Here is a 56,467-nt window from a genome sequence, read left to right on the forward strand (position 1 = left end):
GAACGAGCGCTGCGTGCTCGTCAAATGCCGCAAACCCGATCAGGACGATCGATTCGATCTGCCGAGCATCGGCTCGGCAACGGTGGATGAAGCAGCGGAAGCGGGTCTCGCCGGCATCGCGGTCACGGCCGGTGGATCGCTGGTCCTCGGATTGGACGATGTGAGACAAGCCGCACACGATAAGGGGATTTTCGTTGTCGGGCGGCGGACCATTCCGAACGGCGGAGAAATATGACGAAAATCGCGTTCGTCGTCGGTGAGAATTCCAGCGACCGCCTGGGCGCCGAGCTGATCAAGGGCCTGCGCCGACATCTCGGGGCTGAACTCGAAGCGATCGGCCTTGGCGGTGACGAAATGGCGAACGAGGGCGTCGAATCGCTTTTCGATATCGACGAGCTTTCGATCATCGGCGTCGGCGCGGTGGTTGCTCGGCTGCCGCAACTCGTCCGGCGGCTTTCGCAGACCACGCGCTTCATCGTCGCGCAGCGCCCGGATGCGCTGGTCATCATCGACAGCTACTCATTTTCGCACCGCGTTGCGCGCCGGGTGCGCAAGGAACTGCCCGATCTGCCGATCATCAATTACGTGCCGCCAGCCGTTTGGGCCTATCACGGCGAGCGGGCGTCCGCGATGCGGGGCTATGTCGATCGCCTGATCTCCGTTTTCCCGTTCGAGCCGGCGATCTACGAGACCCTGAACGGCCCGAAGGCTGATTATGTCGGCCATCCCCTGATGCGGAATACCGGGCTGGAACGGCTGTTGTGCAGCCCTTTACGTTTCGAACCAAGCCGACCGCCGACGCTTCTGCTCCTACCGGGATCACGTCGCGGCGAAGTTCAAAGGTTGATCGGCGATTTCGGCCAAACGCTTGCGATCCTCTCGGAGAGGGTGCCGAACCTGCGTGCCGTTCTGCCGGCCGTGCCACGGCTGGAAAGCACCATCCGCGAGCATGTGCAGGCGTTTGCCGTGAAACCCGAGATCGTGGTGGGGGAAGAGGCGAAATGGGAAGCGTTCGCGACGGCCGATGCGGCTGTCGCGGCGTCCGGTACGGTCGCGCTGGAACTGGCGCTGAGCGGCATCCCGATGGCGCTTTGCTACCGGCTCGACGCGATCAGCTATCGTTTTCGCCACTGGCTGACTGGATGGACGGCGGCCTTGCCGAACTACATCGCCGGGCACCCGCTGGTGCCGGAGCACTTCCACGAAACCGTGCGGCCTGAGCATCTGGCGCGGCGGTTGGAGCGCCTTCTCACCGATACGGGTGAGAGAAGGGCCCAGCTCGAAGGTTTCGCCACCATTCGCGAGCAGATGTCGGTGGAAGGCAATCCCGGCGACATGGCCGCCGGGATCGTGGTCGAGGAACTCGCCCAGCGGCGAGGCTGACGGCTCAGCCGCGCTGGTCGATCGGCTGATAGTCGCGCTGCGGAGCGCCGGTATAAAGCTGGCGCGGGCGGCCGATGCGCTGATGCGGGTCTTCGATCATCTCCTTCCACTGCGCGATCCAGCCGACGGTGCGCGCCACGGCGAAGAGCACGGTGAACATGGTGGTGGGGAAACCGAGGGCCTTCAGCGTGATGCCGGAATAGAAATCGACGTTCGGATAGAGCTTCTTCTCGATGAAATATTCGTCGTGAAGCGCGATATGCTCCAGTTCCATCGCGACCTCGAGCAGCGGATCGTCCTTGATGCCGAGTTCGTCCAGCACTTCATGGCATGTCTGCTGCATGATCTTGGCGCGCGGATCGTAGTTCTTGTAGACGCGGTGACCGAAGCCCATCAGGCGGAACGGGTCGTTCTTGTCCTTGGCGCGCTTGATGAATTCCGGAATGCGGTCCTTCGTGCCGATCTCCGACAGCATGTTGAGCGCGGCTTCGTTCGCGCCGCCATGGGCCGGGCCCCAAAGGCAGGCGATGCCGGCCGCGATGCAGGCGAAGGGGTTGGCGCCGGACGAGCCGGCAAGGCGCACCGTCGAGGTGGACGCGTTCTGCTCGTGGTCGGCGTGGAGGATGAAGATCCGATCCATCGCCTTCGCGAGCACCGGATTGATCTTGTAGGGCTCGCAGGGCACCGCGAAGCACATGTTCAGGAAGTTTTCCGCATAGGAGAGGTGGTTCTGCGGATAAACGAAGGGCTGGCCGATATGATATTTGTACGCCATCGCCGCGAGCGTCGGCGTCTTGGCAATCATCCGGATCGACGCGACCATGCGCTGGTGCGGGTCCGCGATATCGGTGGAGTCGTGATAGAAGGCCGACAGGGCTCCGACGGAGCCGACCATGACGGCCATCGGATGCGCGTCGCGGCGGAAGCCGGAATAGAAGCGCGACATCTGCTCGTGCACCATCGTGTGGTGCGTCACGCGGTGGTTGAAATCTTCCTTCTCGCGGGTGGTCGGCAACTCGCCGTAAAGGAGGAGGTAGCAGGTCTCGAGAAAATCGCCCCGCTCGGCGAGCTGCTCGATCGGGTAGCCGCGATGCAGGAGGACGCCCTCGTCGCCGTCGATATAGGTGATCTTCGACTCGCACGAGGCGGTCGAAGAAAAGCCGGGATCGTAGGTGAAGACGCCGGTGTTCTTGTAGAGCGAGGTGATGTCGACGACGTCCGGGCCGAGCGTCCCCGATCGTGCCTGCAACTCCGCATTCTTGCCATCCACTGCGATTGTAGCCGCTGTACCGGTCATGCGAGGTCCCTTTCCGTTTGACGGTCGGCGCATCGCTTGTTGCGGTGCGAAAACCGTCGCTGCGCTTTGCCTATCCCGTCCCCATAGCAGCGACAAGCTTCAACATCGTAAGTTTGATGATTGCCGCACGCCCGATTTTACGCCGACGCCTGATCGGACAGGCGGGCGAGGGACTCCTCCCGGCCCAAAACCTCTAGAACGTCGAAGACGCCCGGGGAGGTCGAACGCCCGGTCAGGGCGGCCCGGAGGGGTTGCGCGAGTTTTCCGAGCTTAAGTCCATCGGCTTCCGCGGTGGCGCGAACGATCTCTTCCAGCGCCTTGCCATTCCATTCGGGCGCGGCCGAAAGCGCGGGCAGAACCTTGGCGACGATCTCGCGTCCGCCGGATGCCAGAATGCCTTCCGCCTTTTCGTCCATGGCAAGCGGCCGCGCGGCGAAATAGAAGCCGGCCATATCGGTGAGTTCCACGAGGGACTTCGCCCGCTCCTTCAAGCCGGGCATCGCCTGAAGCAGAATCTGCCGCACTCTTTCATCGGACGCTGCTTTCAGGTTGGCCCCGTTCGGCAGATGGTCGCGCTCATCCATCAGCATCTCGACGAGCTTCTCGTCGGCGGTCGAACGGATGTGAACGCCGGTCAGCGCGTTCAGCTTGGCGAAATCGAAGCGCGCCGCGCCCTTGTTGACGTCGACGATATCGAACCACTCGATCATCTGATCGATCGACATCACTTCGTCGTCGCCATGGCTCCATCCGAGACGCGCCAGATAATTCAGAAGCGCTTCCGGCGGATATCCCATCGCGCGGTAGGCTTCGACGCCGAGCGCGCCGTGCCGCTTGGAAAGCTTGGCGCCGTCTTCGCCGTGGATGAGGGGGATGTGCGCCATCACGGGCACATCCCAGCCCATGGCCTGATAGATCAGCGTTTGGCGACCGGCATTCGTGAGATGGTCGTCGCCCCGGATGATGTGGGTGACACCCATGTCGTGGTCGTCCACCACGACCGCGTGCATGTAGGTCGGCGTGCCGTCGGAGCGCAGCAGCACGAAATCGTCGAGATCGCGGTTCGGAAACCGCACGTCCCCCTGCACCTGGTCGCGAACGAGGGTTTCGCCCTCCTGCGGCGCCTTGATACGGATCACCGGTTTGACGCCTTCGGGCGCTTCGGACGGATCGCGATCGCGCCAGCGGCCATCATAACGCGGCGGGCGTTTTTCGGTCTTCGCCTTTTCGCGCATCTCTTCGAGTTCGGCCTGCGTCGCAAAGCAGAGATAGGCCTTGTCCGCCGCCAGCATTTCTTCCGCCACTTCCCGATGGCGGGCGGCGCGCTCGAACTGCGAGACCGGCGGTTCGTCCGCCTTCAGGCCGAGCCAGTCGAGGCCATCGATGATCGCATCCACCGCAGCGTCTGTGGAGCGCTCGCGATCGGTATCCTCGATTCGCAGAAGCATCCGGCCGCCGGTATGGCGAGCGTAGAGCCAGTTGAAGAGTGCGGTCCGCGCCCCACCGATATGGAGGAATCCGGTGGGCGAGGGGGCGAAGCGTGTCACCACCTTTGCGGTCATGTGAAATGTCCCGTGCGAAACCAGCGCCGCCCCGATTTTTCCGGTCGGCTCGATGTCGCGGCTGTGTAGCATAGGACGGAAGCGACACAAGCGCGCGGTAACGAGAGCGAATGACCGCCACCGGAAACACGGCGAACCTGACGGAGCGACCGGTGTCTCGGCGCCGGGCGATCCTGCGACTGTTGCGCCGCATTCTCGGGAACCCGCGGCACGGCGCGTGGTGGCGGGGCGAGATCGAACGGGAGCGCGAAGCGCGGAGCGGATTCCATCTCCTTCCATTGGGGATGATGCTCGGCATCGCCCTTGTCTTGGAAACGGGGTGGCGGCCGGGTCTCCTGCCGCTCGGGTTCGGCGCGGCGGCTTTCCTCGCGATCGGATGGCTCTTGCACGGACGCCTCGTCGCGCTCGCCTTTCTGCTGCCCGGCTGTTTATTCCTCGGGGCTGCAGCCTCGGTTCATGAGTTGGCGCGCACGCAAACGGTGATCTTCTCGGGCGAGGCGACCGTGAGGATCGAGGGGCGCGTGGCGTGGCGGGGGCAGGACGCGCGCCAGCGTTGGCATTATCTCGTCGATATCGCAGCGACAGCGCGACCGACCTTGTCGCGGCCGCCGCAACGGGCGAAGATTCTCGTATCGTCCAAGCATTCGCCCTTGGCCGTCGGCGGCCTTTATCGAGGGCTGGTGCGCCTCAGACCGCCTTCCGGCCCAGCCTTTCCCGGAAGCTACGATTTCGCGCGGGGAGCGTTCTTCGATGGTCTCGGCGCTTACGGTTTCGCGCTGGGAAAGCCGGAGGATGTTTCTCTCGGCACATCCGCTCCCATCCTTTCCTGGCGCGAACGGCTGACCGTCCTTCGCATCTCGATTTCCGAGCATATCGCGGCGACGGTCGGCGGGCCGGAAGGCGCGGTAGCGAGCGCGCTTATCGCCGGCGAGCGAACCGCGATCCCGGACGACGTGGACGAATGGCTGCGCTCGACCGGACTTTCGCATGTCCTATCGATTTCCGGGCTTCACATGGCGCTGGTCGGAGGCTTCGCGATGGCCATGGTGCGCTTCGGCCTCGCCGTTTTTCCGCTGCTGGCCCTCAATATCGCGACAAAGAAACTTGCGGCCTGTGCCGCACTTCTCGTGTCCGCCTTCTACTGGGCGCTGTCGGGCATGGATGTCGCGACCACCCGCTCGTTCCTGATGATCTCGATCATGCTGGCTGCGGTCTTATGCGACCGTATGGCGATGACGCTTCGCAACGTGTCGATCGCAGCGATCCTGATTCTTCTCGTCACCCCGCACGCCCTTCTAACGCCGGGCTTCCAGATGTCCTTCGCTGCGACAGCCGCCATCGTCGCCGCCTACGGCTTCTACGCCCGGCGTAGGTCTTCTACCGAAGGTGAAACGGAGAAGAAGCGGCCGATCGTGCGAACCGTTCTCCTGCCGCTCGGTGGCATCGCGGCGTCTTCCCTCGTCGCGGGCTTGGCGACGGCTCCCTATGCGGCGTTTCACTTCCAGCGGATCGCACCCTTCGGCCTCGTCGCCAATATGCTGATCCTGCCGATCTTCTCGCTGTGGATCATGCCGCTCGCGCTGTTAGCGATGATCTCGATGCCGTTCGGAATAGACGGGCCGTTCCTGTTCCTTCTCGGGAAAGGCCTGACGCTCGTCTTCTTTCTGGCACGCGAGTTGAGCGCCTTCATGCCGGACGACCCGACAGGACTGATCACACCGCACGGGCTGATTCTCTCGACGGCAGCAATCGTCGCCGGATGTTTCCTGGCAAGCAGGATGCGCTTGATTGTCATTCCGCTGGCGCTTGCCGGCCTCGTGCTGGCGCCATCCCGAAGCGAACGCCCGGAACTGCTGATCTTCGAGAATGGACGGGAAGCCGCGCTCTTCGATGCCGACGGAACTATTCGGCCGCTCCAGCGCCGTTCCAACCAGTTCGTCTTCGATCAATGGCAGCGTTCTCTCCCATCCGCTTCGGCTTCTCAACCTCGTTCGGAGGAAAGCTTTAGCTGCGAGGCCATTCCGGAAACTTCGACCGACGGAACGCAGCAGAGGAAGACCAAAAAACCGCAACTGCGGTTCTGCGTCGCTCGAACGCGAAGCGACGTGAAGGTCGTCTGGACGGATGACTACAGGCAGACCGCGCGAGCCTGCGACGAGGGCGATATCGCGATCGTCGCGCGCGCCATCGCGCTCACCGCTTGCCATTCCGGGGCGATGCTGGTGACGCTCCGAACGCTTCGTCGCACTGGATCTCTTGCCATCAAGCGCAATGGCGCGACCGGGCTTGTGGAGGCCGACGACTCGATCATCAACCCCGGCGAAGAATGGAACCTGCAACGGTTGGCGCCCTGGCCGGAAGCATGGCGCCGGTCGGATTAGCCTTCGGATGAACGGGCCGAAGCCCGCTGATCGAACGTCGACCCTTGAATCATCGACGTCAGTACTTGCGAAGAAGCGCCACAAGCTTGCCCTGAACCTTGACGCGATCGGACCCGAAGATGCGCGTCTCATAGGCTGGATTCGCGGCTTCCAGCGCGATGGCATCGCCCCGCCGGCGGAACCGCTTCAACGTCGCTTCCTCGTCATCCACCAGTGCCACGACGATCTCGCCCTGCGAGGCCGTCTCAGAACGGCGGATGATCACGGTATCGCCGTCGAGGATGCCGGCATCCACCATCGAGTCGCCCTTCACCTCCAGCGCATAGTGCTCGCCGCCGGTGAGCATGTCGGGCGGCATGTGGATATGGTGGGTGTTGTTCTGAATGGCAGAGATCGGAACGCCGGCGGCGATGCGGCCCATGACCGGAATGCCGATCGTGCGATCGGCCGAGGGGGCCGGCCGCCTTTTCTCGATGGGTTCGACATTCGCGGCGGGCCGCAGGCTTTTCGCACCCTCGATGACGCTCGGCGTGAAACCACGGGCTTTCGGCGCCTTCTGGGCCATGGACTCCGGCAAGCGCAGAACTTCCAGTGCCCGCGCCCGGTTCGGAAGGCGGCGGATGAAGCCACGTTCTTCCAGGGCGGTGATCAGGCGATGGATGCCCGATTTCGATTTCAGATCGAGAGCGTCCTTCATTTCGTCGAAGGACGGCGGCACACCGGCGTCCTGAAGGCGCTCGTGAATGAAGAGCAGGAGATCATGCTGCTTTCGCGTCAGCATCGCGGCGAATCCATCAAAACAAAACCTGAACAAGTCCTATATGTTCTAGTTGTGTTCCGCAAGCGTTCAAGCTTTGGTGCCGTTAGTCGAGCGAAATGAAGCGGCAGGGTTCTCCGGCTTTCGCGGCGGGGGCGAAAGGCTCCCGGACCAGAAGCGCGTCGGCTTTGGCGAAAACGCTGAGGAGAGAGGAATCCTGACGCCCCGCCGTGGAAAGGATCGGCATGACAGCGGAGGCCTCGCCGACGGTGGCCCGAAGGAAATCGGCGCGTTGGTCATTGGCCGGCAAGTCCTCGCCGAGAATGCCGTTGCGATACGCGATCGCCGGATCGAGACCGAGAAGCGCTTTCACAAGCGGCTGAAGGAAGAGCGTCGCGGTCACGAGGCTCGATGCGGGATTGCCCGGTAGACCTAACAACCGCATGGGTCCAAGGCGGCCCGCCATCAGCGGCTTGCCCGGACGCATCGCGATCTTCCAGAAATCGATGAGAACACCTCGTGACGCAAAGACATCGCCGACGAGGTCATGATCGCCAACCGAAGCGCCACCGCTCGTGACCAGTATGTCTACGGCTTCATCGCGCGCGCGGTCCACCATGGTCCCGATCGCGCCGAGATCGTCCCGAACGAGCCCGTAATCCAAGACTTCGCCACCGGCGCCTTCCACCATTGCGGCGATGCCGAAGCTGTTCGACGAAACGATCTGCGCCGGCCCGACGGCCTCGCCGGGCAGAACCAGTTCGTCACCGGTGGCAAGAATCGCGACGCGCGGGCGGCGCACCACCGTCAGTTCGGGATGCCCGGCGCTGGCCCCGACCGCGATCTTGCCGGCGTTGAGGAGGGTGCGCGCGGTGAGAAGGACTTCGCCTTTTTTGAAATCCGCTCCGGCCCGGCGGATATGACGACCCGCTGGTGAAGAGGCGAGTGGCAGAATCGTTTTCGCGTCGACGCGTTCGGCATTCTCCTGGATCAGGACCGCATCGGCGCCGGCCGGCATCGGCGCGCCGGTGAAGATGCGCGCGCATGTGCCGCTTTCGATGGTGCCCGCGAAGCCATTCCCGGCGGCAGATTCGCCGATCAGCGCGAGAGGGGTAAAGGGCTCTGCCAAGTCCTCGGCGCGCACGGCGTAACCGTCCATGGCCGATGCATCGAAGCCTGGCTGCGTGCGAAGCGCCACGATGTCGGCGGCGAGTACGCGACCGGAACACCGCCGAAGGGGCAGGGACTCGGTATCGCCGATCGGCACGACATCGCCGACGATGCGCGCAAAGGCGTCTTCGAGAGAAAGCAGGCTCACCGCTGCGATTCGTCCACGGACCAGTCCCCCGAACGTCCACCGGATTTCGCGAGGAGGCGAATGCCCTCGATGGTCATACCGCGATCCACGGCCTTCGCCATGTCGTAGATGGTGAGGCAGGCGACGGAAACGGCGGTCAGGGCTTCCATCTCGACGCCCGTCTTGGCGGTGACGATGGCGATCGCGACGATTCGCAGGCCGGGCAGGGCGGTATCGGGCTCGATCTCCACGCCGATCTTGTCCATCGTCAGGGGATGGCAAAGCGGAATCAGGTCGGATGTTCGCTTGGCCGCCATGATCCCGGCGACACGGGCGATGGAGATCACGTCGCCCTTCTTCATGTTGCCGCTTTGGATAAGCGTCAGCGTTTCAGGCGCCATCGTCACGAAGCCTTCCGCCGTGGCGACGCGGCGCGTCACGTCCTTCTCGCCGACATCCACCATCGACGCTGCGCCGCGCTCGTCGAGATGCGTCAGGCGCGTGCCGCTCACGCCGCCGCCTCGGCGCTCGGCCGGGATAAAAGCGTGCGCGTCGCCGCTTCGACATCGCTCTGGCGCATCAGGCTTTCTCCGACGAGGAACGTCTGGAAACCGCTGCGCGCCAAGGTTTCGCAATCCTCCGGCGTGAAGATCCCGCTTTCGCCGACGAGGATACGGTCGGGCGGGACCAGACCGGCAAGGCGCGACGACACGTCGAGGCTCGTTTCGAAAGTGCGCAGGTTGCGATTGTTGACGCCGAGCAAGGGCGATCGCAGCCGAAGCGCACGCTCGGTTTCGGCCTCGTCATGCACTTCGAGGAGAACATCCATGCCATGGTCGAATGCGGCGGCTTCGAGATCGGCGGCCAAGGCGTCGTCAACCGCCGCCAGGATGATCAGGATCGCGTCGGCACCCCAGGCGCGCGCCTCCGTCACCTGATAGGTGTCGAACAGGAAGTCTTTGCGCAGAGCGGGTAGGGAAGTGGCATCGCGCCCGGCCGACAGGAATGAGGGATCGCCCTGGAACGAGGGCTTGTCCGTCAGGATACTGAGGCAGGCTGCCCCGCCGCGTTCATAGGCGAGTGCCAGTGACGGCGGATCGAAATCTGCGCGGATCAGTCCTTTCGAGGGGCTCGCCTTCTTGATCTCGGCGATCAACGCGAAGCTGTTCTCGCGATGCTTGCGCCGGATCGCCTCCGTGAAGCCGCGCGGGGCGGGAAGGGTGCGGGCAGCCGCCTCCACGTCAGCCAGGGGGCGCAAGCGCTTCGCTTCCGCGATCTCCTCGCGCTTGTAGGCTTCGATCCGGCGAAGAATATCCGTCATGCGACGCTTCCCGTGCTTCGATTCGAGGAGGCGATCAGCTTTTCCAGCACGGCGAGGGCCGAACCGTCATCGATTGCCTGAGCCGCACGTGCGATGCCGGTTGGAATATCCGCAGCCTCGCCCGCCATTACGAGCGCGCCCGCGACGTTCAGGAGAACGATGTCGCGATAAGCGTTCCGCTCGCCGCCCAGCACGGCGCGCAAGGACGCCGCATTCGCTTCGCCGTCGCCCCCGATGATCTCGGACAAAGGCGCCCGGCGCAGGCCGAACTCCTCCGGCGTCAGATCGAAGCGCTCTATTTGTCCGTCCCGAAGAGCGACGACCGACGTCGTGCCGCAGGTCGTCATCTCGTCCAAGCCGTCTCCATGCACGACCCAGGCCGAATCGGCACCGAGCGCGCGCAGCGCCTCGGCGACCGGCATCAGCCATTCGGCGGCGAAGACGCCGACCAGCATTCGGCGAACACGGGCGGGATTGGCGAGCGGACCGAGGAGGTTGAAGATCGTTCGCGTCCCTAGCTCCACGCGGCTCGGGCCGACGAAGCGCATCGCCGGATGATGCAGCGGCGCGAACATGAAGCCGATGCCGGCTTCCGCGATGGTGCGCGAAATCTCGATCGGCGGCAGGTCCGTCTTCACGCCGAGCGCGGTCAGGACGTCCGCCGCACCGGAGCGCGAAGACAGCGCGCGATTGCCGTGCTTGGCGACCACGAGACCGCAGCCGGCCGCGACGAAGGCCGAGCAGGTGGACACGTTCACCGTGCCGGCATGGTCGCCGCCCGTTCCCACGATGTCAACGGCACCGGCGGGCGCCGTGACGGGCAGCATGTTGGCGCGCATCACCGAAACGGCGCCGGTCATCTCGTCCACGGTTTCGCCGCGAACGCGAAGCGCCATCAGGAAGCCGCCGATCTGCGTCGGCGTCGCCTCCCCGGACATCAGGATGCGGAAGGCTTCCTCCGCTTCCGAGCGGTCGAGCGACGCCCCCGTCGCCACCTTCGACAGAAGAGGCTTCAGCGTCTGGCTCATCGGATGGAGGCCTGGGCCCGTTCGATCGCCTGCGGGTAGGAGACGACTTGATAGGCCTCGCGAAGCCCGTCGACATAGGTCTGCAGAAGATCGTCCTGCATGAGCTGGTCGAGCTGACGAGCCTGACCGGCACCGAGCGAAGCCACGGGATCGATCGGCGGAGCGATGGAGGTGACCTGCAGGAGAATGCGGGACGTGCCGTCCGGGCCCGTCGCCAGCGACGAGCCGCCTTCCTTGGCATTGAAGAGAGCATCCACGCCCTCGCCGAGTTGCGCGCCGCCCGTTTGACGGCTGACGGCTGCGGCGACCGACTTGGTCAGGCCTTCCGCGGCCGCGATCTGGTCCATCGTTTCGCCGCCGTCGAGCCGAGCCTTCAACGCCGTCGCCCGTTCGCCGAGAAGGCGTTGCGCCTCGTCCGACTTCCAGTCGGCGATGACGCGCGGGCGAACCTCGTCCAGGCTGCGCTCGCGCGGCGCGTCGATCTTCGTCACGTCATAGAAAAGCGAGCCCGCCGGGCGGATATTGATCGGCGGGTTGTCGCCGCCGGGCTGAGCCGTGAAGACCGCTTCAAGAAAGCCTTCCGTGGTCGGCAGGTCGGCAAGCGGCTGGTCGTCCGCGCCATTGCCGGACCGGGAAACAGCCGGAATCTGCGTCACCTTCAACCCCGCGCGCTCTGCCGCTTCCGCGAAAGGGGCACCGCCGGCGCGGGCGTCGTCGAAGGCGTTCTGCGCTTGCTGCAATTGTTCGCCGCCCGTTTGTTCGGCGAGTTCCCGGCGAATCTGGTCACGCACCTCGTCCAACGGCTTGACGGCCTCGGGCTCGACCGAAACGACGCGCAGCACGACCGGGCCGAACGTGCCCTGAACCACTTCCGAAACCTGCCCCGCCGCGAGGGCAAAAGCGGCGTCCGCCACCGCGCGGTCGGCGATCTGCGCTTTGGCGCGAAGGCCGAGATCGACGTCGGCGATCGAGCGCCCCGTGCCCGCGACAACGTCTTCGAAGCTGTTGCCACCGGCAAGCTCGGCCTTGGCGGCGTCGGCCGCCGCCTTGTCCTTGAAGAGGACCTGCTGCACCTGCCGGCGCTCGGGGTTGGTGAAGCGCTGGCGGTTCGCCTCATAATCCTGGCGGATATGATCGTCCGTGATCGCGCCGGCATTGGCCAGCGTTTCGGGAGTTGCGAGGGCGTAGGAAACGCTTCGCAGTTCGGGCGCGGCATAGCGCTGCTTGTAGCGATCGTAGTAGGCGGTAACGGCGTCCGCGGCGGGCTCGGCGACCGGCTCGACCTTCGAAACCGGCAACGTCACGTAGTCCGCCGTGCGACGCTCGCCGACATAGATGCCGAACGCCGTCTTCATCGCGTTCGGCAGATTGGCGCCTCGCGCCACCGCATCGACGATCTGGCTGCGAACCGCCGCCTGCTGACGGTTCTGGATGAACTGATTCTCCGTCATGCCGATGCTGGACAGGAGTTGGCGGAAGTTGGCGCGCGAGAAATTGCCTGCGCCGTCGTGGAAGGACGGATCGTCGGCGATGAGCTGTGCGAGCCGGCCTTCCGACAGGCCGAGGTCGAGCCTGCGGGCCTGCTCGCCAAGTCCGGCTTCGGTCACGAGCTGCGACATGACCTGCGATTCGATGCCGCTTCGGCGGGCTTCCTCGCGCGTCGGCCTGCGCTGCAGGCGGTTCGCCAGATTCGCTTCGGCCTGCTGCCAGGCGAGAAGATAGTCGTCGGCGCCGAGCTGGGTTCGGCCGGCCGCGACCACCTTGTCGGAGGTCGAACCTTGGAAGAAGCCGGCAAAGCCGGTGACGACGAAAGCCACGACCACGAGGCCGAGGATCAGCTTGGCGACGAAGCCGGACGTCTTGCTGCGCAGCGTCTTCAGCATGGAAAAGGATGTCTCTCTCGGGCTTGACCGGTTCTATTAGGAAAAGGACAGGCTTCGACGCAAGAAGAGCACGTTCGAATTATCTCGTATCGGAGACAGGCGGGCTCGAATCGCGAAAGAATTTGGCTTCGCCCGCATGGTCCTATAAGAAGCCGCGAAATTCGAACCGGTTTGGGGCGGCCACGCTGCCCGGCGAAAAGCAGTTATGGGCTCCATCCTCGATACAATTCTCATCATCGTCCACCTGATGATCGTGCTGGCGCTGATCGTGGTCGTTCTTCTTCAACGATCCGAAGGCGGCGCGCTCGGCATCGGCGGTGGGGGCGGCGGTCTCATGACGGCGCGCGGCGCCGCCAACGCCTTGACGCGCACGACGGCGATTCTTGCGGCGGGCTTCTTCATCACGTCATTGGCGCTCGGCCTGTCCGCACGCTACGGCAACCAGCCGACCGATATTCTGGACCGCATTCCGGCGAACCAGTCGGCTCCGTCCGGCACCGGCAACAACAACGGCACGCTGCTGGATCAGCTCGGCGGAATGCCCGCGACGGGCAGCGCTCCCACGGGCACGACGCAAACGCCTGCGGGCAAGCCCGTGACCGCCGATCCGGCCATCGCGCCATCCAACGCGACGACCACCGGGCCGTTGAACGCGCCCGCTGGCGATGCGGCTCCGGCTGCGCCCGTCACGCCCGCGCCCGCCGGTCAAACGCCGGCACCTTGAGCTCTCGGCGGTCTCGTTCGGCCGCCTAGATTCGACGGAAGGGCGCCGCACCGGCGCCCTTTTGCATTCCGCCACCAAATTCGGGGCTGGCGGAATCGGAAGCATAGCGATATCGGGAAAGTCCATGGCGCGTTACATCTTCATCACCGGCGGCGTGGTCTCCTCTCTTGGCAAAGGCATAGCAGCAGCCGCGCTTGGCGCGCTGTTGCAGGCACGCGGTTATCGCGTGCGGCTGCGTAAGCTCGATCCCTATCTGAACGTCGATCCGGGCACGATGAGCCCGACCCAGCACGGCGAAGTCTTCGTGACCGAGGACGGTGCGGAGACCGATCTCGATCTCGGCCATTACGAGCGTTTCACAGGCCGCTCCGCCAACCGGATGGACAACATCACCACCGGCCGCATCTATATGGAACTGATCGCCAAGGAGCGGCGCGGCGACTTCCTGGGCGCGACCGTGCAGGTCATCCCCCACGTCACCGATGCCATCAAGGCCTTCGTTCTCGACGGCAACGAGGACTACGATTTCGTGATCTGCGAGATCGGCGGAACGGCCGGCGACATCGAGGCGATGCCCTTCATGGAGGCGATCCGCCAGCTCGGCAACGATCTGCCCCGTCATGGCGCGATCTACATTCACCTGACGCTCATGCCCTTCATCGCATCGGCGGGCGAGTTGAAGACCAAGCCGACGCAGCATTCGGTGAAGGAGCTTCGCTCCATCGGCATCCAGCCCGATATCCTGCTTGTGCGCGCGGACCGGCCGATTCCGGTGGAAGAGCGGCGCAAGATGAGTCTGTTCTGCAACGTCCGCGAAACGGCCGTGATCCAGGCGCTCGACGTGGCGACGATCTACGACGTGCCCGTCGCCTATCACGCCGAAGGCCTCGACACGGAAGTTCTCGCCGCCTTCGGCATCGACCCCGCGCCCAAGCCCAAGCTCGAACGTTGGCAGCAGATCGTGCAGGGCATCCGCAACCCGGAAGGCGAAGTGACGATCGCCGTGGTCGGAAAATATACCGGTCTGAAGGACGCCTATAAGTCGCTGATCGAGGCGCTGCAGCATGGCGGGTTGGCCAACCGGGTCAGCGTCAAGCTCGACTGGATCTCCTCGGAGGTCTTCGAGCAGGAAGACCCGACGCCTTATCTGGAGCGCGTCAACGGTATCCTCGTGCCGGGCGGCTTCGGAGAGCGCGGGTCGGAAGGCAAGATCCTGGCCGCCAAGTTCGCGCGTGAGCATCAGGTGCCGTATTTCGGCATCTGCTTCGGCATGCAGATGGCTGTGATCGAGGCGGCTCGCTCGCTGGCGGGCATCGAAAAGGCGTCGTCGACGGAATTCGGTCCGGCGGAAGAGCCGCTGGTCGGCATGATGACGGAATGGATGCGCGGCAACGAACTGGAGCGGCGCAAGGGCGAGGGCGATCTCGGCGGTACGATGCGCCTCGGTTCCTACCGCGCTTCGCTGCAGCCCGGCTCCCGCATCGCCACGATCTACGGCGATACCGAGATCACCGAGCGTCATCGCCACCGCTACGAAGTGAACCGCGCCTACAAGGAAAGGCTGGAGGAAGCCGGGCTTTCCTTCGCCGGCATGTCGCCGGACGGGCTTTTGCCGGAAACGATCGAACTGCCGGACCATCCCTGGTTCATCGGCGTGCAGTACCATCCGGAACTGAAGTCGCGCCCGTTCGAGCCGCATCCGCTGTTCAAGTCGTTCATCGCGGCTTCCGTCGAGCGCTCGCGACTGGTTTGACGTGGAGCGCGCGCGCGACCTCGATCACGTCGTTCTCGCCGTCGAGGACCTCGCTCGCTCGCGCCGCGTCTTCGAAGGCCTGGGGTTTCGCGTTGCGGCCGACGCGGCCCATCCATTCGGGACGGGCAACGCCTGCATCTTCTTCGCGGACGGTTCCTATATCGAACCCCTTGCCGTGCTCGACCGCGATCTGGCCGAAACGCGGGCGGGTGAAGGCAATGCGTTCGTTCGCCGCGATCTCTCCTACCGCCTCCGGCACTCGCTCCCGGCCTTCACCGCAGCGGCATTGAAAAGCGACAACGCTGCCGCAGACCGGGAGGCCTTCCGCACCGCCGGTTTCGATGGCGGCGAGACGCTGGAATTCGGCCGCCCGTTTCAGACGCCCGGCGGAAAAAGCGTCGATCTGTCGTTTCGGCTGGCCTTCGCCGCAGATCCTCAGGCTCCGGCGACCTTCCTGTTCTCCTGCGAGCGTCTTTCCGATTTCTCGCCCGATCGGGAAGCGCTGACCCGGCACCCGAACGGGGCGTACGGCATCTCGCGCCTGATCTATGTCGCGGCCGAACCGGAGCGGCATCGCGCATTCTTCGAGGCGATTTTGGCTGGACAGGACATCATAGCCAACGGACTCGGCTCCTCCATGAGTATCGGTGGCCGGGTGGTCGAAGTCGTGACGCCGGAGGGACTCGGCGCGCGCTACGGCGTTTCGGCCTATGACGGAGCCGGGCTGCACCTCGTCGGCGTCGTTCTCCAAGGTATTCGGACGGAAGAGGTTCCAGCCTTCGCGCGATCCGCCGGCTTGCCGTGCGAGGATGTGATGGGCCGGCACGTCGTCTCGTTAAGCGAAAGCGGGGGCTGTTTTCTCGCCTTCGAACCTGCCGGGAGGTAAGGGCACAAATCGCGGCCGGGTCTGGTCAAACCGTCACACGCCTGTTCTAAGAGCGCCCGAATTGGCGCTTGCCGAGAGGAGACGAATATGGCCGCGATCATCGATATCATCGGACGCGAAATCCTGGATAGCCGAGGCAATCCGACTGTCGAGGTCGACGTCGTGCTGGAAGATGGCGCGCGCGGCCGCGCGGCGGTTCCGTCCGGGGCCTCCACCGGCGCCTATGAAGCCGTGGAGCTTCGCGACGGCGACGCGCGCTATGCCGGCAAGGGCGTTCTGAAGGCCGTCGAAGCCGTCAATGCGGAGATCATGGAAGCCTTGATCGGTCTCGATGCCGAGAACCAGATTTCCATCGACCGCACCCTGCGCGATCTCGACGGCACCGAGAACAAGAGCCGGCTCGGCGCGAACGCGATTCTCGGCGTTTCGCTCGCCGTCGCAAAGGCATCCGCCGAGTCCTGCGGCCTTCCGCTCTACCGATATGTCGGCGGTGCGAGCGCCCATGTTCTGCCGGTGCCGATGATGAACATCATCAATGGCGGCGCCCATGCCGACAATCCAATCGACTTCCAGGAATTCATGGTCATGCCCGTCGGCGCCGAGACCTTCTCGGAAGGGCTGCGCGCCGGTGCGGAGATTTTCCACGCTCTCAAGAAAAGCCTGAAGAGCGCCGGCCACAACACGAATGTCGGCGACGAGGGCGGTTTCGCCCCCAATATCGGCTCGGCACGCGATGCTCTCGATTTCGTTCTCAAAGCCATCGAAGCGGCCGGTTACCGTCCGGGCGAAGACGTCTTCCTGGCGCTCGACTGCGCCTCGACCGAGTTCCAAAAGAACGGCGTCTACGATCTCGAAGGCGAGAATCGCAAACTCTCGTCCGAAGAGATGGCGGGCTACCTCGCCGAACTCAGCGCGAGCTACCCCATCATCTCGATCGAGGACGGCATGGGCGAGGATGACTGGAACGGCTGGCGTATCCTCACCGAGAAGGTCGGTGACAAGGTTCAGCTCGTCGGCGACGACCTGTTCGTGACGAATTCGAAGCGTCTGCGCCAAGGTATCGAGAAGGGTGTCGCCAACTCGATCCTCGTGAAGGTAAACCAGATCGGCTCGCTGACCGAAACGCTCGATGCCGTGAACGTGGCCCATCGCGCCGGCTACACGGCGGTGATGTCCCACCGCTCCGGCGAAACCGAGGATTCCACCATCGCCGACCTCGCCGTCGCCACCAACTGCGGTCAGATCAAAACCGGTTCGCTGTCGCGGTCCGATCGCTTGGCAAAGTACAACCAACTTCTGCGCATCGAGCAGGAACTCGGCGACCAGGCCGTTTATGCCGGCAGCTCGATCCTGCGCCGTCGCTGAACAAACGGGAAGGGAGCGCCAACGCGCGCTCCCTTTTTCGATTCTGAGACCTTACCCGAACGAGGTCGATCGGTTCGATCATCAGCCTTAACCAGCCGTTAAAACGGCGGTGCGATGATCGCTCCATGTCGAAGCCGACCCTCACAAAACAGTATCGCAAATCGAAGCTCGCACGCCTCGTCGTGCCCTTGGTGACATGCGGCTTCCTGGCGTATTTCGCCATGCATGCGCAGAGCGGGCGGTATGGTCTGGAGGCCAAGCAGGATCTGATGTCCAGCTTGGCGGCCTCGCAAAAACGATATGACGATCTCCGTAAGAAGCGGGAGCATTTGGAGCATCAGGTCGAACTGCTGCGCGACGGCACGTTGGATCGTGATCTCATCGATGAACGGTCTCGACAGGCGCTGAACTATGCAACGCCTAACGAGATCGTCGTCATGAAATAGATGAACCAATATTCAGTTCAAAATAATGCGACGCAGCATTTGAACTCAATTTTGGTTTAAGATTGATGGCCGTCTTGCGGCGGTTCCGTGTCTCGGTATATTCGCGCTTCAGTCGCATCCGCCATGTGGATGCCCGCGATACGGAGACGCATCATGGCCCCGGTGAAACCGAAGAAGCCGACCGACGCGGAGCAGACCCAGGACTCTGCCGAACTCGTCAACTCCCTGGCCCAGCTCAGCGCCCCGGAGCCGCAGGAATTCTCGAGGGACGAGGAACTGCGCGCTTATCGTGATATGCTCCTGATCCGTCGTTTCGAAGAAAAGGCCGGCCAGCTTTACGGCATGGGCTTCATCGGCGGCTTCTGCCACCTTTATATCGGCCAGGAGGCCGTCGTCGTCGGCATGCAGATGGCGATGAAGGAAGGTGATCAGGTCATCACCGGCTACCGCGACCACGGCCACATGCTGGCGACGGGTATGGAAGCGCGCGGCGTGATGGCGGAGCTGACCGGGCGCCGCGGGGGCTACTCCAAGGGCAAGGGTGGCTCCATGCATATGTTTTCCAAGGAGAAGCATTTCTACGGTGGCCACGGCATCGTCGGCGCACAGGTTCCGCTCGGCACGGGTCTCGCCTTCGCCAACCGTTACAACGGCAATGACAGCGCCTCGATCACCTATTTCGGTGACGGTGCGGCAAACCAGGGGCAGGTCTACGAGAGCTTCAACATGGCCTCGCTCTGGAAGCTGCCGGCCGTCTACGTGATCGAGAACAACCGCTATGCCATGGGCACGTCGGTCAGTCGCGCTTCGGCGGAAACCAACTTCGCCCATCGCGGCCTGTCGTTCAAGATTCCGGGCATTCAGGTCGATGGCATGGACGTACGCGCCGTGAAGTCCGCCGGCGAGCTGGCGCTGGACCATTGCCGCAGCGGCAAGGGTCCGATGATCCTCGAAATGCTCACCTATCGCTATCGCGGCCACTCGATGTCGGACCCGGCGAAGTACCGGACGCGCGACGAGGTGCAGCGCATGCGCTCCGAAAATGATCCGATCGAGAAGGTGCGCCAGCGTCTGGTGGATGCTTATGGGATGTCCGAGGACGACCTGAAGGCGATCGACAAGGACGTTCGCGAAACCGTCGCCGATTCCGCCGATTTCGCACAGAACGACCGCGAGCTCGATGCTTCCGAGCTTTGGACGGACATCTACGCCGACGCCGTGCCGCAGGCGGCTGAGTAAGGACTGGAGGGCACGATGCCGACCGAGATTCTGATGCCTGCCCTTTCCCCGACGATGGAAGAGGGCACCCTTTCGAAATGGGTGAAGAACGAGGGCGACAGCGTATCGCCCGGCGATGTCATCGCCGAGATCGAGACCGACAAGGCCACGATGGAAGTCGAGGCCGTGGACGAAGGTGTGATCGGCAAGATCATCGTCCAGGCCGGCACGGAAGGGGTGAAAGTGAACGCCCCGATCGCCATTCTGCTGGCGGAAGGCGAAGACAAGTCGGCCTTGAACGGCGCAGGAGAGAGTGCGGCCAAACCAGCCGCCGAGAAGCCTGCGGAAGCCAAGACAGAGGATTTCGCCGGCGAGAAGGCGACATCCGAAAAGACCGCCGGGCCGAAATCCGTTCCGGCCGAAGGCATGAAGCATCCCGAACCCGACGACGTTGACGGCGATCTGGCGGAAGAGGTCCCGGCCGGGGTCGAGATGGTCTCCACCACCGTCCGCGAAGCTTTGCGCGATGCGATGGCCGAAGAGATGCGTCGCGACAACAATGTGTTCCTGATGGGCGAAGAGGTTGCCGAGTATCAGGGCGCCTACAAGATCAGCCAGGGGCTCCTCGAGGAGTTCGGCGCGCGGCGCGTTGTGGATACGCCGATCACCGAGCATGGCTTCGCAGGTCTCGGCGTCGGCGCGGCCTTCGCCGGCTTGAAGCCCATCGTCGAATTCATGACCTTCAACTTCGCCATGCAGGCGATCGATCAGATCATCAATTCGGCCGCTAAGACACTCTACATGGCGGGCGGCCAGATGGGATGTCCGATCGTGTTTCGCGGTCCGAACGGCGCTGCCGCGCGGGTTGCCGCGCAGCACAGCCAGGACTACGCGGCGTGGTACGGCCATATTCCGGGCCTGAAGGTGGTGATGCCCTACACGGCGGCGGACGCGAAGGGGCTTCTGAAGTCGGCGATCCGCGATCCGAACCCGGTCATCTTCCTTGAAAACGAAATCCTCTACGGTCATTCCTTCGAGGTCCCGAAAACCGACGACTGGACCGTTCCGATCGGTAAGGCCCGTATCCATCGCAAGGGAAAGGACGTGACGATCGTTTCCTTCGGTATCGGCATGACCTACGCGGTCAAGGCGGCCGAGGAACTCGCCAAAGACGGCATCGACGCGGAGATCGTGGATCTGCGCACGATCCGCCCGCTCGATATCGATACGGTCGTCCGCTCGGTGAAGAAGACGAATCGCTGCGTCACCGTCGAGGAAGGCTGGCCGCAAGGCTCGGTCGGCTCGCATATCGCTTCCGAGCTGATGGAGCGTGCCTTCGATCACCTCGACGCTCCGGTGTTGAAGGTTACCGGGAAGGACGTTCCGATGCCCTACGCCGCCAATCTCGAGAAGCTCGCCTTGCCATCCGTCAAGGAAGTGATCGAGGCGGTGAAGGCGGTCTGCTACCGGGGCTGACACGATGGCGGGCAGGGTGGTTCCGAATGCAGGTCGGGGGAGGCGTTGATGTCGGCGCTCCCGCGATCTCGTCGTGCCACCTATGCCGACCTCGAAGCGGTGCCGCCCCATCTCGTGGCGGAGATCGTCGAGGGCTCGCTGATCACCCATCCGCGTCCCGCGCCGAAGCATGCCGTCGCCAGTTCGGCGCTCGGGATCACGATAGGCAGTCCGTTCGACCGAGGGCGCGACGGCCCTGGCGGATGGATTATTTTGGACGAGCCGGAACTCCATCTCGGCGACGACGTCGTGGTGCCCGATCTGGCTGGATGGCGGCGCGAGCGCATGCCCGTCTTGCCGGACACCGCTTATTTCGAGACGGCGCCGGATTGGATCTGCGAAGTCGTCTCGCCGTCGACCGAAGCCTATGATCGCGGTGTGAAGCGCGCGGTCTATGCCAAAGCCGGCGTCGTTCATTTCTGGATTCTCGACCCTCGCGCCGAGATTCTCGAAACCTTCTCCCTTCGCGACGGAGGCTGGTTCCTGACAGGAACCTTCAGCGGGACCGACCATGTGTCGGTCGCGCCGTTCGACGCGATCTCCTTTCCGCTCGCCGAACTTTGGCCTTTCAGCCAGCCGACGGGCCCAGTCGAAGCGAGCGCTTCGGCCGACACAACAACTGACACCTGATTCGCGGAGACGCTTCATGCCGATCAACGTGACGATGCCGGCGCTTTCTCCGACCATGGAAGAGGGCAACCTCGCCAAATGGCTGGTGAAGGAAGGCGACAAGGTTTCGGCCGGCGATGTCATCGCCGAGATCGAAACCGACAAGGCGACGATGGAAGTCGAAGCCGTGGACGAAGGAACCGTTGCCAAGATCGTGGTTCCTGCCGGAACCGAAGGCGTGAAGGTCAACGCGGTTATCGCCGTCTTGGCCGGTGAAGGCGAAGATGCCAGTTCGACGGGCGGCGAAGCGCAGGCCTCCGGCTCGGACACCAAGCCGGTCGGTGATGTCGCCGCCGACAACGCGGTGGTCGGCAGCGTGAAAGACGCCAAGGACCCCGAACGGCAGGGCTATGCCAAGTCGGACGATACCGCCGTCGTCGGATCGCCGGCCGGTCGCCCCGCGTCTCAGCCATCGTCGTCTTCGTCATCCGGCGGCGGTCGCGTCTTCGCATCCCCGCTGGCGCGCAGGCTTGCGAAGGAACAGGGAATCGACCTGTCCGGCGTCTCCGGGTCCGGGCCGCACGGCCGGATCGTGAAGGCGGATCTGGAAGGCGCTGCGAAGGGCGTGGCGGCTCCTAAGGCCGAAACGGCGACCGAAGCCGGCAAGCCCGCGGCCAAGCCGACGGCCGATGCGGCCGTGCCGGTTCAGCCCAAAGCGCAGAGCGACGATCAGGTCCTCAAGCTCTTCGCCGAAGGCTCCTATGAGAAGGTGCCGCATGACGGGATGCGCAAGACGATCGCTCGCCGTCTGGTGGAAGCCAAGACCACCGTTCCGCATTTCTATCTGACGCTGGACTGCGAACTCGATGCGCTGCTCGCGCTTCGTTCCCAGCTCAATTCCGCCGCCCCGAACGTCAAGTCCTCGGCGGGCGAGAAGCCGGCCTACAAGCTGTCGGTCAACGACATGGTGATCAAGGCCATGGCGCTGGCCCTCAAAAGGGTGCCGGACGCCAACGTCTCCTGGACGGAAGGCGCCATGCTGAAGCACAAGGCGGTGGATGTCGGCGTTGCAGTTTCCATCGAGGGCGGTTTGATCACGCCGATCATTCGTCGCGCGGACGAAAAGACCTTGTCCACGATCTCGAACGAGATGAAGGACCTGGCCAGCCGGGCGCGCTCGCGCAAGCTGAAGCCCGAGGAATACCAGGGCGGCACGACGGCGGTGTCTAACCTTGGAATGTTCGGTGTTCGCGACTTCGCGGCGATCATCAATCCGCCCCACGCGACGATCCTCGCGGTGGGCGCCGGTGAGCAGCGCGCAGTGGTGAAGAACGGCGCGGTGGTGGTCGCCACGGTGATGTCCGTCACGTTGTCGACGGATCACCGAGCCGTGGACGGGGCGCTCGGCGCGGAACTTCTCCAGGCATTCAAGGACTTCATCGAGAACCCGATGGGGATGCTCGTCTAAGGAATTCGGCCATGAAAACGGTTCTCTGCTACGGCGACTCCCTGACCTGGGGCTACGATGCCGAAACGGGCGGTCGCCATGCCTATGAGAACCGTTGGCCCTCCGTTCTCGCCGATGGGCTTGGAAGTGAAGCGAGAGTGATCGTCGAAGGCCTCAACGGTCGAACGACGATCTACGATGATCCGAGCGCCTATCCGGACCGGAACGGCGCTCGCGTCCTGCCGACGATCTTGGCGACGCACCAGCCGGTGGATCTCGTGGTCTTCCTGCTCGGCACAAACGACCTCAAGCGCCATACCGGCGGGGGGCGCGCATTCGAAGCCGGGATGGGCATGGAACGGCTGGTCGAAATCGTCCAGACCTTCCCCTTCATGCGTATTTTTCCGCAATCCAGGGCCTTGATCGTGTCGCCGCCTTGTTTCCGGCCGACCGACGATACCGTGGGGTCCGTCCTTCTTGGCCACGCCATCGAAGAGTCGCAGCGGTTTTCGAACTGTTATTCGCTTGTGGCCGATGAATATGGCTGCGACTTCTTCGATGCCGGTGAAGTCTGCGAGACGACCGAAATCGACGGCTTCCATCTTGATGCGGTCAATACGAGACGCTTGGGTGAAGCCCTTGTTGAACCGGTCAAGGCCATCCTCGCCCGCAACTGAATCATTCTTCCAGCCAGCTTCTTCGGAAAGGCACGTTTCGCCATGGCGGACACCTACGACATCCTGATCATCGGCGGCGGACCGGGCGGCTACGTCGCGGCGATCCGCGCCGCGCAACTCGGCTTCAAGACGGCCGTCGTGGAACGCGAGCATCTGGGCGGCATCTGCCTCAACTGGGGCTGCATTCCGACGAAGGCTCTTCTGCGTTCGGCCGAGATCTATCATTATGCCGAGCATGGCCAGAACTACGGCTTGAAGATCGCCAAGCCGGAATTCGACATCGCGGATGTCGTGAAGCGCTCGCGCGGGGTCTCGGCGCAACTGAACGGCGGCGTCGGCATGCTTCTGAAGAAGAACAAGGTCGACGTCATCTGGGGCGAGGCGCGTATCGAAAAGGCGCCGAAGGGCGGGCCTGTCGAGGTGTCGGTCGGCAAGATGAAGAAGCCGCCGGTGGAACCACAGAACCCGGTTCCGAAGACCGTGCTGGGCGAAGGTCGATACACGGCCAAGCATGTGATCGTGGCAACCGGCGCGCGTCCGCGCGTCCTCCCCGGCATCGAACCGGACGGCGATCGTATCTGGACCTATTTCGAGGCGATGAAGCCGAAATCCATGCCGAAATCCCTCGTCGTGATGGGTTCCGGCGCTATCGGCATCGAGTTCGCGTCTTTCTACCGGACGATGGGCGCCGAGGTGACGGTCGTGGAGCTTTTGCCGCAGATCCTGCCGGTGGAGGATGCGGAAGTCGCCGGCGTCGCGCGCAAGCAGCTCGAGAAGCTCGGCATCCGCTTCATGACGGAAGCCAAGGTCGCCAAGGTGACCAAGAACAGCGACGGCGTTTCGGTGGATGTCGAGGCGAAGGGCAAGACGGAAACGCTGAAGGCGGAGCGGCTGATCTCGGCTGTCGGCGTTCAGGGCAATTCGGAAGGCCTGAACCTCGAAGGCGTCGGCGTCGCGGTCGAGCGCGGCATCGTGAAGACGGACGGGCTCGGCCGCACCAACATTCCGGGCATCTATGCCATCGGCGACGTGGCCGGCCCCCCCATGCTGGCGCACAAGGCCGAGCATGAAGGCGTCATCTGCGTGGAAGGTATCAAGGGCCTCCACGTCCATCCGATGAAGAAGGAGCAAATCCCCGGCTGCACCTATTGCCAGCCGCAGGTCGCGTCCGTCGGCTTGACGGAGGCGAAGGCGAAGGAAGGGGGGCGGGAGATCAAGGTCGGCCGGTTCCGGTTCGTCGGAAACGGCAAGGCCATCGCGCTCGGAGAGCCGGAGGGTCTGGTGAAGACGATCTTTGATGCCAAGACCGGCGAGCTGTTGGGCGCCCACATGGTGGGAGCGGAGGTCACGGAACTCATCCAAGGCTTCGTGGTCGCGATGGGCTTGGAAACCACCGAAGAGGACCTGATGCACACTGTCTTCCCGCATCCGACCCTGTCCGAAACCATGCACGAAAGCGTTCTCGATGCATATGGCCGCGTCATCCATATGTAAGGACTGAGGCGGCACGGGCCAAAAGCTCGTGCCGTTCGAACTTTTGCCGCATTTTCCAGCGGCGTCATCTTGCCGCGCACCACCCGCGCCCAATCTCTTCTGCAACACACCTGCTGCATGGAGTTGCGCGATGGATACTAACGGCGTTGGTTGGCTCGGTGCCATCATCATCGGCGGATTGGCCGGCTGGCTGGCCGAACAGTTCATGAAAAGCGATATGGGCATCCTCATGAACATCATCCTCGGCATCGTCGGTGCCGTGGTTCTGAACGCGATCCTCGCGGCGTTCAACGTCGGCTTCACGGGCGTCATCGCCTACCTGATCATCGGCTTCATCGGCGCCTGCCTGTTGATCGCCGTCGCCCGGATGTTCCGCGGCCGCCGCGTTTAACACCAGTCTTCTCGAGTTCGACTTGCGCCGTTCCCACCAAGATGGGGACGGCGTTTGTTTTCGTTGCACGAAGGAACTGTCCGGCTTAAATCTACCGGCATGGTCACCATCCTCGATAGTCGCGCTCCTTCGGCCAGCGATGCTCGCGTCCGGCATCCGGAAAAAGCGCATCGTCCCGACAATGTGAGTCTGCCGAAGCCGGACTGGATCAGGGTCAAGGCGCCCGTCTCGAAAGGCTATGACGAGACCCGCGAGATCGTCCGCTCCAACCGGTTGGTGACCGTCTGCGAGGAAGCGGGATGCCCAAACATCGGCGGATGTTGGGAAAAGAAGCACGCCACCTTCATGATCATGGGCGGCATCTGCACGCGCGCCTGCGCCTTCTGCAACGTCGCCACCGGCAAGCCGCATGCGCTGGACAAGGACGAGCCATTGAGCGTCGCGCGGGCGGTGGCCGCCATGGGGCTCAGCCACGTCGTTGTAACTTCTGTCGACCGTGACGATCTCGCTGATGGGGGCGCGGAACATTTCGCGGAAACGATCCGCGCGATTCGCGCAGCCGCGCCGGGAACGACGATCGAGATCCTGACGCCCGACTTCCTGAAGAAGCCCGGCGCGCTGGAAGTGGTGGTGGCCGCCAAGCCCGACGTCTTCAACCACAATATGGAAACCGTTCCGTCCAACTACCTGACGGTCCGGCCGGGCGCGCGTTACTTCCATTCCGTGCGTTTGTTGCAGCGGGTCAAGGAGCTCGATCCCACGATGTTCACGAAGTCCGGCATCATGGTTGGGCTTGGTGAGAAGCGGAACGAGGTTCTGCAACTCATGGACGATCTTCGAAGCGCGGATGTCGATTTCATGACGATCGGCCAGTATCTCCAGCCGACCAAGAAGCATCACGCCGTGATGAGCTACGTGACCCCTGACGAATTCAAGTCCTATGAGACCGTGGCTTACACCAAGGGCTTCCTTCTCGTGGCCTCCAGCCCGCTGACCCGGTCATCGCACCATGCGGGTGAGGACTTCGCCAAGCTGCGGGCCGCACGGATCGCGCGACAAGCGGCCGCTTGAACAGCCTTCTTGCGGTTGACCTCGCGCGGCCTTAGCTTCGCGTGAGATTCTCATGCGGTTTTCGTCATGCCCAAGTTCGAGACGGTGCGCACCGTCAAGCACAGTCCCGATCAAATGTTCGACCTTGTCGCGGATGTCGAGAAATATCCGGAATTCCTGCCGCTTTGCGAGCGGTTGGAAGTGCGTTCGCGGCAGGAAAGGGACGACAAGTCGCTGCTGATCGCCGACATGACCGTCGCCTATAAGATGATCCGCGAGACCTTCGCCTCGCAGGTTCTGCTGCGCCCGACGGATAACGAGATCGACGTGAAGTATCTCGAAGGCCCGTTCCGCTATCTCGATAATCGCTGGACCTTCGAGCCGAACGGCGCGAACGGCGCGAACGTCCGATTCTTCATCGACTACGAGTTCAAAAGCCGGATGCTCGGAATGCTGATGGGCTCGATGTTCGATTTCGCCTTTCGGCGTTTCGCGCAGGCTTTCGAGGAGCGGGCCGACAGGATCTACGGCGTCCCGGCACCGGTGGCTTGAGCCGCGCTGTCGATCAACGACAAGGCGAAATGGACCGAGCGAAGCCTGATCTCCTCACGCGATAGCGGGCCGAAGCTCTGCACTGCGTGGCGAGTTCCGGTTCGGCTCGCGATCCCGAAATGAACGAGGCCGACGGGCTTTTCTGTGCTGCCGCCGCCCGGGCCGGCAACGCCGGTCACTGCCACCGCGAGGTCGGCCTTGGAACACGCCAACGCCCCCTCGGCCATCGCGACGGCAACTTCCGCTGAGACCGCGCCGTGGCGCAGGATGAGATCGGCGGGAACGCCGATCATCTCCGTTTTCGCTGCGTTGGAATAGGTGACGAAGCCGCGGTCGAGAATGGCGGACGAGCCGGGGATATCGGTCAGCGCGGCGGCGATCATTCCGCCGGTACAGGACTCGGCGGTCGCGATCACGAGCTTTCGTTCGATCAGAAGGGCGACGAGACGGGATGCGAGAACCGATGTTTCCTTTGTCATGAAACCGCTTCGCCATAGCTGACGCTCGCCGTCGCGATGGCGGCGATGCCTTCCCGTCGACCGATGAAGCCGATCGTCTCGTTGGTGGTCGCCTTCACCGATACTCTCGTCGCGTCCAGCCCGGTCATGTCGGCGAGGGCGGCCATCATCGCGTCGCGATGCGGCATGATTTTCGGTGCTTCGGCAATGAGGGTCACATCCACATTGCAGATGCGCCCGCCGTTCCGGCGAACGATCTCCACCGCATGCCGCACGAAGATGTGCGAGGCGGCACCGCGCCAGCGCTCGTCGGACGGCGGAAAGTGCACGCCGATGTCGCCGGCGCCGCAGGTCGCGAGCAAAGCGTCGGTCAGGGCGTGAAGCCCGACATCGGCATCGGAATGACCGGCCAGCGACTGGTCGTGGGGGATGCGGACTCCGCACAGGGTGACATGGTCGCCGGCCACCAGTTGATGGACGTCGTAGCCATTGCCCGTCCGAACATCGATCATGCGCAACTTCGCCTCCGCCTGCCGGAAATCCGCCGGGTATGTGAGTTTGACGTTCTCCGTCGACCCCTCCACGATCCTGACCCGACAACCGGCCCATTCGGCGACGGCGGTATCGTCGGTGAAATCGTGTCGATTCTCGGCCGCCGCCCGCCGATGGGCATCGAGGATCAGCGCGAAGGGAAAGCCCTGCGGGGTTTGAGCTGCAAAGAGAGAGCGTCGATCGACCGTCGCTTCCACCAGCATGTCATTCCCGGTGCGCTTCAACGTATCGGCCACCGCCAAGGCCGGCAGCGCCGCCGTCCCGTCGCTGACCGCATCCACGACCCGCGCGATGAGCGCGGCATCGACGAAGGGGCGCGCGGCGTCGTGAACCAGCACGATGTCGGGCTTTTCTTCGGCGATCACCTCCAGGCCTGCGCGAACCGACTGCTGGCGGGTAGCGCCGCCCAGCGCAAAACGGACGGATGGAAGATGCGCCAGCTCGCTTTTGGCTCGATCGAGATCATCGGGATGCACCACCACGATGATCGCATCGAAGATGTCGCTCATGGAAAGTCGCGTGGCAGCGTGCTGAAGAACCGTTCGCCCGGCCAGGAGCCGGAATTGTTTCGGTTCTTCGAAAGGGGGCCCCGCACGCATTCCTCGACCCGCCGCGACGATGATCGCGACGATGGAAAGCGCTTCGCGGTGAGGGAAATCAGGCATGGTACTCATCTTTCGCCGGTGGACCATAGCCGATGTTGCAGCGCAAGCTAAACTGCTTGTCTTTTGGGCATCACTCGGTAGATTGGCTCCGATGGCGCGAGAATCAACATATCTCGATATTGATGACCTTTTGGGCGTAGAAGCTGAAAATCAGCCATTTCGCCAAGGGTTGGATTTGCCGATCGATATCGGAGGCATAAGGCTCCGCAACCGCGCTTTTCTTGCTCCGCTGTCCGGCATTTCCGACGTTCCCTTTCGCCGGATCGTGCGCGGCTTTGGTGCAGGCGTCGTCGTCTCGGAGATGGTGGCGAGCGCTGAACTCGTTCGCGGCCATCCCGAAAGCGCCCTTCGCGCAAAGGCGGACGGCGACGGGCCGCATGTCGTCCAGCTTGCTGGCCGGGACCCGGTCTGGATGCGGGCGGCGGCCGAAAGGCTGGCTGCGGACGGCGTCGATATCATCGACATCAACATGGGCTGCCCGGCCAAGAAGGTCGTCGGGGGCTTGTCCGGATCGGCGCTGATGCGCGAGCCTGAGCTTGCATTGCGCATCGTCGAAGCCACCGTCGAAGGGGCTGGCTCCGTGCCGGTCACCTTGAAGATGCGTCTCGGCTGGGACGAAGCCACCATCAACGCTCCCGAGATCGCGGCGAAGGCCGAAGCCGCAGGTGTTCGAATGATCACCGTGCACGGCCGCACCCGCATGCAGTTCTATTCCGGTCGGGCGGATTGGCGGGCGATCCGCGCCGTGAAGAATGCCGTGGGCGTGCCGGTGGTGGCGAACGGCGATCTGGTTGCGTCGGATCGGGTGAACACGATGCTGAGCGCCAGCCAAGCCGATGCCGTGATGATCGGGCGCGGGGCGCAGGGCAGGCCCTGGTTCCCCGCCTTGGTCGCAGGCGCGATACAGGCGCATGACCTTCGAACCGTTCGCCTCGCTTCGCTGATCGCCGCCCATTACGAGGCGATCTTGGATCACTACGGCGTTCAGGTCGGCTCGCGCGCGGCGCGCAAGCATCTCGGCTGGTATCTCGATGGGATGGTCGACGTCACAAGCCATTCCTTGGTGCCGGATCGTGCGCGAATGCTCGCATCTGACTCGCCCAAAGCGGTTCTCGCCATGATCGCCGATATCTTCGGCGATCTGTCGGCCGCGGATGTGGAATTCGCGCCGCGTCGCGAGACGGCGGAGGCGGCCTGACTTGGAACTCGTCAAGCAACCGCCGGAACTTGCCGTTCAAACGCTCAACGCGCTGCCCCATCCCGTAGTTGTGCTGGATGGGGAAGGGCGCATGGTGTTCGCGAACGCCGATGCCGAGCAGTTCTTTTCAGCGGGCGCTTCCTATCTCGCCAAGCGCCGGTTGTCGGACTTCATTCCAGGCGACAGCCCGCTTTTCTCCTTGATCGAACAGGTGAGGGGCGATCGCGCCCGGATCAGCGAATACCGGGTCGACGTGTCGTCACCGCGCCTCGGTCAGGATCGCTTGGTCGACCTCTACGTGTCGGGCCTCGCCGACGACCCGGAGCATGTGGTCGTCATGATCCAGCTTCGGTCGATCGCCGACAAGATGGATCGACAGCTGACGCACCGTTCCGCCGCCCGCTCGGTGACGGGATTGGCGGCGATGCTGGCGCACGAGATCCGCAACCCGTTGTCCGGCATCAAGGGTGCGGCGCAGCTTCTGGAAACCTCCGCCTCGGACGAGGATCGTGCCTTGACGCGGCTGATCGGCGAGGAAAGCGACCGCATCGTCAAGCTGGTCGATCGGATGGAGGTCTTTTCCGACCAGCGCCCGATCGAGCGTTCCGCCGTGAACATTCACTCGGTTCTGGAGCATGTGAAGACGCTCGCGCGCAGCGGTTTCGCGCGCGATCTGAAGTTCATCGAAACCTACGATCCTTCATTGCCCTACGTGCTCGGCAACCGGGATCAGCTCGTTCAGGTCTTCCTGAACCTCGTGAAGAATGCAGCCGAAGCGTTGAACGGCCAGAACAACGGCGAAATCCGGCTGGCGACCGCGTTCCGGCCGGGAGTTCGCTTGTCTGTCCCGGGCACCAAATCGCGCATGACGCTGCCATTGGAATTCGTGGTCGAGGATAACGGACCCGGCGTGCCGGAAGATATCCGAGAGAACATCTTCGACCCCTTCATCACCACGAAGCCGAGCGGCTCGGGGCTCGGACTGGCGCTTGTCGCCAAGATCGTCGGAGATCATGGCGGCGTCATCGAATGCGAGTCGCAGCCGGGCCATACGGTTTTCCGGGTGCTGATGTCGGCTTGGCACGACGACGTGGGCGGGCGGCCCGTCGAAGCGCGCCGACAGTCCTGAAGGAACGAACGAGCATGGCTTCCGCCGCACAGATCCTGGTTGCCGACGACGACGCCGCGATCCGTACCGTTATTTCCCAAGCCATGATGCGGGCGGGCTTCGAGGTTCGTGTGACCTCGAACATCGCGACGCTCTGGCGCTGGATTTCGGCGGGCGAGGGCGATCTCGTGATCACCGACGTTCTCATGCCGGACGGCAACGCCTTCGATGTCCTGCCGCGCATCAAGAATCTGCGGCCCGAGCTGCCGGTCGTGGTAATGAGCGCGCAGAACACGTTCATGACGGCCATCAAGGCGTCCGAGCGCGGGGCCTACGATTATGTGCCCAAACCCTTCGACCTGACCGAGCTGGTTTCCATCGTCCGCCGCGCCTTGGCCGAGCCGAAGACGGCGGTGCCGAACGGTGAGGATGCCGGCGAGAACATGCCGCTGATCGGCCGCTCGCCGGCCATGCAGGACATCTATCGCGCTTTGGCGCGCATGATGCAGACGGACCTGACGGTCACGATCTCCGGGGAATCGGGCACCGGCAAGGAACTCGTCGCGCGCGCGCTTCACGACTACGGACGCCGCCGCAAGGGGCCTTTCGTCGCCATCAACATGGCGGCCATTCCGCGCGACCTGATCGAATCGGAACTTTTCGGGCATGAGAAGGGCGCCTTCACCGGCGCGCAGGCCCGTTCCAGCGGCCGGTTCGAACAGGCGGAAGGCGGAACGCTGTTTCTGGACGAGATCGGCGACATGCCGATGGAAGCCCAGACCCGCCTGCTCCGTGTTCTGCAGCAGGGCGAATACACGGTGGTCGGCGGGCGCACCCCGATCGCGACCGACGTTCGAATCGTCGCGGCGACGAACAAGGACCTGCGCCAGCTCATCGGACGGGGGCTGTTCCGCGAGGACCTGTTCTACCGCCTGAACGTTGTGCCGTTGCGCCTGCCGCCGCTGCGCGAACGCATCGAGGATCTGCCGGACCTCGCGCGACACTTCTTCCAGCAGGTCCAGAAGGAAGGGCTTCCACACAAAATCCTGACGCCCGCCGCTCTCGACGTTCTGCGCCGCTATCACTGGCCGGGCAACGTGCGCGAGTTGGAAAACCTCATCCGGCGCCTCGCCGCCCTCTACCCTCAGGACGAGATATCGGCGGAGATCATCGAGCATGAACTCGCGGCCGACCATGCCCGCACGCTCGACGCGCCGGTGGACGGCTCGAAGCCCGTCGATCTCAGCGCCTCGGTCGAACGCTATCTGACCGAATATTTCGCGTCGTTCGGCGAAGACCTACCGCCCGTCGGGCTGCACGGCCGTATTCTGCGCGACGTGGAATATCCGTTGATCGCCGCCGCCCTTGCGGCGACGAGGGGCAATCAGGTAAAGGCTGCGGACCTTCTCGGGGTGAACCGAAACACCCTTCGCAAGAAGATTCGCGACCTCGACATCTCGGTGGTCCGTTCCCTTCGATAAATAAAATCAGACGCGTTCGTTGCATTTTGGACACAAATCGTTGCAAAGTAGCAACGAAGAGATGTGATCCAAGCGGCTTCGCCTGATGTCTGCCCAATCTGCATTGCCTGTCGAGCCGGCGCCGTTCTTTCGGGAGCGTCGCCGATTCATGCTCGTGCCGGGCATTATCGCCGTGGCCGGCGCGATGATCAGCGGGGCGATCTCCTTCGTCGTTCTGATGGGGTTGACCCCAATCGAGCCGGACAGCCGGGTCGTGACGATCGCCTCGGTCGTGAACGGGGCCTTCGTGCTTCTGCTCTGCGGGCTGATCGCCCGCGAGGTTGCGCGCATGCTGCGGGCGCGGCGGCAAGGCAAGGCGGCATCCCGTCTTCACGTGCGCATCGTGATCCTCTTTGCCATCGTCGCGGCGATCCCGGCTATTCTCGTCGCCATCGTCGCCAGCATCACGCTCGATCTCGGGCTCGACCGCTGGTTCGAAATACGCACTCGCACCATCGTCGATTCCGCCGTGAGCGTCGCCCACGCTTATGTGAACGAGAACGCGCGCAATCTGCAGGGCTCGACCCTGTCCATGCGCTATGACCTCGACTCGCAACGCCGGCTCTACGATCTCGACCGAACCGGCTTCCATGACCTTTTTACGGAACAGGCGAGGGGGCGTTCGCTTCTTGGCGCGCAGATCCTCTCCCCCGACGGCACTCCCGTCCTTTCCGCCGACATCGCGGTGGATAAGCCGCTGCCGCCCCCGCCGGAGGAGACCCTGGAACGCGCCAAGTCCGGGACGCTCGTCTTCATTCCGCCGGGCGCAACGAATCTCGTCGGTGCGGTGCTGAAGCTTCAATCCCTCGGCGACGTTTATCTCTACACGATTCGCCCGCTCGATCCTCAGGTCGTCGCAGCGCTGCGTTTGATGGAAGAGCGCTCGCGCGAGTATCGCAATCTACAGGGCAATCGGATCGGCACGCAGATCGCCTTCGCGCTGCTTTATCTCGGCATCGCGTTGATCGTGCTTCTGTCTGCCATCTGGACCGGCATCGGCGTCGCCGACCGGATCGTGCGCCCGATCCGCCTCCTGATTTCAGCGGCGGACGAGGTGAGCGAGGGTAATCTCGCCGTGTCCGTCCCGGTGCGAAATTCGGACGGCGATGTCGGCTCCTTGTCGAACACCTTCAACAACATGACGCTGCAACTGCGCAGTCAGCGCGACGAACTCGTTGCGACCAACAGCGTTCTCGACGAGCGGCGTCGCTTCACGGAAGCCGTGCTTTCCGGCGTGACCGCCGGCGTGATGGGCGTCGACAACGACGGCACGATCGCGATGCTGAACCCGTCGGCGGAGCGCATCCTGTCGATCAAAGGGGAGGACGCCGTCGGCCGGAATCTGTCCGACCTGTTCCCGGCCATCGCGCGGACCCACCGCGCGGCTGGGTCATCCAGGAAGGCGGAGCATCAGGAAGAACTGAAGCTGCGTATCCGGGATCGCGACCGGGTGCTGACGGTGCGCGTCACGTCCGAAGAAAACGTCGTCGGCCGCCATTCCAGCGTCGTCACCATCGACGACATCACGGATCTCGTGGAAGCGCAGCGCTCTTCCGCCTGGGCTGATGTCGCGCGCCGTATCGCCCACGAGATCAAGAATCCGCTGACGCCCATCCAGCTTTCCGCCGAGCGCATCCGCCGGCGCTACGGCAAATATGTCGAGAGTGATCGCGAAATCTTCGATCGCTGCATCGACACGATCAATCGCCAGGTCTCCGACATCGGCCGGATGGTGGACGAGTTCTCGACCTTCGCGCGTATGCCGAAGCCGCGGATGGAAGCCAAGGATCTGCGCGAGGCCTTGAAGGAAGCCGTCTTCATGCGCGAGATGGGCGATCACGGCATCCGTTTCACCACGCAATACGACGACGAGCCGATGCTCGGCTCTTTCGACATCCGCCTTCTCAGCCAGGCCTTCGGCAATCTCGTGAAGAACGCGACCGAGGCTTTCGAGGGCGCGCAAATTGCAGAACCGAAGATCCACATATCGGCCAAGCGCGACGGCGCGATGTTCCGCATCGAAATCATCGACAACGGCAAAGGTTTTCCTCGGGAGGATCGCGACCGTCTGTTGGAGCCCTATATGACGACGCGCGAGAAGGGGACGGGGCTGGGACTCGCGATCGTGCGCAAGATCATCGAGGAGCATGGCGGGTCGATCGAACTGGATGACGCTCCGGATGCGCCGCAGGGCGCCATGGTGCGCATCCGGCTTCCGGCGGCGGATCTGGCGGCCGGCGAGGGTGCCGAGGTTCGGCAGGACAAAAAAGAAGGGAATGCGAACTGATGGCATCGGACATCCTCATCGTCGACGACGAAGCCGACATTCGCGAGCTGGTGGCCGGCATTCTGGAGGACGAAGGCCACGAGACACGGATCGCCGGAAATTCCGATGCGGCCTTGCAGTCGATCGCCGACCGCGTGCCTCGGCTGGTCTTCCTGGACATCTGGCTGCAGGGAAGCCGGCTCGACGGTCTGGATCTTCTGGAAGCCATCAAGACGCAGCATCCTGAAGTGCCGGTGGTGATGATCTCGGGCCACGGCAATATCGAGACCGCCGTTTCCGCTATCCGGCGCGGGGCTTATGATTATATCGAGAAGCCGTTCAAGGCCGACCGTCTGGTGCTGGTCGCCGAGCGTGCCTTGGAAACGTCCAAGCTGAAGCGCGAGGTCTCAGACTTGCGCCGTCGTTCATCCGACTTTTCGGAACTGATCGGCCGCTCGCATCTGATGAACCAACTGCGCTCCAACATCGAGCGCGTCGCGCCGACCAACAGCCGCGTCATGATTCTGGGGCCCTCGGGATCGGGCAAGGAGATGGTGGCGCGCGCCCTTCATGCCGGTTCGTCCCGCGCGAAGGGTCCTTTCGTGGCGCTGAACGCCGCTGCCATCACGCCAGAGCGCATGGAAGTGGAGCTGTTCGGCACCGAAACGCCGCCGGGCGTCGAGCGCAAGGTCGGCGCCTTCGAGGAAGCGCATGGCGGCGTTCTGTTTCTGGACGAGATCGGCGACATGCCGAGGGAAACGCAGAACAAGATCCTGCGCGTTCTGACCGACCAGACCTTCGAGCGCGTCGGCGGCGCCAAGAAGGTGAAGGTGGATGTGCGCATCATCTCCTCCACCTCGCACAATCTCGAGTCCATGATCGCCGAAGGGAACTTTCGGGAGGATCTTTATCACCGCCTGTCCGTGGTGCCGATCATCGTGCCGCCCTTGGCCGAGCGGCGCGCCGACATTCCGCTGCTGATCGAGGCGTTCATGAAGCAGATCGGCGACCAGACCGGTATCCGGCCGAAGGACATCAGCTCCGAAGCGATGGCCGTTCTGCAGGCGAGCGACTGGCCCGGCAACATCCGGCAACTTCGCAACAATGTCGAACGCCTGATGATCCTGTCGCGCGACGACGACGGCGCGGCGATCTCGGTGGATATGTTGCCGAGCGAAGTTGGCGAAATGCTGCCGCGCACCCCATCTCAGGCGGACGGGCGCATTCTCGCCCTGCCGCTTCGCGACGCGCGCGAAGTGTTCGAAAAGGAATATCTGGTCGCGCAGATCAACCGCTTCGGCGGCAACATATCCCGCACCGCCGAGTTCGTCGGCATGGAGCGTTCCGCTCTCCACCGGAAGCTCAAGTCGCTCGGCATCTGAGGGTGGTTGCGCCGCATTGCGGCTCGGTGCTACGCAGCAAAACCAAAACATGCGAGAGCCCCGCGCCGAGTGGGGATTCGCCAACAATAATGACGGACGCCAGATGGCCGAACGCCCGCAGAGCCTCCAGGACCAGTTCCTCAATACCGTCCGCAAGCAGAAGATTTCGCTCACGATATTTCTCGTCAACGGCGTCAAGCTCACCGGCGTCGTGACGTCCTTCGACAATTTCTGCGTGCTTCTGCGCCGCGACGGGCATTCGCAGCTCGTCTACAAGCACGCGATTTCCACCATCATGCCGTCGCAGCCCGTGCATATGTACGAGCCCGAGGAATAAGGTCACAGCATTTGGCAGAACACGAGGACCGGCGTCCGAGGCAGCCGATCGAGCACAAGTCCGTGGCGACGAGGGCAGGGGTCGTGGTCCCGGTCCTGCGCCAGTGGCCGGCACCCGACGAAGCCGCCGACACCGTGCCGCGTGCCGATGAAAGCCGTCTTGAAGAAGCCGTCGGCCTCGCCGCCGCCATCGATCTCGACATCGTTTCCGCGACGATCGTTTCGGTTTCGAAACCGCGGCCGGCGACGCTAATCGGCGCTGGCAAGGTCGAGGAACTGAAGGGCATCGTCGCGGCCGAGGAGATCGGTCTGGTGATCTTCGATCATCCGCTGACGCCTGTGCAACAGCGCAATCTGGAAAAGGAACTGGGCGCCAAGGTCCTCGACCGGACAGGCCTCATCCTTGAAATCTTCGGTCGCCGCGCCCGCACCAAGGAAGGCCGCCTCCAGGTCGAGCTTGCCCATCTGAACTATCAGAAGGGTCGGTTGGTGCGAAGCTGGACCCACCTCGAGCGCCAGCGCGGTGGCGCGGGGTTCCTGGGCGGTCCCGGCGAAACGCAGATCGAATCCGACCGGCGCCAGCTTCAGGAGAAGATCGGACGGCTGGAGCGCGAGCTTGAAGCTGTTCGTCGCACGCGCAGCCTGCATCGCTCCAAGCGCAAGAAAGCGCCGCATCCGGTGGTCGCGCTCGTCGGCTACACCAATGCGGGCAAGTCGACGCTCTTCAACGCCATCACCGGTGCCGAAGTGCTGGCGAAGGATCTCCTTTTCGCGACGCTCGACCCGACGCTTCGCCGGATCACGCTGCCGCACGGAACAGAAGTCATCCTGTCCGATACGGTGGGCTTCATCTCGGACCTGCCGACGCATCTCGTCGCGGCGTTCCGCGCGACGCTCGAAGAGGTCATCGAAGCGGAACTCGTGCTCCATGTGCGCGACATGGCGAACCACGACGCGTCTGCGCAGGCGTCCGACGTGAACAAGATTCTCGCCGATCTCGAGATCGATACGGCGGACGCCGACCATGTTGTCGAGGTCTGGAACAAGGTGGATTTGCTGGACGAGGCCGCGCGCGCGCAGATCGCCACGGCGGCGGAAAGCGGCAGCCATGGCCTGAAGGTTCATCTCGTGTCCGCCGTTACCGGCGAAGGGATCGAGGCGCTTCTCGCCGACATCGAAACGCGCGTTGCCGGCTCGGTCAGCGATGTCGCGCTCGACATTCCGCCCGACAGTCTGCCGATCCTGCCGTGGATCTACGAGAACGCTTCGGTGCATGAGCGCACCGACCGCGAGGATGGCAGCGTTCTCGTGAATGCAGGCATGACCACGCAGGCCCGCGCCGAGCTTCGCCGGTTAAGCAGCCGTTATCCGGATGTGCGGGTGGTCTCGACCGCCGGCTGAGCTGTTTTGGATCGATGGCTCTTCGCGTCGATCCATAGTGCTTCCATCTCGGCAAGCGAGGCCTCGTCGAGGCTTCGCCCACGCCGAGCCAGCGTTTCCTCGATATAGCCGAAGCGGTCGCGAAATTTAACGACGCAGCCGCGCAGCGCTTTCTCCGGGTCGAGCTTGTAGAACCGACCGAGATTGACGAGGCTGAAGAGGATGTCACCGAACTCCTTTTCCATCTCGTCGCGGTCGCCCTCGGCGAAAGCCGCGTCGAACTCCTCGAATTCCTCTTCGATCTTCTCGCGAATGGGTTCGGCGGCATCCCAGTCGAAACCGACCTTCGCCGCTTTTTCCTGAACCTTCAGCGCCAGCATGAGCGCCGGGAAGTTCGGCGGGATCGCGTCCAGAAGCTGTCTCGGCCGCTCCGCAGCGTTGCCCGACCATGGATCGTCGCATTCCGTTGAGGGATCGACGCGCGCGGCGAGATCGCTGCGCCGTGCAGCTTTTTCCGCGCGCTCTTCGGCCTTGATGCGCTCCCATTGGCCCTTGGCCGAACCAGCGCTGCGGGCAACCGCATCGCCGAACACATGCGGATGCCGGCGAACCATCTTGCGGGTGATGCCTTCGACCACATCCTCGAAGGTGAAGAGCCCGCGCTCGGCGGCGAGCTGCGAGTGATAAACGACCTGGAGAAGCAGGTCGCCGAGTTCCTCGCGCAGATCCTCCGCGTCATGTCGCTCGATCGCGTCGGCGACTTCGTAGGCTTCTTCCAGCGTGTAGGGCACGATCGTCTCGAAGCTTTGCTCGACGTCCCAAGAGCATCCGGTCTTGGGATCGCGTAGCGCCGCCATGATGTCGACCAAGCGTCGGATATCGCGAGACGGCTGCATGGGAAACTCCGGGATTCATTTGAAGGCGCAAAGCGCGGTCGCAAGGTCTCAATGGGCAGGGGGGACCAAAGCCTCGATAGCCTCAGCCGTCAACGGCGTCGATAGGCTATATCAAAAGTTGCATAAGATAGATTATGGAACATTTGATACTGGGCTGAATGGAATGGGATGCGGTTGGTCGTGCCGGGTCAGCATCGCCCTGTCCCGTCGATCCCGACGGCCCAGAGCCACTTTCGTTCGATCAAGCGTCGACCTCTACGGCACCGACCAACATGATCGCCGATCCTGCGACGGTGAGAATAAAGAAGTTCTATCCGCCGAGCCGAAGCCGGCGTTCAGTCCACTGGAAATTCGAGAACCATGCCGTCATAGGCCGGTCGAATATGGTCCGGCAGTTCGGTGGCGAGCGTCTCGTAGTCGAGCGGCGTATGCATGTGCGTGAACGTCGCGCTGCGCGCGCCGAGGCGCGAAATCCAGCCAAGCGCCTGATCCACCGACAAATGGCTTGGATGCGGCGTGTATTGAAGCGCATCGATGACCACGTGGCCGACGCCTTCAAGCGCCGCGACGGAAGCCGGCGGAAAATCGCTGACGTCGCTGCAATAGGCCAAGGGCCCGAACCGGAAGCCGAGCGAATGAATGCGCCCATGTTCCTGGCGAACCGGCAGGATATCGAGCACGCCCCCGCCGCCCGCGATCTGGAACGGCGTGCCGGCTTCGATCGCCACGCGCCGCACGATAGGATCGTAGGCGCTGCCGGGTGCGCGTTCGAAACAATAGCGGAAACCTTCGAACAACCGCTCATAGGTCGCATCGTCGGCATGGACCGGGATCACCCGTCGCAGATCCAGCGCGAAGCCGCGAAGGTCGTCGATCCCATGGGTGTGGTCGGCGTGCGGGTGCGTCACCAGAACGGCGTCGAGATGCTGGATGCCGCTGCCGATGATCTGCTCGCGAAGGTCCGGCCCGCAATCGATCAGGACGTTGGTTTCGCCCGTTGGCGTGATGCGCTGAACCAGCGCCGAGGCGCGAAGTCGGCGGTTACGCGGATTGCTCGGATCGCAAGCGCCCCAGTCGCCCGTGATGCGCGGCGTTCCCGGCGACGAACCGCATCCGAGGATCGTGAGGCGTAAGAGCCCGCTCAAGACGAAACCGATGTCGCCCGAGGGTCCGGCACCTTGGAAAAGAGCCGGAAGAAATTGTCCGACGTCTGCTGCGCCAGTGCGTCCAGCGTGATGCCCTTCACCTCGGCAAGCGCGGTCGCGGTGTCGCGAACGAAGGCCGGCTCGTTGCGTCGGCCGCGGTTCGGTGGCGGCGCGAGATACGGCGCATCCGTTTCCACCAAAAGCCTGTCGTTCGGGATGTCGGCGGCGATGGCGCGAAGCTCTTCCGAGCGCTTGAAGGCCAGAATGCCCGAGAACGAGACATAGCCGCCAAGAGCCAAACCATGCTCGGCGAGCCGGCGGCCAGCCGAAAAGCAGTGCAGGACGAAGCCGAACGCGCCTTGTGCGGTCTCGTCCTCCAGAATGCGCCTCATGTCGTCGTCGCAGTCGCGCGAATGGATCACGAGCGGCAATCCGGTCTCGCGCGCGGCAGCGATCTGGCGGCGGAACACGCGCTCCTGCACGGCGGGCGGTGCGCCCTCGTGGAAGTAGTCGAGACCCGCCTCGCCGATCGCCACGACGTTCGGCTCGCGGCTCCAACGAACATAGTCCCTGGTGCCGAGATCCGGCTCCTCGCCAGCGCTCAGCGGATGGGTTCCGACCGATGCATAGACGCTCGGGTAGCGGTTCGTCAGTTCCAGAAGGCGCGCCATTTTCGAAACCCGCGTCGAGATCGTCACCATCAGGCGGATATCGGCCTGATGGGCGCGCTCGATCAGCGCGTCCCGGTCTTCGTCGAAATCGGCGAAGTCCAGGTGGCAATGGCTGTCGACAAGGAAGGTGCCGGCCATCAGGCGGCGTCCGGTTCCACGTAGCGCGGGAAGATCGCCGTCGGTGCCGGCATCGCGGTGCCCGGCGTCAGGCGAACGTCCGGCGTCAGCTCGGTGAAGCTGCGCGCGTCCGCCGCGACGCCCAGAATGTCGAGAAGCTTCGCGGTGCTTTCCGGCATCACCGGCTGCAGAAGGATCGCGACGCGCCGCAGCACTTCGGCCGTGACGAACAGAACCGTCGCCATGCGCGCGGGATCGTTCTTGCGCAGAGCCCAAGGCTCCTGGGCCGCGAAATAACGGTTGGCTTCCGCGACCACCGCGAAGATCGGCGCGAGCATCGCATGCAATTCCTGCCGGTCCACCGCCTCGCGTGCCGACAGGAGAAGACCCCCGCTCGCCGACAGGATCGCCTCGTCCGCCGGCGAGAACTCGCCGGGCGTCGGAACCTTGCCGTCGCAATGCTTGGCGATCATCGACAAGGAGCGTTGCGCCAGGTTGCCGAGATCGTTGGCGAGTTCCGAATTCGTCCGATTGACGATGGCCTCGTGCGAGTAGTTGCCGTCCTGGCCGAAGGGCACTTCGCGAAGCGCGAAGAAACGGAATTGATCGAGGCCGTAAGTGGCGACCAGCGAGAACGGATCGACCACGTTTCCGACCGACTTCGACATCTTCTCCCCCTTGTTGAAGAAGAAGCCGTGCGCGAAGACGCGGCGCGGCAGCGGCAGCCCCGCCGACATCAGGAAGGCCGGCCAGTAGACTGCGTGGAAACGCACGATGTCCTTGCCGATGACATGGAGATCCGCCGGCCAGAAGTCTCGGCGCTCGCCGCCTTCGAGATAGCCGGTCGCGGTCAGATAGTTCGTGAGGGCATCCACCCAGACATACATCACATGCTTCTCGTCGCCGGGCACCGGAATGCCCCAGTCGAAGGTCGTGCGCGAAACGGAAAGGTCGCGCAGGCCCTGGCGCACGAAGGACATCACCTCGTTGCGACGCTCGTTCGGCCCGACGAAATCCGGATCGGCCTCGTAATGCGCGAGAAGCCGCTCGCCGAAGGCCGACAAGCGGAAGAAGTGGCTTTCCTCCTCCACCCAGGTCACGGGCGTTCCCTGCGGGCCGTAGCGCACGCCGTCGGCGCGCTCGTGCGTCTCGTCTTCCGCGTAGAAGGCTTCGTCGCGCACGGAATACCAACCGGAATAGGCATCTTTGTAGATGTCGCCGGCATCGGCCATGCGCTGCCAGATCTCCTGGCAGGCGCGCTTGTGGCGCTCTTCCGTGGTGCGGATGAAGTCGTCGTTCGAAGCGCCCATCGCCTCGGTCATGCGCTTGAACTCGGCGGCGTTGCGATCCGCCAGAGCCTTGACCTCGATCCCTTCGTTCCGCGCGGTTTGCAGCATCTTCATGCCGTGTTCGTCGGTGCCCGTCAGGAACATCACGTCGTAGCCGTCGAGCCGCTTGAAGCGGGCGATCGCATCCGTCGCGATGAGTTCATAGGCGTGGCCGATATGCGGCCGCCCGTTCGGATAGGAAATTGCGGTGGTCAGATAAAAGCGTTCGGCCATCGGGCTCGTCGATCGGAGATCATATGTCGTTCTGCCCTATAGGCGATCGGTCCGCCGGTCTCAATTGGCAGCGGTGGGCTTCAACGCGGTAAAGCGACGTTGGAGATGGGTGATCAGCATCTGCTTTCGGTCGAGATTGAAGGCGAGTCCTTCGCGAAAGCGCAGCGTTTCCTCCTCGTAGAGCTTGGCGCATTGTCGGGCGAGGTCCCCTCGCCCTCGGTTCGCGGCCTCTTCGGCGGTCTTGGCCAGCTTGGCGAACAAGGTCGCGACCGTCAGGTCGAAGGCGGTCTCGCGCCCGCGTTGCGTCACTTCCTCCGCGAGCGCCTGGATGCCGTGCCATTCGGGCTGCGGGGCCGAAAGCAGCGCGTCGATGCGCGTTTCGATTTCCAGCCCACCGCTCGTCAGAAGCATGATCGCGCCGCGCACGCTGCCATCGGCGCGTTCGGCGGCAGAGCCGATGTCGGCTGCGGTCCCAGGCAGGCCGAGGCCCGCCAGAACGGCGCGCAGCGTGTCGAGCCCGAGCGGCTCGATACGCAGGACGCGGCAGCGGGAGCGGATGGTAGGGAGCAAGCGGCCCGGCAGGTGATTGACGATCAGAAACAGCGAACGCTCCGGCGGCTCTTCCAGCGTCTTCAGAAGAGCGTTCGCCGCATTGCGGTTCAGATCGTCGATCGGATCAACGATCAGGACGCGCCATTGTTCGTTGCCGGCCGTGGTTTGAAAGAACCGATTGAGCCGCCGGACCTCGTCGACGGTGATCTGCGTCTTGAACCCGCCCCGGTCGGCGGGCGGGCGGGTGATGTGCAGGAGATTGGGGTGAGACCCGCTGGCGACCTGCCGGGCCACCGTTGTTGCATCCGGTCCTTTCAGGAGGTGGCGCGCGAAGGCGAAGGCGAGGGTCGCCTTGCCGATGCCGCGCGGGCCCTGCAGCAGCCATGCATGATGCATCCGCCCGCTGCTTTCGGCCTGCCGCAATTCCTCCAGGGCCGCTTCGTGGCCGGACACCGAGTCCGTTTCGGCGGGCGATGGAATGCCTTCCAGGGCGTCGTGCTCGGGCGCGGTGGTATCGATATCCGACATCAGCGGCCCTCGCCGCCATCCGCACCGAGGCCGGTTTCGAGACGCCGGCTGTCGATCCGATCGAGAACCAGGAAGGCGATCTCGGACGCGACATCGCCGACCGTCCTCGACCCATCCACGACGACGCAGCGGCGGGGCTCTTTTGCGGCGATGTCGAGGAAACGGGAACGCCGACGTTCGTGAACGTCAAGTGCCTCGCTTTCGAAGCGATCCGCGCCGGCATCGCCGCGCCTGCGCGCCGCGCGCTTCAGGCCTTCCGACGCTTGAACGTCGAGAACGACCGTCAAGTCCGGCATCGTCTCGCCGACCGACACCCTTTCCAGTTCCTCCACCAGCCGAAGCTCGGCCGGGCCGACACCCTGGTAAACGCGGGTCGAGTCGATGAACCGATCGCAGATCACGACCGAGCCGCGCCGCAAGGCCGGCCTGATCACGCATTCGAGGTGATCGATCCGTGCTGCCGCGAAGAGAAGCGGTTCCAGATCGGGCGACAACGCCCTCGCCTCGCCGGATAGAATGACGTGCCGCAGCGCCTCGGCTCCCACGGAGCCGCCCGGCTCGCGTGTTGTCACCACCGGGTGTCCGTCACGCCGAAGACGTTCGGCGAGAAGCTGGATCTGGGTCGACTTGCCGCTTCCCTCCCCGCCCTCGAATGTCATGAGGAAACCGTTCACGCTCGGCCCGGCATCAAAGCGTCCTTATCCAACCGAAGGCGAGTTCCTGCGCGGCGTCGAGCGCACGGCCTGCGAACGTGCCCTGCTCCACTTTCGCCCCTGCGAGAACGTCGTAGGAAACGCTGACCCGGTTGTCGATCAGGACTTCGAGACGGCCGAGTTTTTGTCCCGCTTCCACAGGGGCCGTCAACGGCCCCTCGTAGACGATCCGCGCGCTGGCGCTTTCCGCCTTGTTTTTCGGCACGAAGGCGACCACCGGCTCGTTCGTCACCAACGGAACGGAGGGCGCGAGGCCGCCGTAAACGGCGGCCTGACCGACCGTCTGGCCTTTCGCGAACAAATTTTCGCGGCGGAAGGCGTCGTTGGCCCAGGCGATCATCTTTCTCGCCTCTGCTTGCCGGTCGGCAATGGACGTCAAGCCGGCGAGAACGAGAAAGGTCTTGCGGCCGTTCTGCGCGGTGACCCCCACGATGGAGTAGCCGGACGCTTCCGTATAGCCCGTCCCCATGCCGGTTGCGCCAACCCCTTCCTGCAACAGGGGATTACGGTTGCGCTGGGTGATCTTGTTCCATTCGAACTGCGGTTCCGCATAGATCTCGTAGAGCTCGGGGTGAGCTTCCTCGATATGCCGGGCGAGCGCGACGAGATCGCGCGCGGTGACGCTTTGGCCATCGGCCGGCAAGCCGGTCGGATTGACGAAGGTCGATCCCTTCAGGCCGAGGGCCCGGGCCCGGTCGTTCATCAAGCCCGCGAAGGCCTGCTCCGATCCGGCCATTCCTTCCGCGATCACGATCGCCGCGTCGTTGGCGGCCTGGACGATCGTTCCCCGGATCAGCGCGTCGAGCGGCACCTCGGACTTCAGCTTGGCGAACATGGTCGAGGTGCCGGACGGCGCGCCGCCAGTGCGCCAGGCATGGTCGCTCACGGGGAAGGTCCGGTCGAGCGGCAGTTTCTTGCCGTCCACGGCCTCGAAAACGACTTCCATCGTCATCAGCTTTGCAAGCGACGCCGGCCCGAACGCCCGATCGGCGTCCTTTTCGAACAGCACGGCGCCTGTCTCTCCGTCGACAACCAGCGCTTCCCGCGCCTTGGTTTGCTGCGGCGCCCAGGCATCGGCCGCTCGTGCCGGCGTGCCCGCGCCATACGTGGAAAGTGCGAGGCCTGCGAGGAGAGCACTGAGGATTGCGCGGCGATGCGAACGCTTCGCAGGGCGCGCACGACGAGGAGATAATCGGGGAATGGACGTCATCGAAGCGTGCAGCCAGATCGGCATTTCTCAGAGCACGAAGATAGCGCACTTGCCACCGGCAGCGACAGAAGAAACGTCGATCAGTCCCGCAGAACGAAGGCGTCCGTCGCGCCCGCCTTCCAGAGATCCCTAAGCACGAGATCGGCATCGGCAGAGGCGGGAATTTCGAGCGAATAACTCACCGACCCTTCGGAAGAATCGGCGATCAGCCGCCCGCCCCGGCTTTCGGCTGCGCGGCGGACTTCCGGCAGAACGAGTGCGGCGGAAACAAAGCCCAGTTCGATACGCTGCGGCTTGGCGCCGGTTGGGCGGGCCAGCGCCGCAAGCGCGGCCACCGAACCGGATTTCGCGGCCGGCGATACGCTCGGCGCGTAGGAAGCCACCGACATCGGAAGATTCGGGCGCGGCGTCGGCTTGGAGACCGCCCGTCCGGCCGGTGTCGCCGCGGCGCCGCGAATGATGTCGTCGATGCTCGTCGCCGCGCCCGCAACGTCGCCCTGCGCCCGAACGCCCGGCAGACCCTGCGGCTTCGGGGCCGCGAATGTCGATGAATAGCCGGGGCTACGAGTTTCGTTCATGGCCAGCATCACGCCCGACGGCAGGCCATCATTGACGGAAGGCTTCGCGTTGCCCGGACGATAGCTCGCCATCAGCATCGGCGTGTCGTCGCCTTCCAAGGGCGCCTTGCCGATATATTCCACCTTCAAATGACCGAGGCCGTCGTCCTTGTAGCCGAGCATGTGCGCGGCCTCCGAGGAAAGGTCCATCATGCGATCATCGACATAGGGGCCGCGATCGTTGACGCGCACCACGACATTCGCGCCGGTCTCGATATTGGTGACGCGCGCATAGGACGGGAGCGGAAAGGTCGGGTGGGCCGCCGACAGCCCGAACATGTCGTAGACTTCGCCATTTGCCGTCAGGCGGCCATGGAAACTGGACCCGTACCAGGACGCGTTGCCGACCTTCACGTAGCCGGGCTGTTCCTTGGGATAGTACCACTTGCCCCGAACCTTGTAGGGACGCCCGACCTGCTCACGCCCGCCGCCTTTCGGGACCTTCTTAAGATCGGTGACGCGCGGGCTGGCCTTCACGCCGTACTGGGACTCGGTGAAGCGCTCCTTCGGGTCACTCTTGATCCGCTCGACCGTCTCGCGCTTGCCTTCCGACTGGCATCCGGTGAGCAGAAGCGTGGTGGCCGCGAAGGCAGATACCGCGATGCTCTTGCGAAGGCGCCTATCGGTAAAAAGCATTCGAACGATCCCCGACCCAAACTGCGGGAACTGCCGCCGTCGGCTGCGCGACGCTTCCCCCGGCACATTCCCTCGGCTGTAATTCTTAACAAGTCGTGAAAACACGAATCAACCGGTCTCGCGGAGCTTATCCAAAGCTCCCTGCAAACTTCCTTTATTGACCGCGTCTTTGCCGCAACATGAAAGCCGAACGGTGGCAACCATTCCCGGTGATCCATCGAGCCGTCTAGATCGAACGAACGATTTTTCCTATAAGTCTCTGTAGATGCGTGTCTTTGTCGTTTGAAGCGGCATTCGCAATTTGCGCAGACAATCGACGGGGTAGCTTCTAGACGCACACCACATGCCCAGTTTAGGACAACTTCTCGCCATAGTTGGCGGTGTTTGAACCGACGATCACATATTGTTACAATCCCCTCTGCGGACCGGCTCGAATGTCGGACACGGTCTTAATGGAGTTTGATGGGCCACCTGCTCCAGCTACGAACCGAGGTCGGTTGACGGCAGACCTCGGCGAACTGTAAAGGCGAATGGCATACCGTTCGGATGGGGATCGGGGTTGCCAAGCGCTCCGCGCGCGGCGATCTTCCAACCTCAAAGCGACATAGACGGCACGGATGGGTGGCCGAGCGGTTGAAGGCACCGGTCTTGAAATTCGGTTGCAGCCGTTCCCCCTCGTCCCGCCTTGTGTCGTGAAAACCCGCTGTGTCAGGGTATTGGCCCCTTCCCTATCCGGCTTTGTCCTGTCAAATATTGGCGTGTGCTACCGAGTTGGGTAGCAGAATGGTAGCAGCCTGTTCGCTGAAGGTTCTCGGGCACAAATTCGATCAGAGCGTAAGATTGAATTGGGTGTGGGCGCCAGCACCGGATTGCCGGAAAGTGTCCCAAGGTTGGGACACTTCGGATCGGCACCGGCCTGAGGTCGCGCAAACTGGTGGGAGCGCCGCTACCAGTTCGGGCAACTTGGTAGGGGCGGCCCTACTAGGTCGCGCCATACTGTTCACCGTGAACAGTGTCGGGGGGTTATGCTCAGGTTGGAGTGGGCCCCTCGGGATGGGGTGGCGTTTCACCACCCCACGGCCGGGTAAAACAGCGGACAGGCTGTCCGTCGTTTCGAGCCCGCCCGCCCAGGCGAGCACGAAGGCATTGCTATCATGGCAACACCCTACGGCAGGATCACTCAGCTCATCAGCACACCAAACGGCTCGCAGCTGCTGGTGTCCCGGTCGGCAGCTAATCGCCGAAGATCACACAGTCGATTTGGCCGTCTTCGGCCGATGGGAGGCTAGGACCATAGTTCGGCTTTCCGGGAGGATTGCGGGTCCTCGCTCAAAGGGCGAGGATACGCATGGAGGAAGGTGATGCGAGCGAGTCGCGTCGCTGGCGGAGACCATCGCTTGATCGAGATCAGAACGGTGTCCTCGCCGAAGGACCTCGACGCCTTCATCGCGCTGCCGAACCGGATCCAGAAGAGCGATTTAGCCTATATCGCGCCACTCGCGATGGAACGGCGCGAAGCGCTATCGCCGAAGCACAATCCGTTCTTCAGACATTCCGACGTCCGGTTCCTGACCGCGTGGAGGGACGGGAGAATGGTCGGCCGCATCAGCGCGCAGGTTGACCGCCGCGTCCAAGGCACCGGTCATTTCGGCCTGCTTTCGGCCGAGAACGATCCGGCGATCTTCACCGCTCTGTTTCGTGCGGCTGAGGACTGGCTGCGGGCGATGGGTCGGACCCACGTTCTCGGCCCCTTCGACCTTTCCATCAACGAGGAGATCGGAACACTCGTCGACGGCTTCGATACTCCGCCCATGCTCTTGATGCCGCACAATCCGCGTTGGCAGCCGTCAAGGATTGAGGAACAGGGCTACGCCAAGGCCAAAGACGTCTACGCCTACCTCTTCAACGCACCGACCGACACGCCGGCCTGGGCCGAACGGCTCGTAGGCCGACAGGCGAGGCGCGGTGTCGTTCTGCGCCAGCTCGAATGGAAGCGATACGATGAAGAACTGGCCGCGATCGTCTCAATCTTCAACGACGCCTGGTCGGAGAACTGGAACTTCCTTCCGCTCGACAACCTCGACCTGGAGGCGCTTGCGAAGTCGCTCAAGCCGTTGATCCGCAGCGAACTCGTCCAGATCGTCGAGGTCGACGGGAAGGCAGCAGGTTTCGGCGTCTGCCTTCCGAACCTGAACGAGGCGATCCGCGACCTCGACGGCTCGCTCTTGCCGCTGGGTTGGGCGAAGCTGCTATGGCGTCTGAAGGTGACGGGCACGAAGACTTCGCGAGTTCCGCTGATGGGCGTGCGCAAGCGGTATGCTCGAACGCCTCTCGGTGGTGTGCTCCCGCTCATGATTATGAACGCTCTGGGCCGCGAGTCCGTGAAGCTCGGCATGGACCGGATCGAGATGTCGTGGGTTCTGGAGGACAATCGCGCCATGCGCCACTTGTGCGAGACGATGGCAGGGCCGCCCTACAAGTCCTATCGCGTCTACGAGAAGTCGCTGTAGGCTGGATCGAACAACGCCGGCAGGACATTCGATGACCGCTCAGCTCTCCGATCTCACGCCCGCGCAGATCCTGCTGCTCGAGCGTCTTGATGACGAATAGGACCATGCGGACAGTGTCGGCGTTCGGATGACCAGCCTGTCCGACAGAATGCTCGTGACCGCGTTCGGGCTGATCGACCTTGGCTTAGCGACGGTCTCGTTCGGATGGCAGGGCGCCGGCTGGGTACGGCTATGCGCGGCCGGGCGGCCCGTGATCGAGGAAGGGCTGGCGGAGTGAGCCTTCGATGGCATGATCTCACTTGGCCGCAGATTCATCTGCACAACCGGCTGGACAAGCATGCTCGCTTCGCGGGGAGCCGCATCGTGGACGAAGCGGAAGGCTGCTAGTGACTTGCGCCACCGAGGTTTTCGAACGCTGAACGAGCAAGGATGCACTCAGCGTCGCCTGGGACGCACGTTCGGCAGACCGCAGGACGATGTCGATAAATCGAACATCCGGTGTTCTGACCAACAACTCCGGTGAGCGCGCAGCATCGGGCCTCGTTGCAGCGCATACCGCTGAGATTCTTCGAGATCATCGATGCTGGGATGTTGTCGATCTCGGCTTCAGTCTCGGTCGAAAAACGCGGCCAGTCGGCTGAGAAAGAGCAGCAAGCCCCGCAAGCCTGGCAATCGAAAACGTCGATGTGGGTTAGCATGCGGCTGGATTAGCACGAGCACGGAACGTGTGAACAAGCGAATGAGGCCCGCGAGGGAAAATAGGAGGGAAATCGACATCCTTTCGTGAGCGAGAGTTCGTGCCGGTCCCTTCGGCAAATCCGAAGTCGAGACCTACCCCCAGCTCTGACGGGCGAGTAAAGCTTGCTGCCTCTCAGGCTGCCGGTCCCAGGCGCTCCTCCAGCGCGATCCAGAGCAAGACGCGCAAGGAACCTCGCACGGGCCACGGCCGCAAGCTGACGGCCTTCTCTCGCGCCTTTTCGAGATGGATTGTATTCAGAGCTTCGGACAGTTCGGGCTCGCGGTCCTTCCATGCCGGGATCGACACAAGCACGTCCGACACGGCGGCGAAGATTTCCGACCATAGCCCCTCGCGGTTCGGACCCGTCTCGCGCACCAGGCGCATCACCTGCCGAAGGTGGTCGGCGCCATGATCACGCAGGATTTCCTCCAGGGCGCCGGCGGCGTGCGTCTCACCCGGCCGGCGCCGACGGGACGTTGAGACGATGGTGATGCCGAACTCGGCAGCGATACTGGACAGCGCCTCTGCATGCCTCCCCACGCCTGCCGGTGGTCTGCCTCGGGCTGTGGAGGGCGAACGGACGGGCTGGGTCGCCGCTGGGACGCGTCGTGCGCTACGCTTGCCTTGCTCCAGACGAAGCGAGCGGAACAGTGATGCTGGCGTTACCTGTTCAGCCAAGGTCGGGCGCAAATTCCTTTCCATCACTCACCTCGCTTACGAAACTACGATCTTGTCGGACTACAGAAGCGATGGGAACGGAGCGGCAGAGCATCCAGCTGAACGGTCGCGCTGTGGAAGCGTCCCTGTCTTATCCATCAATCATCTCCATATGTCGGCGACCGAAGCACCTGAGCGATGCAGATGAAAAAGCCGAACTTCGATTTCGAACGTCGCGAGCGGGATAAGGCGAAAGCGGTGAAGAAGGCCGATAAGCAGGCTGAGAAAGCCGCAGCGAAGGCGGCGAAGGATCAGCCCGACACCGAGGGCAATGCACCGGAAAAGGAACCATCATGACAAGCAGCAAATCCGCCAGCAAGGACTCGAAGAAAGCCGTTGCCGAGGAAACCTATGAGCCGGAAGCGTTTGCGAAAAAGTTCGGAATGCCCATCGGCGAGGCGAAGACCATCATCAAGCGCTACGGACCTTCCCGTCGGAAAATCGACGCTCATATGACTGCTCGCAACGCCTAGAAATACGACAGCGCCGCTGGTGACCAAACGAAGGCGCGGCGTAGGTTATCCAACGACGAGAGGATTTCGGAATGAGCTTGAGGGCGCAGGATTTCCTGGACAACCTGATCGAAGAGTTCGCGGCCACCGGCCAGAGCCCGTCCGCAGATTTGGCATCCATCGCAATCGAGGAAGCTGCCGACGAAGGCATGAGCGAGGACGAACTGTTTGAGACCGTGGGGGGCGATCTGAATGCTTACCTTGCAGGTAAGCTGCTGGGGTTACGGACAGAGGAGGAAGAGGACGCCGTAGATCCTGGCGCTGAATCCGAAGCGGAGTCGCCTTCCTCGGGCCTCAGTGGTCTTCAGCAAGTGATGCGCACGACGTAACGCTTGGTCGTTCGCTGAATCGAGATCACTGATGGATGGTGCAGTCTGGGTAGCGCCAACCTGATCCAGCACACCTATGACAGCAGTGCGCCATACCTTATGCTCGTTGGGCTGATGCCGCGAACTGCTCACCATGCGAGCGGAATGTCCGTTGCGTCGCGACCGCGGACCCAAGATCCTCCAGATTGAGCAACAGTTTTGGAAATCCCGGCGTCTCACACAGTCCTCGGGCCGGTCGCTGTATTCGCTCACCAAATCATCGAAATAAACTCCCGCTCATCTCCTGACCGAACAAACATCAGTAGGGAGACCGCCAAGTTTCGTTTGCTATTCAGCTTCATAGTCCCATCTCTGTGGTGAGGTCGTTGAAGAAATATGGGTTTTCGATCTGGTCGTGACCCGTGCCTCTGGTGCTTCCGCCCTCCGGAGCTCAGTCTCATGTTCGGAAATAGAGGTGGCGAGAGCGACGAAACCGTCGCGCGCAAACGTGGTTACATGTTGGAAGCTCAGCAGCGCTGGCCGTTCCTGACCCGCTACGATCTGACGACCATTCACAATGAACAGCAGCTCACGACGATGGTGAGAGATCGAGCAGGCCTTCTCAGGTCACAGGCCGACGTCGTCGTGCGCGAGTGGATGAACGGCAAGACGTTCTGACCAGCTCGTCTAATTCTGAAGCTCTATCCAGTTCTTCCATCAATGAGGTGCCCTATGTTCGATCCTCGCCTTGTCCCCACCCGCGCCCCGCATTTGCATCTCGTCTCCGAGCCATTCCCCTGCCTTCAAAGTCCCGAAATGCGGAGCATCGTGGTTACAATGAATGAGAGGCGGCTTCGGCGGAGCCGTATGGACCTTGAAGACCAAGCGAATGCGGTTCGGTTGTCGACCATGTTGGATCGGGTCGCACCATGAAGGCGTTGCTCGCGCAGTTCTATCTGGATCGTGCGCTGGAGTGTCGGGAAGCAGCGGTACGCTCCCCCCTCGCGAACGTCCGAAAGAAGCACACCAAGGCGGAAGCTAGCTGGCGGACAATGGCTGATCTGGAATTCGTTCGTCAGAAAAGCGCAGAGCCAAAATGATCCCACCGTTCTCGTCTGCTTCCAACCTGATGCTCCTCGCCGTCGAATCTCAGCAAGCCGCTCAGTTGCGGCTGTATCATCTGGGATTGGGAGGAAGCGCTGCAATCGACGAGTCTGTTCTGATGGTACGCGAGAAGCTCGACGCGTTCGGAGCAGCGGCTGGCGTCATGATGTCGGGCGGCTCGTTCGACGACATGATTGATGGCTATCGCGCGATCGTTCAAGCAAATGTCCGGCGCCTGAGCCGCGAAAGCTGACCGCAGCGGCACTCATCCTATCGGCGTTCGCTGGGGTCCATTGTCTGATGCCTGGATGAGTCGACGCAGAATTTCCTGAAGCTCAAGGAAGCAATCCAATGTCGATCAATGAAGATCGCGTCGAGCGAGCCGAACGTCGTCTGCGCGAAGCGGAGTCAAATGTCACTCGGCAGGAAGAGAAGTTGGCGACGGACGAAACGCGGGGTAACCCGACCGCTGTACGAAATGGCCGCCACGTTCTGCAGTCCTTCAAGGACGCGGTAGTGGCACTGCGGTTGCGCGTACGAGAAACGCGTCGGCGTCGAGCCTAATTGAGTGAGTCTAAGGCGGCGTGACGTTCTTGTAGGTAGATGATGTATGACAATGCTGCAAACCGTCTACCGATCACCGAACGGCGACGATTGGACTTTGGAAAACGAAGGAAGTGGCGAGACTGTTGTCGTTCACCGCGCCAATATACCGTCGGGTGGAGCCGTCACGCATATAGCAATCTTTGATTTGCTTGAACGCAATTCTGGCAGTCCGGAAGCCGAGGCTGTACGGCGTGCTCTCGCGCAAGCCGGCACAAACTGATCAAGCCTGCATGATCTATGTCAGGGAATCGTGATCGTACATCACCCAGTCTTTGCTTTTCGGGTATAGAGCTTGCGAAGCTTTGGCTCCGGTCGCGGTGGGCCGCGCAAGGCCGCCACCTTCTCCGGGTTCACGACGGTGCCGATGTGCGGGGTGAGGTTCGGGCGCAGAAGCCAGCCCATGCCGTACCAAACCTCGTCGATTTGCTGAGCAGTGAGCTTCGAGAACGAGCGCAGGGGGACGCCCGCATGCCATGCGATCTCTGCCCGTGTCCGGCGCTCACTATCCCCTCGATAGATGCGCTGGTACTGCTCCATCGGGATCGGGCGGACGACGATCCAGCCGAGGTCGAGGCCGATGGGTTCGCCTTCGCCATACTCGCCGGTCATTGGCTGCCGTGTTCGTCGGCGTGTTCCACGGCCATCAGCGCGCCAATCGGCACCATCTTCCCGTCAGCCAGGTCGCGGACGACGTCAGTGATCTCCTTGCGCAGGATCTCCTCGGCCTTGGCGGCGGTGGCGATCGCGACATAGGGCGCGGCTTTTACGTGAAGGGCGAGCGTCTTCGTCCTGACGGCTGAGAAGCGCTTAGTCATGCTGGCCGAGATTTCAGCGATATCCAGCACGACGCCCTTTTTGCGGTCCTGCTGCACGTGGATCTTGAGCGTCTGATAGGTCGCCTTCATCGCGGCCAGCGCCGTGGCGTCCATATCGTCGAAGGACTGGCGCGAGCGCTTCGGGGCGGACTTGGGTGGAGCCTTCGGTGGAGTCTTCGACAGGTCGGACAGCGCTTGATACGCCGCTTCCTGGATGATGGCGCTGGCTTCAGCGACGGGCTTGCCGGCGACCCTCGCCGCGATCTCGCTGGGAATGCGGAACAGGCGCCGGGCGGTGATGACGCAGCTTTCCGTCATGATGCGCTTGGCATCGTTCGGCAGCACGACGCCGCCGCGCATCGTCTCCACCTCGTCATGGAGAAGGGCGCACTGCGCTGCGAGCTTGCGCCGGCGGGCCTCGGTGAGATCGGAAGGGACTCGCTCGCCACTCGTTGCCGATTTCGCCAGCAGCGCGTCCGCCTTATCAGCGTCGATCGAGCCGTCCAGGAAGATCGCGCCATTCAGCCGGCCCTCGTCTCTCGCCTTCCTGACCGCCCTCTCGGTGCAGTCCTGCCGCTTGGCATAGGCGCGGTTCGAGAGGCCCTGCATGCGTACCTGCGTACCCAAATTCAGACTCCGTAGCTGGTGAGGTCATGCGGTGCCGAATTACCCATACCTATTCGAACCCCCAGGGGCCCCGTCACCCGGCAATGGGTTGAGGGTCGGGCACGCCCGCTGACGGTTGGGCGAGGATGTAGGCTCTAGCCGCCTCGGGCACCTTCATCGCTTCGAAGGCTGCTGTGATGGCCGGATAGGTCGGATCGACGCCACCTTCCAGCGTCAACACCTTCAGCATTTCGGCGGGGTTCTGCGCGAGGTACGCGGCGAAGTCGTCCCACATGCCGAGCTTCTCGATCCGTTGCCGCAGCATGGCGACCGGAACGAATGCAGGTTCGTCAGATGGTGCATATGGGATCGGTTCGAAGGTGTTCACCCAAGCGGGGCGTCCATCCCGATCCTCGAGTGTGGTGGAGGCGATGAGCATGCCTTCCGGAGGGGGTGCGCCGGGCGCGATCTCGAAGACGCCAAAGACTTCGCGTTCCTTACCGCTCCAAAGCATCACTGTGCTGTAGGAGGCGACAACGTCGTTGTGACTGACTGCATCGTCCTCATTCAGGGCAGTCCACGAGCCCTTCTTCATACGAGCGTATGCCATGGAATCAGCTCTCATTTTGAGGCAGAAGAAACGTTGGAAGCGGGAAAGGCTCGGCCCTTGCCCCACAAAATACGGACCGCGCCGCCAGCGGACGTGATGCCTTTGTCGTTGCCGTAGAATTCGCCCGGAGCGGCGGAGCCGCCGTAGAGCCCCCCGCTTTTCGCGTTGGTGCCGTAACTGTCTCCGCCGCCACTTCCACCCTTGGCGGCATCCAGAAAGGCAGAACTCGCGGTAGAACGCGAGCCGCTGCCGCTAACCCCTATGCCGAAGATACCAACACCGCCGCCGCCGGTGATGTATCCTGATCCAGAACCTGAACCGCCGCCGCCGCCACCACTGCCACTTTGTGCGTCGCCGCCAAAGCTGTTGCCACCATTGCCGCCAGGTCCGTTGTAGCCACCGGCCCCACCGCCGCCGCTGGATGTACTCGCACTTCCTCCACCATCACCGCCGCTATCGCCGACGAAGCCGCCGCCTTGACGATTACCGCGTGCAATCGCAGCCAGGAGACTGCGCGAAGAGAAGAAGCTGTCGGCATCGGCGAGCGAATGAACGCTATCGCCGGCGAGAAGGCCAAAACCAACCTGCAAATCGTACTCGACACCTGGAACAACCGGGATGTCGTTCTTCCAGCCGAGACCGCCGCCTCCGCCGAAGCAAGCCCCACCAACTACAACGCCACAGATGGAATATACGCCGGACGGGCACCGCCACTTGTGGGTGCCGGGTACCGTGAAGACGGCATGGCCCGGATCGGCGATCTTGCTGCCAATGAGACCTGCAAATGGGATCATCAGCGGATGTCCCTTTCGATCATCGACCATTCCACGACGAGCACCCCGCCGCGGTTACGACAGATGCCGGCCATTCGATCGACGGCGAACGCCGTAGTCGAGAGCGTCGGTACGGTCCCGCCAGGGAACTTGTGATAGGTCGAAGCGAACGAGAGGGTGCGCGAGCCGGTGCCGTCCTGAGTGAAGTAGAAGACGATCGGCAGACCGTCCTTCATGTTCGCGGGCTGGCCGAGCGTGGCGTTCAGACCCATCGTGTAGATGCGGTTGAAGCCCGCCGAGAGATCGGGGGCGATAGTTGAGGTAGCAGCAGCCGTCACGAACGCCATGGCGTCGGCCATTGTCTTCGGCGTTGTGAACTTCGCGTCGCTTGTGAGCGCCTGAAGTTCGGCACCGGAGGCCTTCGTCGCGTCGATCGCGGACTTCACAAAGGCCGTGGTGGCGATCGAAGTGTCATTGTCGGCCGTCGCTGGCGTCGGCGCTTTCGGATCGCCGGTGAAGACGGGCGAGGCCTTCGTCGCATAGTTCGCCGGATCGAACACCGCGGCACGATCGGCTGCGGATTTGGCAGAGGTTGCGCTGTCGCTGGCCGACTGTGCGC

Annotated in this window: 56 protein-coding genes (2 of these 56 only partly in view); 31 read left to right on the top strand and 25 right to left on the bottom strand. The window is 63.2% G+C overall.

Annotation, left to right across the window (positions count from 1 at the left end):
• A protein-coding gene (locus F9929_RS19270) for an LpxI family protein (protein WP_152048184.1) crosses the window boundary here: on the top strand, positions 1-235 show its 3' end. The gene continues 653 nt to the left of window position 1, outside the view; the window shows 235 of its 888 coding nt (coding positions 654-888); its start codon lies beyond the left edge, outside the window; its stop codon occupies positions 233-235.
• Positions 232-1,383 (top strand): lipid-A-disaccharide synthase, encoded by a 1,152-nt coding sequence (lpxB, locus tag F9929_RS19275; protein ID WP_152048185.1) that lies wholly within the window; start codon positions 232-234, stop codon positions 1,381-1,383. The genes F9929_RS19270 and lpxB overlap by 4 nt, the downstream gene beginning before the upstream one ends.
• A gap of 4 nt (positions 1,384-1,387) precedes the next feature.
• Here lpxB and gltA read toward each other — a convergent pair whose 3' ends face one another.
• Positions 1,388-2,680: a citrate synthase gene (gene gltA / locus F9929_RS19280; RefSeq protein ID WP_152048186.1), complete on the bottom strand. Its 1,293-nt coding sequence runs from the start codon at positions 2,678-2,680 to the stop codon at positions 1,388-1,390.
• 137 nt (positions 2,681-2,817) lie between these two features.
• Complete coding sequence (gene gltX, locus F9929_RS19285; protein ID WP_152048187.1) at positions 2,818-4,242, bottom strand: glutamate--tRNA ligase; 1,425 nt, start codon at positions 4,240-4,242, stop codon at positions 2,818-2,820.
• A 110-nt stretch (positions 4,243-4,352) separates the two neighbouring features.
• Between gltX and F9929_RS19290 the strand changes: the two genes are divergently transcribed.
• Entirely contained in the window at positions 4,353-6,623 is a 2,271-nt protein-coding gene (locus tag F9929_RS19290) for a ComEC/Rec2 family competence protein (RefSeq protein ID WP_152048188.1), read from the top strand.
• Between the two features lie 58 nt (positions 6,624-6,681).
• Here F9929_RS19290 and lexA read toward each other — a convergent pair whose 3' ends face one another.
• The 6 genes from lexA to F9929_RS19320 form a co-directional block, all read right to left on the bottom strand.
• Positions 6,682-7,404: a transcriptional repressor LexA gene (gene lexA, locus F9929_RS19295; protein ID WP_152048189.1), complete on the bottom strand. Its 723-nt coding sequence runs from the start codon at positions 7,402-7,404 to the stop codon at positions 6,682-6,684.
• Positions 7,405-7,486: 82 nt separating this feature from the next.
• Positions 7,487-8,698, bottom strand: coding sequence for a molybdopterin molybdotransferase MoeA (locus tag F9929_RS19300; RefSeq protein WP_152048190.1), 1,212 nt, complete (start codon positions 8,696-8,698; stop codon positions 7,487-7,489).
• On the bottom strand, positions 8,695-9,189 hold the full coding sequence (gene moaC, locus F9929_RS19305) for a cyclic pyranopterin monophosphate synthase MoaC (RefSeq protein ID WP_152048191.1): 495 nt from the start codon (positions 9,187-9,189) through the stop codon (positions 8,695-8,697). Before moaC ends, F9929_RS19300 begins: the two co-directional genes overlap by 4 nt.
• Positions 9,186-9,998 carry an indole-3-glycerol phosphate synthase TrpC gene (gene trpC, locus F9929_RS19310; protein ID WP_152048192.1) on the bottom strand — a complete coding sequence of 271 codons (813 nt, stop codon included), beginning with the start codon at positions 9,996-9,998 and terminating at the stop codon, positions 9,186-9,188. The genes moaC and trpC overlap by 4 nt, the downstream gene beginning before the upstream one ends.
• On the bottom strand, positions 9,995-11,026 hold the full coding sequence (trpD, locus tag F9929_RS19315; protein WP_152048193.1) for an anthranilate phosphoribosyltransferase: 1,032 nt from the start codon (positions 11,024-11,026) through the stop codon (positions 9,995-9,997). The genes trpC and trpD overlap by 4 nt, the downstream gene beginning before the upstream one ends.
• Positions 11,023-12,909 (bottom strand): peptidyl-prolyl cis-trans isomerase, encoded by a 1,887-nt coding sequence (locus F9929_RS19320; protein ID WP_152048194.1) that lies wholly within the window; start codon positions 12,907-12,909, stop codon positions 11,023-11,025. The genes trpD and F9929_RS19320 overlap by 4 nt, the downstream gene beginning before the upstream one ends.
• A 205-nt stretch (positions 12,910-13,114) precedes the next feature.
• Here F9929_RS19320 and secG point away from each other — a divergent pair, with 205 nt between their 5' ends.
• The 14 genes from secG (at position 13,115) to F9929_RS19390 (ending at position 27,036) form a co-directional block, all read left to right on the top strand.
• Positions 13,115-13,633, top strand: coding sequence for a preprotein translocase subunit SecG (gene secG, locus F9929_RS19325; RefSeq protein ID WP_152048195.1), 519 nt, complete (start codon positions 13,115-13,117; stop codon positions 13,631-13,633).
• A gap of 124 nt (positions 13,634-13,757) precedes the next feature.
• Entirely contained in the window at positions 13,758-15,386 is a 1,629-nt protein-coding gene (locus tag F9929_RS19330) for a CTP synthase (RefSeq protein WP_152048196.1), read from the top strand.
• Position 15,387: 1 nt separating this feature from the next.
• Positions 15,388-16,272, top strand: coding sequence for a VOC family protein (locus tag F9929_RS19335; RefSeq protein ID WP_193227830.1), 885 nt, complete (start codon positions 15,388-15,390; stop codon positions 16,270-16,272).
• Between the two features lie 87 nt (positions 16,273-16,359).
• Positions 16,360-17,637, top strand: a complete 1,278-nt coding sequence (gene eno, locus F9929_RS19340) for a phosphopyruvate hydratase (protein WP_152048198.1) — start codon at positions 16,360-16,362, stop codon at positions 17,635-17,637.
• A gap of 125 nt (positions 17,638-17,762) precedes the next feature.
• A complete protein-coding gene (locus F9929_RS19345) occupies positions 17,763-18,083 on the top strand; it encodes an FtsB family cell division protein (protein ID WP_152048199.1) in 321 nt (106 codons plus the stop codon).
• Positions 18,084-18,236: 153 nt separating this feature from the next.
• Positions 18,237-19,322, top strand: coding sequence for a pyruvate dehydrogenase (acetyl-transferring) E1 component subunit alpha (pdhA, locus tag F9929_RS19350; protein WP_152048200.1), 1,086 nt, complete (start codon positions 18,237-18,239; stop codon positions 19,320-19,322).
• A 15-nt stretch (positions 19,323-19,337) separates the two neighbouring features.
• The gene (locus F9929_RS19355) at positions 19,338-20,777 is read left to right on the top strand and encodes a pyruvate dehydrogenase complex E1 component subunit beta (RefSeq protein ID WP_152048201.1); all 1,440 of its coding nucleotides are present in this window, start codon (positions 19,338-19,340) and stop codon (positions 20,775-20,777) included.
• 48 nt (positions 20,778-20,825) lie between these two features.
• Positions 20,826-21,446 carry a Uma2 family endonuclease gene (locus tag F9929_RS19360; RefSeq protein ID WP_152048202.1) on the top strand — a complete coding sequence of 207 codons (621 nt, stop codon included), beginning with the start codon at positions 20,826-20,828 and terminating at the stop codon, positions 21,444-21,446.
• 16 nt (positions 21,447-21,462) lie between these two features.
• Entirely contained in the window at positions 21,463-22,893 is a 1,431-nt protein-coding gene (locus tag F9929_RS19365; protein ID WP_152048203.1) for a pyruvate dehydrogenase complex dihydrolipoamide acetyltransferase, read from the top strand.
• A gap of 11 nt (positions 22,894-22,904) precedes the next feature.
• Positions 22,905-23,549 carry an SGNH/GDSL hydrolase family protein gene (locus tag F9929_RS19370; protein WP_152048204.1) on the top strand — a complete coding sequence of 215 codons (645 nt, stop codon included), beginning with the start codon at positions 22,905-22,907 and terminating at the stop codon, positions 23,547-23,549.
• A gap of 42 nt (positions 23,550-23,591) precedes the next feature.
• A complete protein-coding gene (gene lpdA, locus F9929_RS19375) occupies positions 23,592-25,043 on the top strand; it encodes a dihydrolipoyl dehydrogenase (RefSeq protein WP_152048205.1) in 1,452 nt (483 codons plus the stop codon).
• Between the two features lie 130 nt (positions 25,044-25,173).
• A complete protein-coding gene (locus tag F9929_RS19380; RefSeq protein WP_152048281.1) occupies positions 25,174-25,434 on the top strand; it encodes a GlsB/YeaQ/YmgE family stress response membrane protein in 261 nt (86 codons plus the stop codon).
• A 99-nt stretch (positions 25,435-25,533) separates the two neighbouring features.
• Positions 25,534-26,505, top strand: a complete 972-nt coding sequence (gene lipA, locus F9929_RS19385) for a lipoyl synthase (protein ID WP_152048206.1) — start codon at positions 25,534-25,536, stop codon at positions 26,503-26,505.
• A gap of 66 nt (positions 26,506-26,571) precedes the next feature.
• A complete protein-coding gene (locus F9929_RS19390; protein ID WP_152048207.1) occupies positions 26,572-27,036 on the top strand; it encodes a type II toxin-antitoxin system RatA family toxin in 465 nt (154 codons plus the stop codon).
• Here the strand turns inward: F9929_RS19390 and F9929_RS19395 are convergent.
• Together F9929_RS19395 and F9929_RS19400 are read right to left on the bottom strand one after the other, a co-directional pair.
• Positions 27,009-27,515 carry a CinA family protein gene (locus tag F9929_RS19395; protein ID WP_152048208.1) on the bottom strand — a complete coding sequence of 169 codons (507 nt, stop codon included), beginning with the start codon at positions 27,513-27,515 and terminating at the stop codon, positions 27,009-27,011. The two genes, F9929_RS19390 and F9929_RS19395, sit on opposite strands and share 28 nt — an antisense overlap.
• Positions 27,512-28,711, bottom strand: a complete 1,200-nt coding sequence (locus F9929_RS19400; RefSeq protein WP_152048209.1) for a bifunctional 2-C-methyl-D-erythritol 4-phosphate cytidylyltransferase/2-C-methyl-D-erythritol 2,4-cyclodiphosphate synthase — start codon at positions 28,709-28,711, stop codon at positions 27,512-27,514. The genes F9929_RS19395 and F9929_RS19400 overlap by 4 nt, the downstream gene beginning before the upstream one ends.
• 175 nt (positions 28,712-28,886) lie before the next feature.
• Here F9929_RS19400 and dusB point away from each other — a divergent pair, with 175 nt between their 5' ends.
• The 7 genes from dusB (at position 28,887) to hflX (ending at position 37,922) form a co-directional block, all read left to right on the top strand.
• Positions 28,887-29,909 carry a tRNA dihydrouridine synthase DusB gene (gene dusB / locus F9929_RS19405; protein WP_235919437.1) on the top strand — a complete coding sequence of 341 codons (1,023 nt, stop codon included), beginning with the start codon at positions 28,887-28,889 and terminating at the stop codon, positions 29,907-29,909.
• Position 29,910: 1 nt separating this feature from the next.
• On the top strand, positions 29,911-31,038 hold the full coding sequence (locus F9929_RS19410) for a two-component system sensor histidine kinase NtrB (RefSeq protein ID WP_235919439.1): 1,128 nt from the start codon (positions 29,911-29,913) through the stop codon (positions 31,036-31,038).
• Positions 31,039-31,052: 14 nt separating this feature from the next.
• Positions 31,053-32,498 (top strand): nitrogen regulation protein NR(I), encoded by a 1,446-nt coding sequence (gene ntrC, locus F9929_RS19415; RefSeq protein ID WP_152048212.1) that lies wholly within the window; start codon positions 31,053-31,055, stop codon positions 32,496-32,498.
• Between the two features lie 85 nt (positions 32,499-32,583).
• Positions 32,584-34,824, top strand: coding sequence for a sensor histidine kinase NtrY-like (locus F9929_RS19420; RefSeq protein WP_152048213.1), 2,241 nt, complete (start codon positions 32,584-32,586; stop codon positions 34,822-34,824).
• Positions 34,824-36,185 carry a nitrogen assimilation response regulator NtrX gene (ntrX, locus tag F9929_RS19425; RefSeq protein WP_152048214.1) on the top strand — a complete coding sequence of 454 codons (1,362 nt, stop codon included), beginning with the start codon at positions 34,824-34,826 and terminating at the stop codon, positions 36,183-36,185. Before F9929_RS19420 ends, ntrX begins: the two co-directional genes overlap by 1 nt.
• 103 nt (positions 36,186-36,288) lie before the next feature.
• Positions 36,289-36,522 carry an RNA chaperone Hfq gene (gene hfq / locus F9929_RS19430; protein ID WP_152048282.1) on the top strand — a complete coding sequence of 78 codons (234 nt, stop codon included), beginning with the start codon at positions 36,289-36,291 and terminating at the stop codon, positions 36,520-36,522.
• 11 nt (positions 36,523-36,533) lie between these two features.
• Positions 36,534-37,922, top strand: coding sequence for a GTPase HflX (hflX, locus tag F9929_RS19435; RefSeq protein WP_152048215.1), 1,389 nt, complete (start codon positions 36,534-36,536; stop codon positions 37,920-37,922).
• Here hflX and mazG read toward each other — a convergent pair.
• The 8 genes from mazG to F9929_RS19475 all read right to left on the bottom strand — a co-directional run bounded on the left by mazG (position 37,886) and on the right by F9929_RS19475 (position 46,548).
• Positions 37,886-38,797, bottom strand: a complete 912-nt coding sequence (mazG, locus tag F9929_RS19440; RefSeq protein ID WP_152048216.1) for a nucleoside triphosphate pyrophosphohydrolase — start codon at positions 38,795-38,797, stop codon at positions 37,886-37,888. The two genes, hflX and mazG, sit on opposite strands and share 37 nt — an antisense overlap.
• 335 nt (positions 38,798-39,132) lie before the next feature.
• Positions 39,133-39,942, bottom strand: coding sequence for an MBL fold metallo-hydrolase (locus tag F9929_RS19445; RefSeq protein ID WP_152048217.1), 810 nt, complete (start codon positions 39,940-39,942; stop codon positions 39,133-39,135).
• Positions 39,939-40,751 (bottom strand): TatD family hydrolase, encoded by an 813-nt coding sequence (locus F9929_RS19450; protein WP_152048218.1) that lies wholly within the window; start codon positions 40,749-40,751, stop codon positions 39,939-39,941. Before F9929_RS19450 ends, F9929_RS19445 begins: the two co-directional genes overlap by 4 nt.
• Positions 40,751-42,292, bottom strand: a complete 1,542-nt coding sequence (metG, locus tag F9929_RS19455) for a methionine--tRNA ligase (RefSeq protein WP_152048219.1) — start codon at positions 42,290-42,292, stop codon at positions 40,751-40,753. The genes F9929_RS19450 and metG overlap by 1 nt, the downstream gene beginning before the upstream one ends.
• A gap of 60 nt (positions 42,293-42,352) precedes the next feature.
• Complete coding sequence (locus F9929_RS19460) at positions 42,353-43,372, bottom strand: DNA polymerase III subunit delta' (RefSeq protein WP_152048220.1); 1,020 nt, start codon at positions 43,370-43,372, stop codon at positions 42,353-42,355.
• Entirely contained in the window at positions 43,372-44,031 is a 660-nt protein-coding gene (gene tmk / locus F9929_RS19465) for a dTMP kinase (RefSeq protein ID WP_152048221.1), read from the bottom strand. The genes F9929_RS19460 and tmk overlap by 1 nt, the downstream gene beginning before the upstream one ends.
• A 28-nt stretch (positions 44,032-44,059) precedes the next feature.
• Positions 44,060-45,229, bottom strand: a complete 1,170-nt coding sequence (locus tag F9929_RS19470; protein ID WP_407922259.1) for a D-alanyl-D-alanine carboxypeptidase family protein — start codon at positions 45,227-45,229, stop codon at positions 44,060-44,062.
• A 146-nt stretch (positions 45,230-45,375) separates the two neighbouring features.
• Positions 45,376-46,548, bottom strand: a complete 1,173-nt coding sequence (locus tag F9929_RS19475; protein WP_152048223.1) for a septal ring lytic transglycosylase RlpA family protein — start codon at positions 46,546-46,548, stop codon at positions 45,376-45,378.
• A 1,397-nt stretch (positions 46,549-47,945) separates the two neighbouring features.
• On the opposite strand from F9929_RS19475, the gene F9929_RS19480 reads away from it, so the two are divergent.
• Positions 47,946-49,058, top strand: coding sequence for a dATP pyrophosphohydrolase (locus F9929_RS19480; protein ID WP_235919442.1), 1,113 nt, complete (start codon positions 47,946-47,948; stop codon positions 49,056-49,058).
• A gap of 127 nt (positions 49,059-49,185) precedes the next feature.
• A complete protein-coding gene (locus tag F9929_RS24125) occupies positions 49,186-49,335 on the top strand; it encodes a hypothetical protein (protein ID WP_193227831.1) in 150 nt (49 codons plus the stop codon).
• Positions 49,336-49,441: 106 nt separating this feature from the next.
• Here the strand turns inward: F9929_RS24125 and F9929_RS19485 are convergent, their stop codons facing one another.
• Together F9929_RS19485 and F9929_RS19490 are read right to left on the bottom strand one after the other, a co-directional pair.
• Entirely contained in the window at positions 49,442-49,756 is a 315-nt protein-coding gene (locus F9929_RS19485) for a YkgJ family cysteine cluster protein (RefSeq protein WP_152048225.1), read from the bottom strand.
• A 173-nt stretch (positions 49,757-49,929) separates the two neighbouring features.
• On the bottom strand, positions 49,930-50,499 hold the full coding sequence (locus F9929_RS19490) for a hypothetical protein (RefSeq protein WP_152048226.1): 570 nt from the start codon (positions 50,497-50,499) through the stop codon (positions 49,930-49,932).
• A 153-nt stretch (positions 50,500-50,652) separates the two neighbouring features.
• Between F9929_RS19490 and F9929_RS24130 the strand changes: the two genes are divergently transcribed.
• The 5 genes from F9929_RS24130 (at position 50,653) to F9929_RS19510 (ending at position 52,691) form a co-directional block, all read left to right on the top strand.
• Positions 50,653-50,811: a hypothetical protein gene (locus tag F9929_RS24130; protein WP_193227838.1), complete on the top strand. Its 159-nt coding sequence runs from the start codon at positions 50,653-50,655 to the stop codon at positions 50,809-50,811.
• On the top strand, positions 50,808-50,987 hold the full coding sequence (locus tag F9929_RS19495) for a DUF3606 domain-containing protein (protein WP_152048227.1): 180 nt from the start codon (positions 50,808-50,810) through the stop codon (positions 50,985-50,987). Before F9929_RS24130 ends, F9929_RS19495 begins: the two co-directional genes overlap by 4 nt.
• 71 nt (positions 50,988-51,058) lie before the next feature.
• Positions 51,059-51,355, top strand: a complete 297-nt coding sequence (locus F9929_RS19500; protein ID WP_152048228.1) for a hypothetical protein — start codon at positions 51,059-51,061, stop codon at positions 51,353-51,355.
• Positions 51,356-51,793: 438 nt separating this feature from the next.
• On the top strand, positions 51,794-52,012 hold the full coding sequence (locus tag F9929_RS19505) for a hypothetical protein (RefSeq protein WP_152048229.1): 219 nt from the start codon (positions 51,794-51,796) through the stop codon (positions 52,010-52,012).
• 418 nt (positions 52,013-52,430) lie between these two features.
• Positions 52,431-52,691, top strand: coding sequence for a hypothetical protein (locus tag F9929_RS19510; protein WP_235919443.1), 261 nt, complete (start codon positions 52,431-52,433; stop codon positions 52,689-52,691).
• Between the two features lie 614 nt (positions 52,692-53,305).
• Here the strand turns inward: F9929_RS19510 and F9929_RS19515 are convergent.
• From F9929_RS19515 to F9929_RS19535, 5 genes are all read right to left on the bottom strand, one after another.
• On the bottom strand, positions 53,306-53,653 hold the full coding sequence (locus F9929_RS19515) for a hypothetical protein (protein ID WP_152048230.1): 348 nt from the start codon (positions 53,651-53,653) through the stop codon (positions 53,306-53,308).
• A complete protein-coding gene (locus F9929_RS19520; protein ID WP_152048231.1) occupies positions 53,650-54,468 on the bottom strand; it encodes a hypothetical protein in 819 nt (272 codons plus the stop codon). Before F9929_RS19520 ends, F9929_RS19515 begins: the two co-directional genes overlap by 4 nt.
• 91 nt (positions 54,469-54,559) lie before the next feature.
• A complete protein-coding gene (locus F9929_RS19525) occupies positions 54,560-55,060 on the bottom strand; it encodes a hypothetical protein (protein ID WP_152048232.1) in 501 nt (166 codons plus the stop codon).
• A 26-nt stretch (positions 55,061-55,086) separates the two neighbouring features.
• Positions 55,087-55,899 carry a hypothetical protein gene (locus F9929_RS19530; protein ID WP_152048233.1) on the bottom strand — a complete coding sequence of 271 codons (813 nt, stop codon included), beginning with the start codon at positions 55,897-55,899 and terminating at the stop codon, positions 55,087-55,089.
• Positions 55,869-56,467, bottom strand: partial view of a hypothetical protein gene (locus tag F9929_RS19535; protein WP_152048234.1) — the 3' portion only. It continues 205 nt past the right edge of the window; 599 of the gene's 804 nt are visible here — the last part of the coding sequence; the start codon falls outside the window, past its right edge — the gene reads right to left on this strand; it ends in the stop codon at positions 55,869-55,871. Before F9929_RS19535 ends, F9929_RS19530 begins: the two co-directional genes overlap by 31 nt.

This window comes from Aureimonas psammosilenae (assembly GCF_009176975.1).
In the GTDB taxonomy this organism is placed as follows: Bacteria; Pseudomonadota; Alphaproteobacteria; order Rhizobiales; family Rhizobiaceae; genus Plantimonas; species Plantimonas psammosilenae.

Coding starts and splice junctions, on each gene's coding strand:
- lpxB (WP_152048185.1), top strand. CDS start 232: ATGACGAAAATCGCGTTCGTCGTCGGTGAGAATTCCAGCGACCGCCTG.
- gltA (WP_152048186.1), bottom strand. CDS start 2,680: ATGACCGGTACAGCGGCTACAATCGCAGTGGATGGCAAGAATGCGGAG.
- gltX (WP_152048187.1), bottom strand. CDS start 4,242: ATGACCGCAAAGGTGGTGACACGCTTCGCCCCCTCGCCCACCGGATTC.
- F9929_RS19290 (WP_152048188.1), top strand. CDS start 4,353: ATGACCGCCACCGGAAACACGGCGAACCTGACGGAGCGACCGGTGTCT.
- lexA (WP_152048189.1), bottom strand. CDS start 7,404: ATGCTGACGCGAAAGCAGCATGATCTCCTGCTCTTCATTCACGAGCGC.
- trpC (WP_152048192.1), bottom strand. CDS start 9,998: ATGACGGATATTCTTCGCCGGATCGAAGCCTACAAGCGCGAGGAGATC.
- trpD (WP_152048193.1), bottom strand. CDS start 11,026: ATGAGCCAGACGCTGAAGCCTCTTCTGTCGAAGGTGGCGACGGGGGCG.
- F9929_RS19320 (WP_152048194.1), bottom strand. CDS start 12,909: ATGCTGAAGACGCTGCGCAGCAAGACGTCCGGCTTCGTCGCCAAGCTG.
- secG (WP_152048195.1), top strand. CDS start 13,115: ATGGGCTCCATCCTCGATACAATTCTCATCATCGTCCACCTGATGATC.
- F9929_RS19330 (WP_152048196.1), top strand. CDS start 13,758: ATGGCGCGTTACATCTTCATCACCGGCGGCGTGGTCTCCTCTCTTGGC.
- eno (WP_152048198.1), top strand. CDS start 16,360: ATGGCCGCGATCATCGATATCATCGGACGCGAAATCCTGGATAGCCGA.
- F9929_RS19345 (WP_152048199.1), top strand. CDS start 17,763: ATGTCGAAGCCGACCCTCACAAAACAGTATCGCAAATCGAAGCTCGCA.
- pdhA (WP_152048200.1), top strand. CDS start 18,237: ATGGCCCCGGTGAAACCGAAGAAGCCGACCGACGCGGAGCAGACCCAG.
- F9929_RS19355 (WP_152048201.1), top strand. CDS start 19,338: ATGCCGACCGAGATTCTGATGCCTGCCCTTTCCCCGACGATGGAAGAG.
- F9929_RS19360 (WP_152048202.1), top strand. CDS start 20,826: ATGTCGGCGCTCCCGCGATCTCGTCGTGCCACCTATGCCGACCTCGAA.
- F9929_RS19365 (WP_152048203.1), top strand. CDS start 21,463: ATGCCGATCAACGTGACGATGCCGGCGCTTTCTCCGACCATGGAAGAG.
- F9929_RS19370 (WP_152048204.1), top strand. CDS start 22,905: ATGAAAACGGTTCTCTGCTACGGCGACTCCCTGACCTGGGGCTACGAT.
- lpdA (WP_152048205.1), top strand. CDS start 23,592: ATGGCGGACACCTACGACATCCTGATCATCGGCGGCGGACCGGGCGGC.
- F9929_RS19380 (WP_152048281.1), top strand. CDS start 25,174: ATGGATACTAACGGCGTTGGTTGGCTCGGTGCCATCATCATCGGCGGA.
- lipA (WP_152048206.1), top strand. CDS start 25,534: ATGGTCACCATCCTCGATAGTCGCGCTCCTTCGGCCAGCGATGCTCGC.
- F9929_RS19390 (WP_152048207.1), top strand. CDS start 26,572: ATGCCCAAGTTCGAGACGGTGCGCACCGTCAAGCACAGTCCCGATCAA.
- F9929_RS19395 (WP_152048208.1), bottom strand. CDS start 27,515: ATGACAAAGGAAACATCGGTTCTCGCATCCCGTCTCGTCGCCCTTCTG.
- F9929_RS19400 (WP_152048209.1), bottom strand. CDS start 28,711: ATGCCTGATTTCCCTCACCGCGAAGCGCTTTCCATCGTCGCGATCATC.
- ntrC (WP_152048212.1), top strand. CDS start 31,053: ATGGCTTCCGCCGCACAGATCCTGGTTGCCGACGACGACGCCGCGATC.
- F9929_RS19420 (WP_152048213.1), top strand. CDS start 32,584: ATGTCTGCCCAATCTGCATTGCCTGTCGAGCCGGCGCCGTTCTTTCGG.
- ntrX (WP_152048214.1), top strand. CDS start 34,824: ATGGCATCGGACATCCTCATCGTCGACGACGAAGCCGACATTCGCGAG.
- hfq (WP_152048282.1), top strand. CDS start 36,289: ATGGCCGAACGCCCGCAGAGCCTCCAGGACCAGTTCCTCAATACCGTC.
- mazG (WP_152048216.1), bottom strand. CDS start 38,797: ATGCAGCCGTCTCGCGATATCCGACGCTTGGTCGACATCATGGCGGCG.
- F9929_RS19450 (WP_152048218.1), bottom strand. CDS start 40,751: ATGGCCGGCACCTTCCTTGTCGACAGCCATTGCCACCTGGACTTCGCC.
- metG (WP_152048219.1), bottom strand. CDS start 42,292: ATGGCCGAACGCTTTTATCTGACCACCGCAATTTCCTATCCGAACGGG.
- F9929_RS19460 (WP_152048220.1), bottom strand. CDS start 43,372: ATGTCGGATATCGATACCACCGCGCCCGAGCACGACGCCCTGGAAGGC.
- tmk (WP_152048221.1), bottom strand. CDS start 44,031: ATGACATTCGAGGGCGGGGAGGGAAGCGGCAAGTCGACCCAGATCCAG.
- F9929_RS19475 (WP_152048223.1), bottom strand. CDS start 46,548: ATGCTTTTTACCGATAGGCGCCTTCGCAAGAGCATCGCGGTATCTGCC.
- F9929_RS24125 (WP_193227831.1), top strand. CDS start 49,186: ATGACCAGCCTGTCCGACAGAATGCTCGTGACCGCGTTCGGGCTGATC.
- F9929_RS19485 (WP_152048225.1), bottom strand. CDS start 49,756: ATGCTAACCCACATCGACGTTTTCGATTGCCAGGCTTGCGGGGCTTGC.
- F9929_RS19490 (WP_152048226.1), bottom strand. CDS start 50,499: ATGGAAAGGAATTTGCGCCCGACCTTGGCTGAACAGGTAACGCCAGCA.
- F9929_RS24130 (WP_193227838.1), top strand. CDS start 50,653: ATGCAGATGAAAAAGCCGAACTTCGATTTCGAACGTCGCGAGCGGGAT.
- F9929_RS19495 (WP_152048227.1), top strand. CDS start 50,808: ATGACAAGCAGCAAATCCGCCAGCAAGGACTCGAAGAAAGCCGTTGCC.
- F9929_RS19500 (WP_152048228.1), top strand. CDS start 51,059: ATGAGCTTGAGGGCGCAGGATTTCCTGGACAACCTGATCGAAGAGTTC.
- F9929_RS19505 (WP_152048229.1), top strand. CDS start 51,794: ATGTTCGGAAATAGAGGTGGCGAGAGCGACGAAACCGTCGCGCGCAAA.
- F9929_RS19510 (WP_235919443.1), top strand. CDS start 52,431: ATGATCCCACCGTTCTCGTCTGCTTCCAACCTGATGCTCCTCGCCGTC.
- F9929_RS19515 (WP_152048230.1), bottom strand. CDS start 53,653: ATGACCGGCGAGTATGGCGAAGGCGAACCCATCGGCCTCGACCTCGGC.
- F9929_RS19520 (WP_152048231.1), bottom strand. CDS start 54,468: ATGCAGGGCCTCTCGAACCGCGCCTATGCCAAGCGGCAGGACTGCACC.
- F9929_RS19525 (WP_152048232.1), bottom strand. CDS start 55,060: ATGAAGAAGGGCTCGTGGACTGCCCTGAATGAGGACGATGCAGTCAGT.
- F9929_RS19530 (WP_152048233.1), bottom strand. CDS start 55,899: ATGGTCGATGATCGAAAGGGACATCCGCTGATGATCCCATTTGCAGGT.